Origin of the sequence: Brevibacterium rongguiense (genome assembly GCF_009857845.1) — a bacterium.
Lineage (GTDB): Bacteria > Actinomycetota > Actinomycetes > Actinomycetales > Brevibacteriaceae > Brevibacterium > Brevibacterium rongguiense.
In genome coordinates this window covers 1-42,508 of the sequence record NZ_WWEQ01000024.1, presented here as the reverse complement: position 1 = coordinate 42,508, position 42,508 = coordinate 1, and the positions used below count along the sequence as shown (strand labels likewise).

Annotated in this window: 41 protein-coding genes and 1 pseudogene; 25 read left to right on the top strand and 17 right to left on the bottom strand. The window is 72.9% G+C overall.

Annotated elements, in window-relative coordinates; genetic code table 11:
- The first annotated feature begins 769 nt into the window (after positions 1-769).
- Both GSY69_RS07295 and GSY69_RS07290 read left to right on the top strand, forming a co-directional pair.
- Positions 770-1,582, top strand: a complete 813-nt coding sequence (locus GSY69_RS07295) for a hypothetical protein (protein WP_160953209.1) — start codon at positions 770-772, stop codon at positions 1,580-1,582.
- 19 nt (positions 1,583-1,601) lie between these two features.
- Positions 1,602-1,763, top strand: coding sequence for a hypothetical protein (locus tag GSY69_RS07290; RefSeq protein ID WP_160953208.1), 162 nt, complete (start codon positions 1,602-1,604; stop codon positions 1,761-1,763).
- A 114-nt stretch (positions 1,764-1,877) separates the two neighbouring features.
- Here GSY69_RS07290 and GSY69_RS07285 read toward each other — a convergent pair whose 3' ends face one another.
- Together GSY69_RS07285 and GSY69_RS07280 are read right to left on the bottom strand one after the other, a co-directional pair.
- Positions 1,878-3,494 carry an MFS transporter gene (locus GSY69_RS07285; protein ID WP_202410914.1) on the bottom strand — a complete coding sequence of 539 codons (1,617 nt, stop codon included), beginning with the start codon at positions 3,492-3,494 and terminating at the stop codon, positions 1,878-1,880.
- The gene (locus tag GSY69_RS07280) at positions 3,491-4,081 is read right to left on the bottom strand and encodes a MarR family winged helix-turn-helix transcriptional regulator (protein ID WP_160953207.1); all 591 of its coding nucleotides are present in this window, start codon (positions 4,079-4,081) and stop codon (positions 3,491-3,493) included. The genes GSY69_RS07285 and GSY69_RS07280 overlap by 4 nt, the downstream gene beginning before the upstream one ends.
- A gap of 86 nt (positions 4,082-4,167) precedes the next feature.
- On the opposite strand from GSY69_RS07280, the gene GSY69_RS07275 reads away from it, so the two are divergent.
- From GSY69_RS07275 to GSY69_RS07265, 3 genes are all read left to right on the top strand, one after another.
- On the top strand, positions 4,168-4,839 hold the full coding sequence (locus GSY69_RS07275) for a cysteine hydrolase family protein (RefSeq protein ID WP_160953206.1): 672 nt from the start codon (positions 4,168-4,170) through the stop codon (positions 4,837-4,839).
- A gap of 254 nt (positions 4,840-5,093) precedes the next feature.
- Positions 5,094-5,906 carry an alpha/beta fold hydrolase gene (locus GSY69_RS07270; protein WP_328698795.1) on the top strand — a complete coding sequence of 271 codons (813 nt, stop codon included), beginning with the start codon at positions 5,094-5,096 and terminating at the stop codon, positions 5,904-5,906.
- Entirely contained in the window at positions 5,903-6,577 is a 675-nt protein-coding gene (locus GSY69_RS07265; RefSeq protein WP_160953205.1) for a DUF1697 domain-containing protein, read from the top strand. Before GSY69_RS07270 ends, GSY69_RS07265 begins: the two co-directional genes overlap by 4 nt.
- A gap of 53 nt (positions 6,578-6,630) precedes the next feature.
- Here the strand turns inward: GSY69_RS07265 and GSY69_RS07260 are convergent, their stop codons facing one another.
- Complete coding sequence (locus tag GSY69_RS07260; RefSeq protein WP_160953204.1) at positions 6,631-6,771, bottom strand: hypothetical protein; 141 nt, start codon at positions 6,769-6,771, stop codon at positions 6,631-6,633.
- 370 nt (positions 6,772-7,141) lie between these two features.
- On the opposite strand from GSY69_RS07260, the gene GSY69_RS07255 reads away from it, so the two are divergent.
- From GSY69_RS07255 to GSY69_RS15365, 4 genes and pseudogenes are all read left to right on the top strand, one after another.
- A complete protein-coding gene (locus tag GSY69_RS07255) occupies positions 7,142-8,044 on the top strand; it encodes a sulfurtransferase (RefSeq protein WP_160953203.1) in 903 nt (300 codons plus the stop codon).
- The gene (locus GSY69_RS07250; RefSeq protein WP_160953202.1) at positions 8,041-8,520 is read left to right on the top strand and encodes a SufE family protein; all 480 of its coding nucleotides are present in this window, start codon (positions 8,041-8,043) and stop codon (positions 8,518-8,520) included. The genes GSY69_RS07255 and GSY69_RS07250 overlap by 4 nt, the downstream gene beginning before the upstream one ends.
- A 69-nt stretch (positions 8,521-8,589) precedes the next feature.
- The gene (locus GSY69_RS07245; RefSeq protein WP_160953201.1) at positions 8,590-9,327 is read left to right on the top strand and encodes a peptidyl-tRNA hydrolase; all 738 of its coding nucleotides are present in this window, start codon (positions 8,590-8,592) and stop codon (positions 9,325-9,327) included.
- Positions 9,305-9,667 (top strand): annotated as a pseudogene (locus GSY69_RS15365) (VOC family protein); the annotation flags it as partial. The gene GSY69_RS07245 and the pseudogene GSY69_RS15365, both read left to right, overlap by 23 nt.
- Before the next feature lie 87 nt (positions 9,668-9,754).
- Here GSY69_RS15365 and GSY69_RS07235 read toward each other — a convergent pair.
- From GSY69_RS07235 to GSY69_RS07225, 3 genes are all read right to left on the bottom strand, one after another.
- A complete protein-coding gene (locus GSY69_RS07235; RefSeq protein ID WP_160953200.1) occupies positions 9,755-10,699 on the bottom strand; it encodes a polysaccharide deacetylase family protein in 945 nt (314 codons plus the stop codon).
- Positions 10,700-10,813: 114 nt separating this feature from the next.
- Positions 10,814-11,740, bottom strand: coding sequence for a DUF808 domain-containing protein (locus GSY69_RS07230; RefSeq protein WP_160953199.1), 927 nt, complete (start codon positions 11,738-11,740; stop codon positions 10,814-10,816).
- On the bottom strand, positions 11,737-12,585 hold the full coding sequence (locus GSY69_RS07225) for an amidohydrolase family protein (protein ID WP_160953198.1): 849 nt from the start codon (positions 12,583-12,585) through the stop codon (positions 11,737-11,739). Before GSY69_RS07225 ends, GSY69_RS07230 begins: the two co-directional genes overlap by 4 nt.
- Positions 12,586-12,607: 22 nt before the next feature.
- On the opposite strand from GSY69_RS07225, the gene tpx reads away from it, so the two are divergent.
- Positions 12,608-13,120: a thiol peroxidase gene (tpx, locus tag GSY69_RS07220; RefSeq protein ID WP_160953197.1), complete on the top strand. Its 513-nt coding sequence runs from the start codon at positions 12,608-12,610 to the stop codon at positions 13,118-13,120.
- Positions 13,098-13,505 carry a YchJ family protein gene (locus GSY69_RS07215; RefSeq protein WP_160953196.1) on the top strand — a complete coding sequence of 136 codons (408 nt, stop codon included), beginning with the start codon at positions 13,098-13,100 and terminating at the stop codon, positions 13,503-13,505. Before tpx ends, GSY69_RS07215 begins: the two co-directional genes overlap by 23 nt.
- A gap of 46 nt (positions 13,506-13,551) precedes the next feature.
- On the opposite strand, the gene GSY69_RS07210 is transcribed toward GSY69_RS07215, so the two are convergent.
- The 5 genes from GSY69_RS07210 to GSY69_RS07190 form a co-directional block, all read right to left on the bottom strand.
- Complete coding sequence (locus tag GSY69_RS07210; RefSeq protein ID WP_328698793.1) at positions 13,552-14,430, bottom strand: patatin-like phospholipase family protein; 879 nt, start codon at positions 14,428-14,430, stop codon at positions 13,552-13,554.
- The gene (locus GSY69_RS07205) at positions 14,427-15,188 is read right to left on the bottom strand and encodes a PIG-L deacetylase family protein (protein WP_160953195.1); all 762 of its coding nucleotides are present in this window, start codon (positions 15,186-15,188) and stop codon (positions 14,427-14,429) included. Before GSY69_RS07205 ends, GSY69_RS07210 begins: the two co-directional genes overlap by 4 nt.
- Before the next feature lie 4 nt (positions 15,189-15,192).
- Positions 15,193-16,818 carry a helicase HerA-like domain-containing protein gene (locus tag GSY69_RS07200; protein WP_160953194.1) on the bottom strand — a complete coding sequence of 542 codons (1,626 nt, stop codon included), beginning with the start codon at positions 16,816-16,818 and terminating at the stop codon, positions 15,193-15,195.
- Positions 16,819-16,923: 105 nt separating this feature from the next.
- Positions 16,924-19,176 (bottom strand): N-acetylmuramoyl-L-alanine amidase, encoded by a 2,253-nt coding sequence (locus GSY69_RS07195; RefSeq protein ID WP_160953193.1) that lies wholly within the window; start codon positions 19,174-19,176, stop codon positions 16,924-16,926.
- Positions 19,177-19,402: 226 nt separating this feature from the next.
- Positions 19,403-19,780: a hypothetical protein gene (locus GSY69_RS07190; RefSeq protein WP_160953192.1), complete on the bottom strand. Its 378-nt coding sequence runs from the start codon at positions 19,778-19,780 to the stop codon at positions 19,403-19,405.
- Between the two features lie 156 nt (positions 19,781-19,936).
- Between GSY69_RS07190 and GSY69_RS07185 the strand changes: the two genes are divergently transcribed.
- The 3 genes from GSY69_RS07185 (at position 19,937) to GSY69_RS07175 (ending at position 23,012) form a co-directional block, all read left to right on the top strand.
- A complete protein-coding gene (locus GSY69_RS07185) occupies positions 19,937-21,232 on the top strand; it encodes a C40 family peptidase (protein ID WP_202410913.1) in 1,296 nt (431 codons plus the stop codon).
- A gap of 50 nt (positions 21,233-21,282) precedes the next feature.
- Entirely contained in the window at positions 21,283-22,389 is a 1,107-nt protein-coding gene (locus tag GSY69_RS07180; protein ID WP_160953191.1) for a diacylglycerol/lipid kinase family protein, read from the top strand.
- Between the two features lie 68 nt (positions 22,390-22,457).
- The gene (locus GSY69_RS07175) at positions 22,458-23,012 is read left to right on the top strand and encodes an OsmC family protein (RefSeq protein ID WP_160953190.1); all 555 of its coding nucleotides are present in this window, start codon (positions 22,458-22,460) and stop codon (positions 23,010-23,012) included.
- 4 nt (positions 23,013-23,016) lie between these two features.
- On the opposite strand, the gene GSY69_RS07170 is transcribed toward GSY69_RS07175, so the two are convergent.
- Positions 23,017-23,340 (bottom strand): putative quinol monooxygenase, encoded by a 324-nt coding sequence (locus GSY69_RS07170; protein ID WP_160953189.1) that lies wholly within the window; start codon positions 23,338-23,340, stop codon positions 23,017-23,019.
- A gap of 99 nt (positions 23,341-23,439) precedes the next feature.
- On the opposite strand from GSY69_RS07170, the gene GSY69_RS07165 reads away from it, so the two are divergent.
- A complete protein-coding gene (locus GSY69_RS07165; protein WP_160953188.1) occupies positions 23,440-24,594 on the top strand; it encodes an FAD-dependent oxidoreductase in 1,155 nt (384 codons plus the stop codon).
- A gap of 25 nt (positions 24,595-24,619) precedes the next feature.
- On the opposite strand, the gene GSY69_RS15175 is transcribed toward GSY69_RS07165, so the two are convergent.
- Positions 24,620-25,060 carry a LapA family protein gene (locus tag GSY69_RS15175; RefSeq protein WP_160953187.1) on the bottom strand — a complete coding sequence of 147 codons (441 nt, stop codon included), beginning with the start codon at positions 25,058-25,060 and terminating at the stop codon, positions 24,620-24,622.
- On the bottom strand, positions 25,057-27,285 hold the full coding sequence (locus tag GSY69_RS07155; protein WP_160953186.1) for an NADP-dependent isocitrate dehydrogenase: 2,229 nt from the start codon (positions 27,283-27,285) through the stop codon (positions 25,057-25,059). Before GSY69_RS07155 ends, GSY69_RS15175 begins: the two co-directional genes overlap by 4 nt.
- 277 nt (positions 27,286-27,562) lie before the next feature.
- Here GSY69_RS07155 and GSY69_RS07150 point away from each other — a divergent pair, with 277 nt between their 5' ends.
- The 3 genes from GSY69_RS07150 (at position 27,563) to GSY69_RS07140 (ending at position 30,223) form a co-directional block, all read left to right on the top strand.
- On the top strand, positions 27,563-28,192 hold the full coding sequence (locus GSY69_RS07150) for a thymidine kinase (RefSeq protein WP_160953185.1): 630 nt from the start codon (positions 27,563-27,565) through the stop codon (positions 28,190-28,192).
- A gap of 86 nt (positions 28,193-28,278) precedes the next feature.
- A complete protein-coding gene (locus GSY69_RS07145; RefSeq protein ID WP_160953184.1) occupies positions 28,279-29,058 on the top strand; it encodes an alpha/beta fold hydrolase in 780 nt (259 codons plus the stop codon).
- A gap of 79 nt (positions 29,059-29,137) precedes the next feature.
- Entirely contained in the window at positions 29,138-30,223 is a 1,086-nt protein-coding gene (locus GSY69_RS07140; protein ID WP_160953183.1) for an NADH:flavin oxidoreductase/NADH oxidase, read from the top strand.
- 30 nt (positions 30,224-30,253) lie between these two features.
- Here GSY69_RS07140 and GSY69_RS07135 read toward each other — a convergent pair whose 3' ends face one another.
- Positions 30,254-30,811, bottom strand: a complete 558-nt coding sequence (locus GSY69_RS07135; RefSeq protein ID WP_160953182.1) for a DMT family transporter — start codon at positions 30,809-30,811, stop codon at positions 30,254-30,256.
- Positions 30,811-31,206: a DMT family transporter gene (locus GSY69_RS07130; RefSeq protein WP_268527211.1), complete on the bottom strand. Its 396-nt coding sequence runs from the start codon at positions 31,204-31,206 to the stop codon at positions 30,811-30,813. Before GSY69_RS07130 ends, GSY69_RS07135 begins: the two co-directional genes overlap by 1 nt.
- A gap of 116 nt (positions 31,207-31,322) precedes the next feature.
- Here GSY69_RS07130 and GSY69_RS07125 point away from each other — a divergent pair, with 116 nt between their 5' ends.
- Positions 31,323-31,958: an MBL fold metallo-hydrolase gene (locus GSY69_RS07125; RefSeq protein WP_160953181.1), complete on the top strand. Its 636-nt coding sequence runs from the start codon at positions 31,323-31,325 to the stop codon at positions 31,956-31,958.
- An 18-nt stretch (positions 31,959-31,976) separates the two neighbouring features.
- On the opposite strand, the gene GSY69_RS07120 is transcribed toward GSY69_RS07125, so the two are convergent.
- Positions 31,977-32,630 carry a PH domain-containing protein gene (locus GSY69_RS07120; protein ID WP_160953180.1) on the bottom strand — a complete coding sequence of 218 codons (654 nt, stop codon included), beginning with the start codon at positions 32,628-32,630 and terminating at the stop codon, positions 31,977-31,979.
- Between the two features lie 243 nt (positions 32,631-32,873).
- Between GSY69_RS07120 and GSY69_RS07115 the strand changes: the two genes are divergently transcribed.
- From GSY69_RS07115 to GSY69_RS07090, 6 genes are all read left to right on the top strand, one after another.
- A complete protein-coding gene (locus tag GSY69_RS07115; protein WP_160953179.1) occupies positions 32,874-34,703 on the top strand; it encodes an ABC transporter family substrate-binding protein in 1,830 nt (609 codons plus the stop codon).
- A 90-nt stretch (positions 34,704-34,793) separates the two neighbouring features.
- Positions 34,794-36,338: an ABC transporter permease gene (locus tag GSY69_RS07110; protein ID WP_160953178.1), complete on the top strand. Its 1,545-nt coding sequence runs from the start codon at positions 34,794-34,796 to the stop codon at positions 36,336-36,338.
- Positions 36,335-37,462 (top strand): ABC transporter permease, encoded by a 1,128-nt coding sequence (locus tag GSY69_RS07105; RefSeq protein ID WP_160953177.1) that lies wholly within the window; start codon positions 36,335-36,337, stop codon positions 37,460-37,462. The genes GSY69_RS07110 and GSY69_RS07105 overlap by 4 nt, the downstream gene beginning before the upstream one ends.
- Positions 37,463-37,584: 122 nt before the next feature.
- Positions 37,585-39,456, top strand: coding sequence for a dipeptide ABC transporter ATP-binding protein (locus GSY69_RS07100; protein WP_407925014.1), 1,872 nt, complete (start codon positions 37,585-37,587; stop codon positions 39,454-39,456).
- Positions 39,457-39,588: 132 nt separating this feature from the next.
- Positions 39,589-41,502, top strand: coding sequence for a translational GTPase TypA (typA, locus tag GSY69_RS07095; protein WP_160953175.1), 1,914 nt, complete (start codon positions 39,589-39,591; stop codon positions 41,500-41,502).
- Positions 41,499-42,508: PIG-L family deacetylase (locus GSY69_RS07090; RefSeq protein WP_160953174.1), on the top strand; the 1,010-nt coding region annotated here is incomplete at its 3' end. The genes typA and GSY69_RS07090, both read left to right, overlap by 4 nt.

Here is a 42,508-nt window from a genome sequence, read left to right as displayed (position 1 = left end):
GTTCCTCGCGACGCGGACGACGTCCTCACGGAACTCTTGGGGATAGGGAGCGGGCATGGCGCACATCCTTCCCTGCAACGCCGCACGGCGCCACAGATCATGTGACACCTGATCGTGCATCAGTCCCGGTGAGCGGTGACAGCTGTCTTGTCGGTCAGTGCTGCGAGCTGAACTGTGAATAGAAGCGAACTGCGAGTCACTGCCAACTGCGAGTCACTGCGAACCCTTAGTCACTGCGAACCGCGATCTGCGAGTCGCGGGGGAATCGTGACAGGCGCCTCACTAAGCCGCATGGCACTGTGAACCACTCGTCGCGGGGAGTTGTTCGAGTCGCCTCACAGGCCTGCATGGCAGGGCGGGCTTCGGGTCGCGTGGGAGGTGGAACAGGCGCCTCGCGGGCCTGCGCCGCAGGGTGAACCGCTCGTCACCGGGGGCACGAGAGCTGCCTCGCAAACCCGCGCGCCAGGGCGGACTGGGGCCCCTGCGAGCCGCGAGTCACGAGGCGTGGTGGTGACCGTCGTGCCGACCTGCGGGACAAGGCGGGTTGCGATTGCGTGCGGGGTGATGGGGAGCGTCAGCGGTGGGGGTCCGCGGAGCGATTGACGGGTGCTCCACTCCGTGTGCGCCTGCGGGGTTTTCCTGCCGAAAAACGTAGTATGATCGCGAAGGAATGAGGGGCTCCCCATATTCCTCGCTACGGAACCCCTCGTCGTTTCCGCTCTCCACTGCGGCAGCGACGATGACTCCCCTCCTCTCTCAAGGACCGTTCATGAAGAAGCTCTTCCTGCTGCCCGTTTCCGCCGGCGCGGCCCTCGCTCTGGCACTCACCGGTGTGCAGCCGGTGCAGGCGTCTGTCGGCGCTGCACCCCAGGCCCAGCCGGCCGCAATCGCCCGTGCCGCTGCGGTGGGCTCCCACTCCACCGCGGCCCAGGCGCCGGCAGCAGCGCATGCGCAGGCCGCCAAGCGCTCGGCCCGCCCGAAGCTGACCGTGGTGAGCAAGCACATCACCGTTTCGAGTGCGACCAAGCGCGGCGTGACGATCCGCGCCTCGCACGTGAAACCAGGTACGCGGGTGCGCTTCGGCACCGAAACCCATTGGGACGGCTTCACGACACTCAGCAACGCCACCAAGGCCAACAGGCGTGGTGTGGCAACGGCCAAGCTGCGCCCCTTCAACGGCTGGCTCGATGCCAAGCGATTCGATCCCGGTCTGCACCGCGTGCTCTACTCGTTCGGGAAAACCCAGGATTGGCATGAGACGTCGGTGCGGTTCACCGTGCGCCCGGACGTGGCAGTCGCCCGCACCCGCATCGCGGACGGCACGTTCCGCAAGCGCGGCGAGCGCCTGGTCGTCTCCGGCGGTCAGCCCGGTGGCAAGGTGTTCATCACTGTCAAGAAGGGGCACCACACGCTCAAGCGCACCGTGCGCGTGGACAAGCGGGGCAAGGCGGTGTGGACGGTGAAGCGCACAGGCGGCCTCAAACACGCCGGAACCGGCGTGTACCGGGTGTCGGCCAAGGTTCAGGTTGAGATCGGGGCTCGAACGATGTCCGCCGCGGGGTCGTTCCGCGTCGTCCGCTGAGGTAGCCGCTGGGCGCAGCATGGCCACGTCCACGCTGCGCAACGGCAAGGCCGTGTGGGTGGCGAAGAAGTCGGGTGCGCTGAAGAAGGCGCACGCGGGCACCTACCGTGCGACCGTTCGAGTGACCGTGGTCGGCGGCGCGAAGATGAGTGCCGCCACTACGGTGCGCGTCACTCGCTGACCGGGCGGCAGGGCCGAGGCGGCGCCATGGGGCGCTCGCCTCGGCCCGGCCGTGCTACACAGGCACAAAAACAAAGGAGTCCCGCTGCCTTGCCGGGCAGCGGTCCGAGCCCGCTCACCCCCCATTCACTGCCTGACGGTCGGTCGCGAGGAGCGAGCGGTCGGCGAGGGTGATGACGACCTGCAGGGCGGATGCCGCCACCATGAGCACGGCGAGACGGTGCAGGCCGCCGGTGCCCACCTCGGCGGCGTAGACGAGGCCCGTGGCCGCGGAGGCCGCGATCGCGCCCACGTACATGAACGTGCGCAGCAGGCCGGAGGCCGCGCCGATGAACTCGTCGCGCGCCTGGTAGTACAGCGTGTTCTGCACCGCGAGGTTGAGGATGCCCTGCGGCACACCGAAGACGAGCGCCACCGCAACGATGAGCCAGATCGCCGCGCCCGGCTCCACGGCGAACAGCAGCGCGCTGCCAGCCGCCTGGGCGAGCGCGCCCACGAGCAGCTTTGCCCGGACGCCCGGCTTGCGGCCCCACAATGCGGATCCCACGATGCCGGTGGCGAACGTCGGCAGGAGCATGAGGCCGGCGAGGGTGGGGCTGAGCCCGCGGCCCTCCTCGAGCCACTGCGTGAAGCCGTAGACGAAGCAGTAGGAGACGGTGGCCGTCAGCGTCATCCGCACATACGTGACGAGCAGCGGTGCGCTCGAGGCGAAGACCCGCACGTCGATGAACGGCTGCGCGGCCCGCAGCTCGCGCCAGGTGAACAGCGCTGCCGCCGCCGCGGCGGTGCCCAGCAGCCACAGGTGGGCGGCATCGAGAGCCATGAGGAAGAACATGAGCGCGATGAGCGCCGCCGAGAACAGCGCGACACCCAGTGGATCCAACCGCACGAGGAGGCTGCCGCCTGTGCTGCGGGCCCCGCCTGCCCGGGCAGTGCCTGCCCCGGCGCTGACTGCTCCGGTTGTACCCGCCTCGGCGCCGCTTAACCCGGTGCCACCCGCCCCGGCTGCATCCGCCTCGGTGCCGCCCGAGTCGGCACAGCCCTCGCCGGCGAGCGTCTCACGGGGCAGGTAGAGCCAGCCCAACACCAGACACGCCAGGGCCAGGGGGATGTTGAGCGCGAACGTCAGCCGCCAGTCGCCCAGGTCGATGAGGAGCCCGCCCAGCGTGGGCCCCAGCACGGAGACCGTCTGCGTGGCCACGGCGACCGCAGTGAGGACCCCGGCGGGGCTGGCCCGGCCGGTGCGCTTGGCCTCATGGCGGATGAGGTGCATGGTCACCGGGTAGCCCGCGCACGTGCCCAGGCCCAGGATGACGCGCGCCAGGATGAGCACCCCGATGCCCGGTGCCAGCGCGCCGATCACCCCGGCCACCCCCGTCAGCGAGGTGCCGACGAGGTACACGCGGCGGGGGCCGAACAGGTCGACGAGGCGGCCCGTGAGCGGCTGGCCGATCGCGGTGGTCACGTACAGCGCGGACACGAGCCACGCCGTCTGCGAGGCCGGTGCCCCGAACGCCGCCCCGATCGGCACGAGGGCCACCGCGATGATCGAGGAGTTGATCGGGTTGAGGATCGCCCCCAGGATCATCGGCCCCAGCAGGCGCCGGTCGAAGGCCGCTCCCGAGGCGCGGGCGGTGCCCGAGGTGCGCGCCGGTCCCGAGGTGCGCGCCGGTCCCGAGGTGCGCGCCGGGCCCGCGCCTCGACCGGCGCCGGCCGCGTCGCGCCTCGTCACCGGGCCCGCCGCTGTTCGGGAAGCCGCTCCCCAGAAGCCCGCTCCCCGGAAGGCCGCTGCTCGGGAACCCGGCGCGGGGCGGCGAGGCGGCTGACGATCTGCGCGGCGGCCAGGAGGGTGCGCGCCTCGGCCTGCGTGCACTCGCCGGCGATTGCGGCGCTCAGCCACTCCTCGCGTGCGGATCGGTTGCCCTCGTGGACTGCACGGCCCGGCTCGGCCAGCGTGACGAGCTGGCGGCGGCCGTCCGTGGGGTCGGGGGAGCGGTGGATGAGCCCGCGCGACTCGAGCTTGGCGAGCACGGCCGCCATGGACTGCGGGCGCACGCCCTCGACGGCGGCCAGGCCCGAGGCGGTTGCCGCCTCGTTCTTCGCGATCCGGGCCAGCGCCGATGCCTCGGTGGGGCTCAGCCCGTTGTCGTCGTCCACGGCGCGCAGGGCGTGGAGCATGCGGCGCAGGGCGACGCGGGTCTCGTGGGCCGCGCGCGCGGCGAGCGGGCCACTGGGCCGGGACTCGGGCCGGGGTTCGTTCGGGTCGCCGGGGGACGGAGCGGGCACGTGCTCGGCTGAGCGTGCGGAAGAGGAGGCCATGCGCCCACCCTAGGGAGCCCGTGGATAGATGTACAGGCCAGACTGAACAGGTTGATCTGAACAATAAAGCGTGATCGAATGTGGGCATGACGCCGACACACACGGATTCGTCCTCTCGTGCCTCCACAGACGCCTCGACTCGCGCTGCAGCCCCCGCCGCGGCCCGCGCCGCGGAGCCCACCGCAACGGCGCTCCTGCTCATGGACTACCAGCAGGGCATCCTGGCCGGCTTCGAGACGGCCACCGCGCTCACCGCCGCCGCGCGGGCTGCGCGCGCGGCCCGCGCCCACGGTGTCCCCGTCGTCTTCGTGCGCGCGGCGTTCCGTCCCGGCTTCCCAGAGCTCAGCGCCTCCAACGCGGGCTTCCAGGCGCTCGCCGCCCAGGCGGGCGACCGGCTCCTCATCGGCAACCCCGGCACCGAGCTCGCCGCCGAGCTGGAGCGCCGGGACGACGAGCCGCTCGTGACGAAGAAGCGGATCGGCGCGTTCGCCGGCTCCGACCTCGAGGTGCTGCTGCGGGCCTCCGGCGCCCGCCGCCTCGTGCTCGCCGGGGTCGCCACGGCCGGCGTGGTCCTCACCACCGTGCGGATGGCCGCGGACATGGACTTCGAGCTCACCGTGCTCGCCGATGCCTGCGCCGACCGCAGCCCCGAGGTGCACGAGGTGCTCATGGACTCCGTCTTCCCGCGCCAGGCCGACGTCGCCACCGTGGCCGAGTGGACCGCCGCGCTCGCCGGCGCGGGCAACGGGCTGGCATAGGCTCGGGGAGCACGGGAGCCGTATGGCCGGCCGGCGCGGCGGCGGCGCGAACGAATGAGCACCCGTGACGGCGCAGCACCCGTGACAACGCAGCGCCAGCGACGGCGCAGCGCCCGCGACGGCGCAGCAATAGCGACAGCAGCACCAGTGACAGCGCAGTAGGCGAGAGCAGCAGAGAGGGGACCCGCGTGGACGAGGACAGCAGGCGCACCCGCAGCGATGACGGCCCCACCGCCGGCCCCACCGCCGGCCCCATCGAACTCGCGGCCACCCGCATCGGCGACGGACCGCGCCGCGTGGCGTTCCTCCACGGCCTCATGGGCCGCGGCAAGAACTTCACGCGCATCGCCCGCGGACTCGGCGAGGACTTCACGAGCCTGCTCATCGACCTCCCCGACCACGGCGCCTCCCCGTGGACCGAGCGCATCGACTACGTCGCCTACGCGGATGCCGTCGCGGACTTCCTGGCCGCCGACTTCGCCGCAGCCGGGCCCATCGACCTGCTGGGCCACTCCATGGGCGGCAAGGTCGCGATGGTCCTCGCGCTGCGCCACCCGAGGCTCGTCGAGCGCCTCGTCGTCGTCGACATCGCTCCGGTGGACGGCGGTTCGGGCGGCCAGTTCGAGCACCTCCTGGGCAGCCTGCGGCGCCTGGAGCTCACGCGCCTGGAAAGCCGGCGCGACGCCGATGCCGCGCTCGCCCCCGCCATTCCCGACGACACGGTGCGCGGCTTCCTGCTGCAGAATCTGCGCAGCGCGGCCCCGCACACGACGGGGCCGGCCTTCGAATGGCAGCCCAACCTCGAGCTGCTGGCCGATTCGCTGCCCGCCATCGGCGGCTTCCCCCCGCAGGCCGAACTCACCCACGCCCCCTTCGACGGGCCGGTCCTGTGGGTCTCCGGGGGCCGGTCCGACTACATCGACGAGGCCTGCGCGCCCCGCATGCGCGAGCTCTTCCCCCGCACCACCCGCATCACCATCCGCGACGCCGGCCACTGGGTGCACTCCGAGCGCCCCGCCGAATTCCTCGAGGCACTCCGCGCGTTCCTGCTGCGCGGGCGGCCGTGAGCGCGCAGCGCTGCGCCTTCTTCCTGCGCGGGGTCAACCTGGGAAGGAAGAACACGGTGCGCATGGCGGACCTGCGCGCGGTGGCCGCAGAACTCGGCGCCGCGGAGGTCGCCACGCACCTGGCCAGCGGCAATCTCCTCGCCGTGCCCCCGGAAACCGCACCCCCGACCGCCGGGGCGCCGAGTACCGCACCCCCGACCGCCGGGGCGCCGAGTACCGCACCCCCGGCGACCAGCGCACCCCGTCCTGCCGACCAGCCGACACCGCCCGATGCATTCGCCCTCGCACTCGCCGCGGCCCTCGAGGAGCGCTGCGGCTTCGCGGTGCCCGTCGTCGCCCGCGGGGCGGGCGAGCTGCGCGCGGCGCTGGAGGCGAGTCCCTTCGGCGCGCACACCAGGGAGGCGGATCGCGACGAGGCGCGCGAGGCGCTGCTGTTCTTCGCCTCCGCCGTGCCCGAGGCGCAGCGCTCGGCCCTCGACAGGGAGGTGCAGGTGCTGGCCCGAGGCGGAGAGGAAGTCTGGGTGGGGGAGCGGCACGCGCGCATCTGGTACGCGAATGGCGCCCACGGCTCCCGCCTGTCCCAGGCCCTCTTCGAGCGGCGCCTGGGCATGACCGTCACCGCCCGGAATCTGCGCACCCTGCGTGCGGTGGCCGCGCGTCTGGAGGCCTGACGGGCGCGGCCAACGGGTGCGCCTGACGGGTGCGGCCCATGGGCCGCGCGGGCTCAGCCTCGGTTGCCCGAGCGCGGATAGAGCGCGCTCTCGATGCGGCGGATCGCGTCGGTCATGCGCGCGAAGCGCCCCACCTCACGGGCGTCGATCGTGACGAGCCACGCGCCCTCCGAACGGGCGAGCTGTGCCTGCATGCCGTGCTCCTCTCCTCTGCGCGGTCCTGCCGGTCTCCTCTGCGCGGACCTGCCGGCCGCAGTGCCTCTGCCCGCCTCATGCCCAGTGTGCGAACCGGGGCGCGAGCCCGCCTCGCCGGAGCGCAAGTGCGCGATCGGCGGGTCTGCCCACGCGCCCGAACCAGGGTGCGCGGGTGCGCACCGGCCCCGCCAGTGTGCGAGCGGCAGGCGGTCCGCGCCTCGGCGGCGGACGCACGGGGACCCGCGGGGACGCTCGCGGACGCGCAGCGTCACCGGCCGTCACCGGCCGCCCGGGCGGCTGGCCGGGAATAAGCGCGCGCGGGGCGCCGGTTGACGCAGGTGTCCATGTCCCCTCGCGCACGGAGGATCAGTGTCCGCTCCGATCGATGACAGCACGCCCAAGTTCGCCGACTACGCCCACGGCGATCGCCTCGTGAGCACGCAGTGGGTGGCAGACCACCTCGACGACCCGGACGTCGTCGTCGTCGAAAGCGACGAGGACGTCCTGCTCTACGAGACCGGCCACATCCCCGGCGCGGTGAAGATCGACTGGCACACGGAGCTCAACGACCCGCTCACCCGCGACTACCTGGACGGCGCCGGGTTCGCGAAGCTCATGGCCGCCAAGGGCATCTCCCGCGATTCCACCATCGTCTTCTACGGTGACCAGTCCAACTGGTGGGCCGCCTACGCGCTGTGGGTATTCTCCCTGTTCGGCCACCCCGATCTGCGGCTCATGGACGGCGGACGCGCGCTGTGGATCGCCCAGGACCGCCCGCTGACGAAGGAGCGCCCCGAGCGCGCCGGCGCCGACTATCCGAGCGTCGAGCGCGATGACTCGGCGATCCGCGCGTTCCTGCCCGAGGTCCGCGAGGCGATCGGCACCACCCCGCTCATCGACGTCCGCAGCCCCGAGGAGTACACGGGCAAACGCACCCACATGCCCGCCTATCCGGAGGAGGGCGCGCTGCGCGGGGGCCACATCCCCACCGCGCACTCCGTGCCCTGGAAGCGCGCCGCCAACGAGGACGGGACGTTCAAGTCCGCCGCCGAGCTGCGCGGCGTCTACCTCGACGAGCTGGGCCTGGAGCCCGGCGGCGACGTCATCGCCTACTGCCGGATCGGGGAGCGCTCGAGCCACACCTGGTTCGTGCTCGCCCACCTGCTGGGCTTCGACTCGGTGAAGAACTACGACGGCTCGTGGACCGAGTGGGGCAATGCGGTCCGCGTCCCGATCGCCGCGGGCGAGGAGCCCGGCGAGGCGCCGGCATGAGCGCGGCCGCAGACCCCGAGGCGCTGCCCGGAGGCCTGCAGGAGATCGCCGACGACTTCGCCGCGCTGAGCGGCCCCGATCGCCTGCAGCTGCTCCTCGAGTTCTCCGAGGAGCTGCCGGCGCTGCCCGCCCGACTCGCCGAGGATCCGGGGCTCCTGGAACCCGTGCCCGAGTGCCAGTCGCCCATCTTCCTCACCGTCGAGGTCGACGGCGCGGGGGACGGCCAGCCCGCGCCCCCCGACGCCGCCGTGCGCCTGTTCTTCAGCGCCCCGCCCGAGGCGCCCACCACGCGCGGGTTCGCCGGCATCCTGGCCGAGGGCCTGGACGGCAGCTCGGCGGAGACGGTGCTGGCGGTTCCTGCGGACCTGCCCCTGCGCCTCTCGCTGGAGGACCAGGTCTCCCCGCTGCGCCTGCGCGGCATGGGCGGCATGCTCGGCCGCATCCAGCGCCAGGTCCGCGAGCAGACCGGTGCGTGAGCGCGCGGGCGCTCGGGCGCGCCCGTGACCGCCGGTGCGCCTCAGCCGGGGCCCGAGGTGCCCTGGGCCATGCAGCTCGTCGTCTTCCGCGACCGCGCGGCCGAGGCCGGGCACATCGAGGTCTGCGAGGCCGCCGCTGCGGCCGCGGTCGCGCTGCTCGCCGACGACCGCGCCGTGCAGTCCGGCGGGGAGTGGGCCCGCGCGGTGGCGCAGTGGCGCGGGCTGGCGATCCGCAAGGTCGTCCGCCGCGCCGACGGCAAGCGGTGGGCCGACGTCCAGGAGCTGCCCGGGGTGACGGCCGCAGTCCCGCCTGTGCCCGGCGAGCAGGACTCCACCGCGCCACAGCCGGAACCCCGAGACCCGGCAGAACGAGGCAGAGCCGAAGGGGACCAGCCCATCCGCCCAGCCGCCGCCGTGCGCGCCTTCGTGCCGGCGCCCGTCTCCCCGCTGCCCAAGGCGCTGGCGAAGCTGCAGGTGGGCGAGACGAACTTCCCGGACCGCGGACCGAGCACGGCCCCGGACGCGGTGGTGACCGTGGGCATCCGGCCCGGGCTGGGCATGACGACCGGCAAGGCCGCGGCACAGTGCGCCCACGCCGCCCAGCGGGCCTGGGAGACGATGCCCGAGGCCGCCCGCCGCCGTTGGCAGGAGGCCGGGTTCCGCACCCGCGTCGTCGACCTCGACGCCGCCGCGTGGGGACGCGACTGGCCCGTGCGCATCACCGACGCCGGCTTCACAGAACTCGAGGGGCCCACGCAGACCACCGTCGCGGGCTGGACGCTCGATGGTGGCTCCGCCCCCGTCTGAGACAGTGGGGGCTCAGCCAACGGAAGGACCGATCGTGTCGCTCACCCCGTTCCTCATGTTCCAGGGCGGCACGGCCCGCGCCGCGGTCGAGCTGTACACGAGCGCGATCCCGGACGCCCACGTCGTCGCCCTCGTGCCCGCCGATGCGCAGCCCGGCCTGCTGACCCGCAGCCGGATCCGCATCCAGGGCCAGGACATCGACGTCCTCGACTCGCCCGTCGACCACGCGTTCGGCTTCACGCCGGCGCTCTCGCTGTTCCTCGAGGTCGACGCCGCCGAGTTCGATGCCGTCTGCGCCGCGCTCAGCGCGGGCGGGAGCGTGCTCATGGAGCCCGGGGCCTATCCGTTCGCACAGCGCTACGCGTGGTTCGACGATCGCTTCGGCGTCTCGTGGCAGCTGGCCGTGCGCGAGGGTCGCGACGGCCGCTCAGCTCATGACGCCGAAGTCGTAGCCCTTCTTCTTCAGGGCCTTGACGAGCGGTGCGATCGATTCGATCGTCGCGTCGTTGTCCTTGTAGTCGTGCATGAGGATGACGGCGACCCGCGGATTCGACCCGAGCGTCGACAGCGCCTGCTTGGCCCTTCCCGCCCCGGTCGACGAGGCGGTGTCCGTCCCGTCGCCGTTCTCCGAGTTCCAGTCGATCCACCACGCCCCCTTCTTCTGCATGGCGCGGTCCGCGGGCTTCATCCCGTTCCACCCGTGGCCGCCCGGGTAGCGCTGGCAGCCCACGCGGTAGTCCTCGCCGAGGACGTCGCGCACCGCGCTCACGGTCTTCGTGTAGTCCTTGACGATGGCCTTCGGCGAGGCGGTCCGGCCGGGGTAGAGGAGGGGGAACGAGTGCGTGTAGGAGTGGATGCACACGGAGTTGCCCTGCGCGATCTCGTCCTTGAGGTAGCCCGCGCTCTTGGGCCGCCCCAGCCCCTTGTCGCCGCCGATGATGAAGAAGCTGGCCGGGACGCCGGCCTTCTTGAGCTCCTTGAGCGTGCGGGGCGTGGAGTTCGTGGGCCCGTCGTCGAATGTGAGGAATGCGAGCTTCTTCTTGGGGTACGTGGGCGACTTCGCCTTGCGCCCCCACAGCCAGTCGTGGACGTCCTTCGCGGGGTAGGCGTAGCCGTCCGCCGCCGCACTGCGGTTGGTGCCCGGCTTGAGGGCCGTGGAATCGGCCGCGGCATCTCCCGAGGGGCCCGCCGAGGCGGTGGCGTCCGGCCCGCTCGCGCTCGGGGCGGCCGAGGCGCCGGCGCTCGACGATCCGGCCGGCGCCGGCCCGCTCGACTGGGTGTCGGAGGACCCGCCGCCCTGGCAGGCGGTGAGGGCGAGCGCAGCCGCCGTGGCGAGGGCTGCGGCGCGGACGGCGCGGGGGAGGGTCTTCATGCGGGCTCCGGGTGTCGTGGCGGCTGGGTCGGGGCGGGCAACCCTGCCCACGCTAGCACCGGGGCGCACCCCGCCGACTGGCCAAGCGGCGGCGCCCAGTACCGCCTGCACCGCTCAGCGGCGCAGGCGCGCCAGCGCCCGCACCGCGCCGAAGACCACGAGCCCCCACGCGAGGCCCACGACGAGCGAGCACAGCGTCTCGGCCAGCCACGCGAGCGCGGGCCCGGCGAGCGCGATGGGGTGGAGCGCCTCGGCGGCGACTGCGATGAGGTGGTGCGGGCCGTGCCAGCCCAGCGCATCCACGCCGGTGACCATGATGTGCCCGCCCACCCAGAGCATGGCGAACGTGCCCACGAAGCCGATGGCCGTGAGGAGGCGGGGCATCCCGGCCACGAGGAGTCGGCCGGCGCCGGTGAGCGGGCCGCCGCGCCGGCTCAGGGCGAGGCCCACGTCGTCCATCTTCACGATGAGGCCCACCACCCCGTAGACGCCGGCGGTCATCGCCAGCGCCACTACGACAAGGATGAGTGTGCGGTCCATGAGCGGCCGGTCGATGACGTCGCTGAGCGAGATCACCATGATCTCCGTGCTGAGGATGAAGTCGGTGAGGACGGCCGAGCGGACGAGGCGGCGCTCCGCATCCCGCGGATCGCCGGCGGTGGCCTCCACCGCCTCGTGGTGTTCGCCGCGCACCATCTCCCAGACCTTCTCCGCGCCCTCGTAGCACAGGTAGGTGCCCCCGATCATGAGCAGCGGCGTGAGCAGCCACGGCACGAACTGGCTGAGCAGCAGCGCGAGCGGCAGGATGATGAGCAGCTTGTTGATGATGGAGCCCGTGGCGATCCTGCCGATGATCGGCAGCTCGCGGGCCGGCTGGACGCCCTGGACGAACTGCGGGGCCACCGCGGCATCGTCGATGACGACGCCGGCGGCCTTCGCCGAGGTCTTCGCCGCCCCGGCCGCCACATCGTCGGCGCTCGCGGCCGCCGCGCGGGCCAGGGCCGCCACGTCGTCGAGGAGCGCGATGAGGCCGCCGCTCATGCCGCGGGCTCCGGCTGGCCGGCGGTCTCCGGCTCGGGCGCCCCGTAGAGCGCGGCGCCGGTGCCCCACATCACCGCGGGCGCGTGCGGGCCGGCCCACGCGGCGATGTCCTGGGCATCGGCGGGGGTGTAGGGGCGCCGGGCGCGGGTCGACGGCAGGTCCGAGCCGAACATGAGCCCGGCGGGGTTCTCCGCGAGGATCGCGGCGGTGAGCGCGGCGGGGTCGGCGATGTCGATGCGGCCCAGCCCCGTGGCCTTGACGACGGCCCCGGCGGCCACGAGGCGCAGCAGGGCCTCGCGCGCCTCAGACATGCCGAAGTGGTCGACGGTGATGCGCGGCAGCCCGGTGAGCACGGCCATGAGGCGCTCGTCGCGGCCCAGCGCCGCGACGTCCGCGTAGAACTCCGTGTGCCAGCCCACGCGGTCGAACGCGCGCCGGGCCAGCCGGTCGAGCTGCTCGGCCTCCCACGCGCCGCCGCGGAACAGGTTGATCCGCAGCGCGCGGGCGCCGGCGGCGTGCAGGGCATCGAGCTCACCGTCGAGCTCCGCGTCCGCAACCGCGGGGGAGAGGTTGACCACGGCGCGGAACCCCGGGCCCAGCTGCGCGAGGGCCGGCGCCACCCAGCTCGTGTCGAGGCGCTGGAACGAACCCGCGACCACGGCCCCGCCGGCCACGGGCAGCGGCGCGATGCGCGCCTGGTAGTCCGCGGCGGTGAAGGGCTGGGGCACGTAGCCGTCGTTGGCGGTGAGCGGGAACGCCGGGTCGATGAGGTGCAGATGGGCGTCGAACACGCGGGCGGGCGCGGTCGCAGCCGGGGCGGCGGACGGGGCTGGCGCGGGATCCATGGTCGAAGTCTAGAGTGGCCCCATGGCTGAAACCGCATTCAGGGGAACCCCCGTCCACACGTCCGGAGCGCTGCCCGCCGTGGGCTCGCAGGCACCGGACTTCGAGCTCACGGGCGCGGACCTGGTGCCGGTGGCACTCGCCGACGTCCGCGGCCGGCGCGCGGTGCTCAACGTCTTCCCCAGCATCGACACCGGCACGTGCCAGGCGAGCGTGCGCCGCTTCAACGAGCTGGCCGCGGGCCTGGAGGACACCGAGGTGGTGTGCGTCTCGCGCGACCTGCCGTTCGCCCAGGCCCGCTTCTGCGGCGCCGAGGGGATCGAGGACGTCATCACCGCGTCTGACTTCCGCGCGCCGGCCGGGCGCGGGCAGGACTTCGGGACCGCCTACGGGCTGGCGCTCGTCGACGGCCCCATGCGCGGCCTGCTGGCCCGCGCCGTCATCGTCCTCGACGCCGACGGGCGGGTGCTCCACACCCAGCTCGTGTCGGAGATCGCCGACGAGCCGGACTACGATGCCGCGCTCGCCGTCCTCTGAGTCCCCCTGTCCCTGCGGGGGCATCCCCGCGGGGGCCGCGTTCGCCGCCTGCTGCGAACCCGCGCTGAGCGGGCGCGCATGGCCGGCCACCGCCGAGGCGCTCATGCGCTCGCGCTACACGGCCTTCGCCGTGGGGGACGGCGACCACCTGTTCCGCACGTGGCACCCGCGCACCCGCCCGCGCGACACCGCGCCGGAGCCCGGAGTGGAGTTCACCGGGCTCATCATCGACGAGGTCGTGGGCGGAGGCGTCGACGACGCCGAGGGGATCGTCGCCTTCACCGCCCACAGCCGAGCGGGCGGCCGGGCCGGGGCCATGCGCGAGCGCTCGCGCTTCGTGCGCCGGGCCGGGCGCTGGATGTACCTCGACGGCGCGGCGGGCTGATTCCCCGTGCGTCCGCGGGCGCCCGCGGGCGCACGGGGCCGCACAGCTAGGCCAGGCCCAGGAACTCGCGCAGCGCGGGCAGCTCGCGGCGGGCCTGGCTGAGCCCCAGACGGTGGGCCGCGGCCAGCTGCGAGAGATTGCGCGTGCCGTTGCGCAGCGGCATGACCTCCGGGGCGAAGACATACGCGCGGCCCGCGCGTTCGAGTGCGAAGACCTCCTCGCGCAGGGCGTTGTAGCGCCGCCAGCGGGTGAGCAGCGCCTCGGCGACGGCGGGGTGGCGCCGGAAGTAGGCGCGGTAGAAGGCGGGGAAGCGCTGCGGGGCCTTGACGTAGTCGCGCTGCTGGGTGAGCACGATCGCGAAGCGCTCGAAGCCGGCCCGCCGCGCGGCGCTCAGCGGGATGCCGCCGTCCGCGCCGAGCGCGCCGTCGACGTACGTGCGCCCGGCGACCTCGACGGGCGGCATGATGACCGGCATCGTGGAGGTCGCCCGCACGCGCACCATGAGGTCGTCCATCGTGGGGAAGTCCGCCTTCGTCCACACCTGCTCCGCACCGGACTCCACGTCGAAGGCGCTAATCGCGAACTCTGCGGGGTTGCCGGTGAACGCCTCCCAGTCGAACGGCAGCGCCTGGGTGGGCAGCGCGGTGCGCTGGTAGATGTACTCCGCGTTGAACAGCCCGCGGCCCGCGGCGAACGTGCGCAGCGAGCCGAACTGCGGGTCCGCGGAGAACTCGACGAAGCTGCGGCGGGCGCGCCGGACATCCCCGGAGAGGTAGTTCGCGCCGTTCGAGGCGCCCGCGCTGATCCCCGCCACCCAGGGGAACGCGATGCCCTCCTGGATGAGGGTGACGGCGAAACCGGAGGTCAGGGCCGCGCGCATGCCCCCGCCCTCGAAGATGAGCGCGGTGGCCTCCGCGCGGCTCACAGGGCGTACACGCCCACCGGCAGAGCGGCCTCGCAGCCGGCGGCGGCCCCCGCCTCGCGCGTCATGCCGGTGAGGAGCTCGCGGGGCTCGGGGTGCTCGGGCAGCGCCTCCAGGTAGAGGCGGTGCGCGCTCAGCGAGGTGATCCCGGCCTCGAGTGCGGGGCCGCTGACGTCCACGCGGTGGGTGGGGTGCGGGTCGCCGGAGACGATGAGCGTGTCCGCCTTCCACGCGGGCAGGGCGGGCGAGCCGTCCGGCGCGGCGGTGAAGAGCCACGGGTTGTCGGCGTCGCGCGCGGCGTCGATGACGCCGAGGCCGCACGCCCGGTGGTCGGCGTGGTTGAAGCCCCACGGCAGGCGCAGCTCCCACGTCATCGTCACGAGCGCCTGGGGCCGCCGGCGGCGGATCTCGTGGGCGATGAGCGCGCGCAGCTCCAGCCCCGGCTCCAGGAGACCGTCGGGCAGGTCGAGGACCGTGAGACTCGCGGCGCCCACGCTGTCGCAGGCGGCCTGCTGCTCGGCGCGGCGCAGGCGCGCCACCTCGCCGGGCTCGCGGCCCCGGATGCCGGCCTCGCCGGCCGTGAGCAGCAGGTAGTCCACCCGGATGCCCCGCGCGGTCCACGCCGCGACCGCGGCCGAGGCGCCGTACTCCATGTCGTCCGGGTGGGCGACGATGCAGAGGATCCGCTCGATCCCGGTGGGCTCGAACGGCTCCAGCGGCTCCAACGGCTCGGTTGCGCGGGCGGGTGCGGCGTCCGTCATGGGCTCAGCGCCGCCGGCGGCCGGTGCCGAAGATGCCGCGGGCGATCTCGCGGGCCGCCGTGCGGGTGAACTGCTTGAACGCAGACGAGCCCACCACCTGTTCGAACATCGAGGGGCCGCCGCGGTCGTCGTCGTAATCCTCACCCCGGCCCCCGCCGTCCGGTGCCGGGATGTGCTCGGCGGGCTGTCCCTCGGCCCCGGAGTGCCCCTCGGCCCCCGAGTGCGCCTCGGCCCCGGAGCGCTCATCGGCCTCGCCGTGCGCCTTGGCGTGCTCCGCCCCGCCCTCCAGGCGGGCCGTGAGGATCTCCCGGGCGGATTCGCGGTCGATGGGCTCGCCGTACTTCTCCCACAGCGGGGATGCGTGCACGGCGGCATCGAGGGCGCCTGCCTCCGTGGGGCCCATCTTCGATGCGGGGGCGAAGACCTTCGTGGGCGCCACCGGGGTGGGAGAGCCATCGGGGTCCATGACCGTGACGACGGCCTCGCCCGTGCCCAGGCCCGTGAGCAGCGCCGCGAGGTCGTAGTCGGAGCTGGGGAACGTCTGCACGGTCTCCTTGAGCGCCTTCGCGTCCTTGGGCGTGTGGGCGCGCAGCGCGTGCTGGACCCGCGAGCTCAGCTGCGCGAGCACCTCGTCCGGGACGTCAGCCGGGGACTGGGTGACGAAGAAGATGCCCACGCCCTTCGAGCGGATGAGCCGCACCGTCTGGGCGACGGAGTCGAGGAAGGCCTTCGAGGCGCCGTTGAACAGCAGGTGCGCCTCGTCGAAGAAGAACACGAGCGCCGGCTTGTCCGCATCGCCCACCTCCGGCAGCTCGTGGAAGAGCTCGGCGAGCAGCCACATGAGGAAGGTCGAGAACAGCTGGGGGCGGTCCTGGAACGCGGGCAGCTCGAGCATGGAGACGATGCCGCGGCCGTCGTCCGCGGTGCGCAGCAGGTCCGCGATCTCGAACTCCGGCTCGCCGAAGAACGCGTCGGCGCCCTGCGCCTCGAGGTTCGCGATCGCGCGGAGGATGACGCCCACGGACGCCGCGGAGACCCCGCCGATGCCCTTGAGGTCGGCCTTGCCCTCGTCCGAGTCGAGGAACGTGAGCACCGCCTTGAGGTCGGAGAGGTCGAGCAGCGCCAGGCCCGCCGAGTCCGCGTAGTGGAAGATGAGGCCGAGGACGGACTCCTGGGTCTCGTTGAGGCCGAGCACCTTGGCCAGGAGCAGCGGGCCGAAGGAGCTGACGGTCGCGCGCATGGGGATGCCCGTGCCCTGGCCGCCCAGCGAGTAGAACTCGACCTCCGCGGCGCGGGCCTGCCAGTCCTGCCCGTTGGCCTGCGTGCGGGCGCTCAGCTTGTCCGAGGCGCTGCCCGGGGTCGCCATACCCGACAGGTCGCCCTTCATGTCCGCGGCGAAGACGGGGACCCCGGCGGCGCTGATCGCCTCCGCGAGGACCTGGAGCGTGATCGTCTTGCCGGTGCCGGTCGCGCCGGCCACGAGGCCGTGGCGGTTGAGCATGCCCAGGGGCAGCGCCACGGGCGCATCGGGCACGGGCGCGTCGCCGTCGAGGGCGGAGCCCAGGCGGACGGCGGGGACGTCGAAGGAGTAGCCGGCGCGGATCGCATCGAGTGCGGGGGATTCGCTCATGGCGTCATTCTGGCACAGCGCGGCCCCCGCGCCCGGGTGCTCGGGGCAGACGCGAACGGGCCCCTGCGATCGGGTGATCGCAGGGGCCCGGCCGACGGGCTGGGGTCAGTGGGTGCCGGCCGTCATGCTCCCGCCGCGCGCGGAGACCCGCGCGCCCTTGCCCTTCGTCCACGTGATCGTCCCGTGCTCGAAGGACTGGGTCGCCGAGGCGCCGCGCGACTTCTCGTCCGAGGTCGGGTAGCCCAGCCTGCCCCGCTCGGCGCCGGCCGCCTGCCAGGCGCGGGTGATGGCCGAGCCGCGCACGGTCGTGTGGGCGCCCGAGGCCTTCGAGTAGTGGATCTGGCCGCGCTGGAAGGACTGGAAGCAGCCGCCGCCGGTCAGGCCGCAGGACGCGTTCGAGGTCGGCAGGCCCAGCTCCCCGCGCTCCCAGCCGGCCGCGCGCCACTTGGCGCCCACCGCGCCCGTGACGCGCTGGGCGTGCGTCTGCGCGCTCCACACGATGGCCCCGTGCTCGAAGCGCTGGGCGGTTGCGCCGCGCGCCTTCGCCAGCCGGAACTCCCCGCCGGTGGGGTAGCCCAGCGCCCCCGCCTCGTGCTTGGCGGCCGCGTAGGCCCGGCCCACCGAGGACGGGCTCTTGACGAGCTGCGCCCCGGTGGCCTTCGACCAGTACACGGTCCCGTTGCCGAACGCCTGGTAGCACCCGCCGCCGGCCAGCCCGCACTGCGCCTTGGCACGCGGCGCGCTCGTGGTGTTCGAGTTGTGGAAGTAGAAGGAGCGGATCGCGCCGGTCATGGTCGCGCGATTGGCCTTGACGCTCGAGCGGATCTTCCCCAGCTGGCCGTAGAGGCCGTTGCCGGGGCAGTCCGTGTCCGAGGTGTCGCGGTGGCCGAAGATGCGCGGGATCGTCGCCGTGGTGCCGCGGGCGTACTTGACAGTGGTCCCGCCCTGCGACTTGACCTTGACGGTGGAGTTCGGGTCCCAGCCCCAGCGGGCCGAGAGCCAGGAGGCGACGTTCGACAGCGTGCTCACGACCGCGGCCGGCGCGGGCTTGCTGTAGGTGCCGATGACCGAGACGCCGTAGACGGCGTTGTTGAACCCCGAGGTGTGGGCGCCCACGACGCCCTTGTCCAGGCCGCCCGCGCGGCCCTCGTAGATGGTGCCGAAGCGGTCGACGAGCATGTTGTAGCCGATGTCGCACCAGCCCCGGCTCTGCTGGTGGTAGGCCTGGATGCCGCGCAGGATGCCCGGCACCTGGGCGCGCGAGTAGCCGTTGGCGCCCTCCGTGTGGTGGATCGCCATAGCCTTGAGGCTCGCGCCGGAGTCATTGCCGCACGAGTCCTTGGCAGCGCCCCACTGGGAGCGGCTCACGTAGTTGAGGCCGCCCACCGTGGGGCCGCCGGACACCGAGGCGGTGCGCGGCTGCGCGGCGGCGCGCTTCGCCGGCTGCTGGGCGGGCTTCTTCGTGCCGTTCGAGTCCGAGGCACCGGCCCCGATCCCCGTCTGCTCCACCGCGGCGGACTGCGCGCCGAATGCTGTGCGCAGCCGGGCCGCCTCGACGTCGTCGGTGCTGGCCGTGGCGAGGTCGAGGCCGGAGGGCTGGGCCGCGGCACTGGGCTGGGCGGACTCGCTGGACTGGCTGGGTTGGCCGGACTCGCTGGGCTCGGTGGGCTCGCCGGTGCTGGACTGGCTGGGCTCCCCGGTGCTGGGGGCGGGCGAGGCCGTGGCTCCGCCGGCCGCGTTCTCGTCGACGACCCCGCCGGCCAGCTCCTCGTCCTCCCGGGTGGTGGGGGTCGTGACGGTGCGCACCGTGGCCCGCGCCGCCTCCGGGCCCACCGCGCGCACCTGCACGGTCTCGTCCTGGGCGACGACGATGGGATCGGTGGCCACCTCGTCGGTGCGGTGCTCCGGGCTGGACTCGTCGGGACCGGAGTCCGATGGACCCCATTCCTCCCATGCCGTCCAGTCCTCGGCCTCCGCGGCCTTCGTGCGGTACTCGACCCTGTCCGGAGCGCTCGCGGTGCGCCAGCTGGCGCCCATGACGGTGACGGACGCCTCGGCGGCCGTGTCCTTGAGCAACGGGCGCACGATGTCGATGCTGCGCCCGGCGCGCACGTCCTGCGTCGCGGAGGCGACCTCCGGGTGCTGCTCGGTGGCCGTGGCGTCGAGGCGCTCCCGCGCATCGGCGAGGCTGCCCAGTTCGCCGCCGTCGCGGTCGGCGGTCTGGCTGGCGCCCTGCCCGGCGCCGAATGCGCCGGGCACGGGGCCGGTCAGGAGGTCCGAGCCGGCGGCCGACGCGGGCAGCGCGGCGGCGGCCACGAGGGCCGCGGACAGCAGGGTGCTGGTGATGAAGCGATGCATGAGGGTCCTAGGGGGAAGACGAGACCTACGCCTGCGAACCTAGCGAACGGCGCGCCCCTAGCCCAGGACCCGCACCGGCGCGTCCGCCGAATTCGGTTACGGTCTCGCAACGATGCGCCCCCCGGATCCCACCCGAGCCACCCCCGGACCGCACCCGAGCCGCCCGCACCGTGCCCGGACCGTGCCCGGGCTCCATCACGGCCCGCCCGGGCCCACCGCGGGGCGCTCAGGCGGCCACTGCGGCCGGGTCGCCCGCCGCGGCGGCGGCCCGGGTCACCGAGACGCTCACGGTGCCGGCGGCCGTCGTGACGGTGCCCGCGGCGGCGCGGGCGGGCGCCTCGAGCAGCGCCATGAGGTCCGGCGACGCGCCGGACCCGCCGATCGTTACCACATCGTCATCCGCGCCGTCTGCCGAGTCCGTGCCGGTCTTCGCGGACTTCGAGCCGGAGCGCACCTCGGCCTGCGGCAGCACCGCCGCGCGCACGTGGGCGATCGAGGCCGCCTGGGGCCCTCCCGCCTGCGCCGTGGCGGGCACCGCGGCCAGGCCGAGGATGCCGGCGCCGGCCGCCGCAATGCCTGCCAGGGTTGTCGTGAGCTTCTTCATCGCTGCCTGCCTAAGGGGGTGTGAGGAGTGTGTGCACCATCATGAAAGCCCCGCCGCCTGGCCCGCTGACAGGGCGCAACTGTGCCGATCCTGTGGAGCGCGGAGGTAAACTCGAGTCACTGTCCCGCTTCCCACCAGTTCTCTGGAAGGACACCGATGCACACGCGAACAATCGCGGTGCGGAGCACCATCGCCGGTGCCGTCGCCCTCGGCACGGCCCTGACGGTCCTCCCCGCCGTAGCAGCCAGTACGAACGCCCCGAGCGCGGGCACCGCCGCGGCCAGCGCCTCGGCCACCGCCACCGGCACCGCCGTCCCGGCCAATCCGAGCGCGCAGCCCACCACCGGGCCCGCCGCGAGCGGGATGCCGACGACGGGCGCGCCCGCGAGCCCCGGCCAGCCCAGCCCCGCGCAGACGGAGGACGAGGGCGGCCTCACCGCCGTCGACCGGCCCGATGTCCTGCAGCCGGCCTCGAGCGACGACTCGGCGCCGGCAGCGCCCACCGTCAAGGCCGGCCGCGGCATCTCCGCCGGCGACACGGCCTACGTGGCGGTGCCCGTCGCCACGCTGTGGAAGTCGCCGAGCGCGCCGCGCAAGGTCGACCGGCCGGCGCTGGGCAACCCCGCGGACATCGCGGCCTGGACGAAGGCGCTGAAGACCACCGAGCTGCGCCGTGGGCTCACCGGTCGCACGGAGACCCAGGCGCTCTACGGCGACGCGGTCACCGTCCTCGCGACGAAGGGCTCCTGGGCGAAGGTGGGCGTGGCCCGCGAGCCCGCGCCCGGCGCCGAGCACGGCTACGAGGCGTGGCTGCCGGCCAAGCAGCTGCTCGACAACAAGGACTACGCCGAGCAGGCCGAGTCCGCCGCGGTCGCCACCGTCACCGCGAAGGCCACCCGCCTGCGCCCGAACCCGGGGGCGAAGGACGACTCGGGCATCGAGGTGCCGCTCAACACCGAGCTGCCGGCCCTGGCCGGCACGGACGACGAGGTGCGCGTGGGCCTGCCCGACGGCTCCAAGGCGTGGGCGAAGTCCGCCGATGTGGATGTGCGCGCCCACGGCGAGCCGGTCCCGGCACCCAAGCCGGCCGAGCTCGTAGCGACCGCCAAGCAGTTCACGGGCCTCAGGTACCTGTGGGGCGGCACCTCGGCCTACGGCTTCGACTGCTCCGGCTTCACCTATTCCGTCTACCGCGCCCACGGCATCGAGCTGCCGCGCGACTCCGGCCCGCAGTTTAAGGCGGGCAAGGCGGTCTCCACGTCCGAGCTGCAGCCCGGTGACCTGCTCTTCTTCGCCCAGCCGGGCGGCACCGGCAGCGTCCACCACGTCGGCATGTACATCGGCGACGGCAAGATGATCCACGCGCCCAACGCCTCGACGTCGGTGAAGGTCTCCGACTGGCGGGACTGGGACTCGCGCGGCGAGTTCGCCGGGGCGCGCCGGTACCTGTGAGCACGCCGAACCCGTGAGCCTGCCGACCCCGTGAGCACGGGAGCCCGATCATGAGCGCGCGGCCGCGGTGGGGGATTGTCCTCAATCCCATCCACCCGGCCGCGCGCTCGCGCGTGCGGGCGCTGTGCGCGCTCCTCGACCACCGCGGCATCGCGTGGGAGCTCGCGCTCACCACGCCGGTTCGTCCGGGCGCGGCCCAGGCCGCGCGCCTGGCCGCCCGCGGGGTGCAGGCGCTTGCCGTGGTGGGCGGGGACGGCACGCTGCGCGCGTGCGCCCAGGGCCTGCTGGGCTGCGGTGAGGATGCGGCAGCCGCTGCCCCGCCCTCCTCTGCCCCCGAGGCGCCGGGCGCCGCGCCCCTGCCCGTGCTGGTGCCCATCCCCACAGGCACGGCGAACCTGTTCGCCGGGGCGCTCGGCATCACCCGGCGGACTCCGCTGGAGGCCCTGCTCGCGGCGCCGGTGCGCCGCGTGGACGCGGGGCGCGCCGAGCTGACCCGCGGCCGCGGGGACGACCACCGGGAGACGCGCATCTTCCTCACCGCGGCCGGCATGGGCCACGACGCGCGCACGATCATGCGGATGCGCCGGCGCACGGCAATCCGCGTGCTGGGACATGCGGGCACGCGGTGGCTGGCCTATCCGCTGGCCGGCGTGCCGCTGCTGGGCGCCGCACCATTCACCGCGCACGTGCGGTGGGAGGCCGCCGAGGGGGCAGGGGAGGAGGCGAGCGTGCGCGCGTGGAGCCTCCTGGCCGGCCTGGGGCCCGGGCTGCCCGCCCCGCTGCGCGCCTTCCCCGGCCGCGCCGACGACGGTGCGCTCGACCTCCTCGCCTGCTGTCCGCGCACCTCGCCGGTGGGCCGCTGGGCCGACTGGGCGGCGGTGGCCGCGAGCGCCCTGCCCGGGCGCGGCGCGGGAGGCCCCGCACTGAGGGGGCAACACTCCCGCGCCGGTGAGTCTCCCGAGCGCGCGGGCGACGCGGCGGCGGCCCGCGGGACAGGCGCGCACCCGCTGCGCCGCGCGCGGGCGCGCACCGTAGTCGTCGAGCCGCTCACACCCCAGCCCGTCCAGCTCGACGGCGAGGCGGTGCCGGGCATCGTGCGGCTGCGCGCCGAGGCGCTGCCCGGCGCGCTGCGCGCCGCCGCCCCGCGCATCCGCTGAGCGCCCGCCGCCGGGGCCGCCGCGCCCCGGCGGAGCGCTCCGAGCCGGTTCGCGGCACAATGAGCGGCATGGACGACACGCAGCCCGCCACGGGCGCAGACCCGGTGCAGCCGGATGGCCCGCGCGCGCAGCAGCGCTCCGCGGGCGGCGAACCCGGTGCGCTCAGCTCGGTGACCGTCACGCGCACGGGACCCGGCAGGCTGCGCGCGCAGGCACCCGGCGGGGCAGCCGTGGAATTCGGGACCGCGGACGGCCTGCTGAGCCCGGCGGAGCTGCTGCTCGCCGCGCTGGCCGGCTGCATGGCCGCGACCGTCGAGGAGCCGCTGAGCCGCGCGGGGGAGCCGGAGCTCCTCGAGCTCACCGCGCGCGCCCGGCACCAGAGCGGGGCCGACGGGGAGAACACCCTGGCCGACCTCGGCCTCGAAGCCCGCCTGCGGCTGGCCGCGGGGCCCGGGGGCGAGGCCCGCACCGCCGAGCGCGCCCGCCGGGTGCTCGACCTCGCCCATGAGCGCTACTGCACGGTCTCGCGGACCCTGCACCACGGCGCCGATGCGCAGCTGAGCTCCCACATCGACGTGAGCGGGACCGGCCCGGGGGCCCACGGGGAGGCGGGCGCACCGTGAGGCGTCACCCCACGGAGAGCTCGCCCATCTCCTCCCAGTCATTGCCCTCGACCTTGCGGGAGATGATGCGCGGTGTGGCCACGAGGTACTGCGGGAACTCGTCCTGCATCGTCGCGAAGTGCGCGCTGCTCACGTGCGCCGCGGCCGCCTCGTCGTCGGCGAAGCCCTCGACGAGCACGTATTCGCTCGGATCGTCCAGGCTGCGCGACCAGTCGAACCACAGGTTGCCCGGCTCCGCGCGGGTGGCCCGGGTGAACGCCGCGGACAGCTCGGGCCACGCCTGCGCATACTCCGGCTTGACGGGGAAGCGAACGACGATGAGGTACACGGCGACTCCTTTCGGCAGGCGCCCGGTGAGGCGGGCGGCCCATGGGGGCGTTGATCGGGGCTCACGGTACCAAGCCCTGTGCAAGAGCGGGTGGCGCGGATGAGCCGCGCGCAGCAGGACGGCCCGCCGCGCCCCGTGGCCAGTGGCGGTGCCGCACCGCTTCCGGATGCCGTGCGGGTCGCCGTCATCGGCGCGGGGCAGGCCGGGCTGTCCGCGGCCTACCACCTGCAGCGCAGGGGCCTGGAGTCGGGCCGGGACTTCGCGCTGCTCGACGAGAATCCGGCGCCCGGCGGGGCCTGGCAGCACCGCTGGCCCAGCCTCACGCTGTCCAACGTCAACCGCATCAACGACCTGCCGGGCCTGCCCATGGCGCAGGCGGGCATCGCGGCGGACTCGATCCGCGCCTCGGCGGCGGTGCCCGCCTATTACGCCGCCTACGAGGAGCGGCTGGGCCTGCGCGCTCACCGGCCGGTCAGCGTGGACCGGGTGCGCGAGGACGCGGGCGCGCTGCGCCTGGAGCTGCGCACTCCGGCCGGGCCGGGCGCACTGCGCGCGGACGCGGTGGTGAGCGCCACGGGCACGTGGGATCGGCCCTATGTGCCCTACTACCCGGGCGCAGCGGCGTTCGGCGGGCGGCAGCTGCACACGCACGACTACCGCTCACCGGGCGAGTTCGCCGGGCAGCGGGTGGCGGTCGTGGGCGGGGGGATCTCCGCGGTGCAGCTGCTCCAGGAGATCGCCCAGGTGGCCGAGGTCGCCTGGTTCACCCGCCGGCCGCCGGAGTTCACGGACCGGGAGTTCACCCCGGAGCTCGGCCACGCGGTCATCGCGCGCGTCGAGGAGCGGGTGCGCCGCGGTGAACGGCCCGGCTCCGTGGTCTCGAACACCGCACTGCCGCTCACCCCGGGCCTGCGCGCGGCGCGCGCGGCCGGCATCCTCACCGCCCGGCCCATGTTCGCAGCGCTCACGGGGGCCGGCGTCGTGCAGGGGCCCGGCGATGCTCGGCCGGGACAGACCGAGGCCTTCGACGCGATCCTGTGGTGCACCGGCTTCCGCTTCCGGCTCGACCACCTGGCGCCTCTGCGCCAGCGCGAGCCCGGCGGCGGGGTGCGCATGGACGGCAGGCTCGCCACCCGGGTGGCCCGCGATCACCGGATCCACCTGCCCGGCTACGGCCCCACCGCCTCGACGATCGGGGCCAACCGGGCCGGGCGGGCCGTGGCCCGCGAGCTCATGGAGCTGCTGGGGGCCTAGCGCGGGCGGGGCCCAGCGCCTCGGCTCAGCGGCCGGGCCGCGCCGCGGCCCCGGCCTGGGCCTGGGCCGCGCGCTTGCGGCGGCGGCCCACGAGGAACATGCGCGCCGAGCCGATCGCCCCGGCCAGCAGCACGCCCGCGATCGCGGCGAAGAGGATCGCGGCGCCCAGCGGCAGCGTGAAGGACCAGCCCAGGAAGTGGATGTTCGCCGGCACGTTGTTCTGCAGCACGAACACGAGCAGCAGGACGAGCAGCAGCGCGCTGATGATGAGCGCGATCCACATGCCCGTGGAGATCGGCGAGGAGCGCACGCGGGGCGCCGCCTCACCGCGCGGCCGCGGCGCCGGTGCGCCGCCGCGCCGTGCGGGCTCGCCCGTGCGGGGCGCGCCGCCGGACTCGCGCGCATCGAGCGCGTCGAGTTCGGCCAGCGCGTCGTCGCCGGAGATCGCGTCGTCGGGACGGCTCACACGTCTTCCTTCGCGAGCGTGCCGATGATCTCGTTGAGGGTCTTCGACGGCCGCATGACCGCGTTGACCTTCTCCGTGTCCGGCTCGTAGTAGCCGCCCAGCTCCACGGGCGATCCCTGGACGCCCAGGAGCTCGGCGGTGATCGTGTCCTCGTTCTCCCGCAGGCGCTTGGCGACCTCGGCGAACGCCTCGGCGAGCTCCGCGTCCTCGGTCTGCTTGGCCAGCTCCTCGGCCCAGTAGAGGGCCAGGTAGAAGTGCGAGCCGCGGTTGTCGATCTCGCCGACCGTGCGCGAGGGGGAGCGGTTCTCGTTGAGGAAGGTGCCCGTGGCCTCGTCGAGCGCCGCGGCGAGCACGCCGGCGCGCTTGTTGTCCTCCGTGTTGAGCAGGTGGCGCAGGCTCTCCGCGATCGCGAAGAACTCGCCCAGGGAGTCCCACCGCAGGTGGTTCTCCTCGAGCAGCTGCTGGACGTGCTTGGGCGCCGAACCGCCCGCTCCCGTCTCGAACAGGCCACCGCCGGCGATGAGCGGGACGACGGAGAGCATCTTCGCGCTGGTGCCCAGCTCGAGGATGGGGAAGAGGTCCGTGTTGTAGTCGCGCAGCACGTTGCCCGTCACGGAGATCGTGTCCTCCCCGCGGCGGATGCGCTCAAGGGAGAGCTTCGTGGCGGCCACCGGGTCCATGATCCGGATGTCGAGGCCGTTCGTGTCGTGCTCGCCCAGGTACTCCTCGACCTTCGCGATGAGGTTGCGGTCGTGCGCGCGGGTCTCGTCGAGCCAGAACACCGCGGGGGTCTCGGACAGGCGCGCGCGGGTCACGGCGAGCTTCACCCAGTCGCGGATCGGCACGTCCTTCGTCTGGCAGGCGCGCCAGATGTCACCGGGCTCCACGGCGTGGCTCATGAGCACGTCGCCGGCCGCGTTGACGACCTCGACCGTGCCGTCCTCGTGGATCTCGAACGTCTTGTCGTGGCTGCCGTACTCCTCGGCCTTCTGCGCCATGAGCCCCACGTTGGGCACCGAGCCCATGGTCGAGGGGTCGAACGCGCCGTTGGCCTTGCAGTCCTCGACGGTGGCCGCGTAGATGCCGGCGTAGCTGGAGTCGGGGATGACGGCCAGCGTGTCCGCCTCCTTGCCGTCCGGGCCCCACATCTTGCCGCCGATGCGGATCATCGCCGGCATCGAGGCATCGACGATGACGTCGGAGGGCACCGCGAGGTTCGAGATGCCCTTGTCGGAGTTGACCATCGCGAGCTCGGGGCCGTCGGCGAGGCCCTTCTCGATGCCCTCCTTCACGCCCGCGGCGACCTCCGGATCGAGGGCGTCGAGGCCCGCGAGGATGCCGGCCAGGCCGTTGTCCGGGGTGAGCCCCGCGGCATAGAGCTGCTCGCCGTAGCGGTCGAAGACCTCCGGGAAGAACGCCTTGATGACGTGGCCGAAGAGGATGGGGTCGGAGACCTTCATCATCGTGGCCTTGAGGTGGACGGAGAAGAGCACGCCGGCCTCCTTGGCGGCGGCGATCTGCTCCGTGAGGAACGCGTCGAGGGCCTTCGCGCTGATGAACGTCGCATCGACGACTTCACCGGCGAGGACGGGCAGCGACTCCTTGAGCACGGTCGTGCCGTGGTCGGTGACGAGCCGGATCTGGAGCGTGTCGTCGGCGTCCATGACGACGGACTGCTCGTTCGTGCGGAAGTCGTCGTGGCCCATCGTGGCCACCTGCGTCTGCGAGTCCTTCGACCACTCGCCCATCGAGTGCGGGTGGGCCTTGGCGAAGTTCTTCACGGCCTTGGGCGCGCGGCGGTCCGAGTTGCCCTCGCGCAGCACGGGGTTGACCGCGGAGCCCTTGACCCTGTCGTAGCGCGCGCGGGCGTCCTTCTCCTCGTCCGTCTTGGGCTCGTCCGGGTAGTCGGGGATCGCGTAGCCCTGGCCCTGGAGCTCCTTGACCGCGGCCTTGAGCTGCGGCACGGAGGCGGAGATGTTGGGCAGCTTGATGATGTTGGCCTCGGGGCTCTGCGTGAGCTCGCCGAGCTCCGCCAGCGCATCGTCCTGCTGGCGGTCCTGGGGCAGGTAGTCGGGGAACTGGGCGAGGATGCGGGCGGCCAGGGAGATGTCGCGGGTCTCGACCTCGACGCCGGCGGTGGTGGCGAAGGCCTCGAGGATGGGCTTGAGCGAGTGCGTCGCCATGAGCGGCGCCTCGTCGGTGCGGGTGTACATGATCTTCGCCATGGGGGTGACCACTCCAGATCTGTTGGGTGAGGACTTGGTGATTCCGCCGCCCAGTCTATTACTCGCCGCCCGCCCCGGTCCCAGTCCGCGGACGCGCGGGGCGGGCGGCCGCGGGCGGGACCGGCTGCGTGGGCCGGCCCGGCGGCGGGCCGGTAGGATCGAGCGGGCCCGCGGCCCGGGAGCGCACGTGCCTCCGGGGCGCGCAGCCGCCGAGCCCCGCGGTCAGTGGTGAGGCGCACACTGTGAGTCCGCGCACGGCGCGGGGAGGGAGCCGCCGGTGGCCAAGCTGTACTTCCGGTACGGGGCGATGAATTCGGGGAAGTCGACGGCGCTGCTGCAGGCGGCGTTCAACTACGAGGAGCGCGGGCAGCGCGTGCTGCTCGCCAAGCCCGCGATCGACACGAAGGGCGCGGCGGAGGTCGTCTCGCGCCTCGGGGTGGCGCGCACCGCGGACTTCCTCATCGGCGCGCAGGCCGATGTCGAGGAGCTGTTCGCCGACGTCGCGGGCTACGTCGACCACGATGCCCTCCTCGAGAGCCTCGACGTGCCGGTGGCGCCCGTCGCCTGCCTCCTCATCGACGAGGCGCAGTTCCTCACCCCGGCGCAGGTGGACGGCCTCATGCGGATCGCCACCCTGCGCCGCGTGCCCGTCATGTGCTACGGGATCCGCACCGACTTCCGGACCCGGGCGTTCCCGGGTTCGGCCCGGCTGCTCGAGATCGCCCACACGCTCGAGGAGCTCAAGACCATCTGCCGGTGCGGGCGCAAGGCCATGTTCAACGGCCGCCGAGTGGACGGGCGATTCGTCTTCGCCGGTGACCAGGTCGCCATCGACGGCCTCGACGTGGCCTACGAGTCGTTGTGCCCGCGCTGCTACCTGGCCGAATCAGGCGGCACGCTGGCGTAGGCGAGCTCGGTGGCAGTGGGCCCGCGGCACCTCAGCGCACCGGCCGCCGCCGTCGCCGGAGCCGCCGCCGTCGCTAGAGTGGGGCCATGCCCGCCTACACGCTCGTCAACGAACCCGCCCCCGAAGCCCCGCTGCTGGTCCTCGGCCCGCCGCTGGGCACCTCGGCGGAGGTGTGGGCAGGCGTCGCCTACCGCTTCGCCGACGACTACACGGTCGCCCTGCTCGACCTGCCCGGCCACGGCCAGGACGCCGCGCGCGCGGACCGGGTGCCGGACTCGCTGACCGTCGAGGACATCGCCGCCGGGGCCGTGGCCGTCGCGGACGAGCTGGGCCGCGAGCGCTTCCACTACGCCGGGTGCTCGATCTCCGGCGGCGCCGGCCTGGTGCTCGGCGCCGAGCACGCGCACCGCCTCGCCTCCCTGAGCGTGCTGTGTGCGGGCCCCCGCTTCGGCACCCCCGAGGCATGGGAGGCGCGGATCGCCGACGTCGCCGCCGACGGCACCGGCTCCCTCATCCCGGACACCGCGGACCGCTGGTTCGCCGCGGGCTTCGTCGACGAGGACATCGCCGCCGGTCCCATGGTGCTCGAGATGCTGCGCCGCACCGACGACCGCGCCTACATCGCCTGCTGCCGGGCGCTCGCCCGCTTCGATGCGGACGCCCGCGTCGAGTCGATCGCCGCGCCCGCGCTCTTCCTCGCCGGCGCGCAGGACCTGGGCAACACGCCCGAGGACATGGAGGCGCTCGCGGCCCGGGTCGAGGGAGCCTCCTTCGCCGTCATCCCGGATGCGGCTCACCTCGTCATGGTCGAGCACCCGGAGCTCGTCGCCGAGCGCCTCGAGCGCCACCTCGCAGCCCACGACTGAACCGCTGCACGTCACCACCGCCTCGCGCGGTTCCGCCGACCCACCGCGGCCCGCCGCCGCACCCTCGAGAGGACGCCCCATGCCCACCGCACCCCGCCTGTTCGAGCCCATCGCCCTGCGCGGCCTGAGCGTGCGCAACCGCGCGTGGCTCGCCGCCATGTGCCAGTACTCGTGCGAGGCCCGCGACGGCATGCCCGGCGACTGGCACCTCGTGCACCTGGGCGCCCGCGCCCAGGGCGGCTTCGGCCTCATCATCACGGAGGCGTCCGCCGTCGCGCCCGAGGGGCGGATCTCCCCGCAGGACGCGGGCATCTGGAACGACGAGCAGGCCGGCGCGTGGGCCCGGATCGTCGACTTCGTCCACGGGCAGGGGGCCGCGATCGGGGTGCAGCTCGCCCACGCCGGGCGCAAGGCCAGCACCTATCGGCCGTTCGCAGGCGAGCCCACGGGCACGGTCCCCGCCGCGGAGGGCGGCTGGCAGTCTGTTGGTCCCAGCACCGTCGCCTACCCGGGGCTGGCGGAGCCGGCCGAGCTGGACGCGGCCGGGATCGCCGAGGTCGTGGCCGCGTTCGCCGCCGGCGCGCGCCGAGCGATGCGGGCCGGCTTCGACACCGTGGAGATCCACGCCGCCCACGGCTACCTGCTCCACCAGTTCCTCTCCCCGCTGTCGAACCGCCGGGCCGATGCCTACGGCGGGGACCTCGCCGGCCGCTCGCGCCTGCTCTTCGAGGTCATCGCGGCAGTGCGGGAGGCCGTCGGCGACGACGTGCCCGTGCTCGTGCGGATCTCCGCGAGCGAATGGGTCGACGGCGGCTTCGGCATCGACGAGGCCGTCGAGCTCAGCGTCCTCATGCAGGAAGCCGGGGTCGACCTCGTCGACGTCTCCTCCGGCGGCAACGTCCCCGCCGACATCCCCGTGGGCCCCGGCTATCAGGTCCCACTGGCCGGGGAGATCGCCGCCGCGGGCGCCGCGGTGGGTGCGGTGGGGCTCATCACGAGCCCCCAGCAGGCGGAAACGCTGCTCGTCACGGGCGAGGCAGACGTGGTCCTCCTGGCGCGCGCGGCGCTCCGCGAGCCCTCGTGGCCCCAGCGGGCTGCCCACGAGCTTGGCCTCGACTGGCGCGCCGCCCCGTACCCGCCGCAGTACACGCGCGGCGCGTGGTGAGGCTGCGGCGGCCCTGACGGCAGTGCCGCCTCAGGCCGTGTCCGGGCCGTGCTGGTCCGGTGCCTCGGCGCCGGGTGCTGCTGCACCGTGAGGTGCTTTGCCACTTCGCAGCGCTGCGTCACGGTGGGGTGCTGCGTCATCGCCGGGTGCTGTGTCACGGTGGGGCGCTGCCCGACCGCCTGCTGCACGGGCCTCCCGAGGCCCCGCCCCGCGGCCGGCGGTGAGCTGGAGGCCGGCCACCGCCACGACGATGACGGCGATGCCCGCCGCCCTGCCGAAGGAGAACGGCTCGCCGTCCGCAAAGCCCCACGCGGCGGTGAGCGCGGCGCCCAGGCCGGTCCACATCGCGTAGGCGGTCCCCATGGGAATGGTGCGCATCGCCCAGGCCAGGCCCGCGAAGGAGGCGAAGAGCGCGCAGCCGAACGCGATCCCGGCCGTCGCGGAGCGCAGCCCGCCGCCGAGCGCGTGGGCCCAGACCGCCTCGCACGCGGCGGCGAGCACGAGGACCGCGAGCACCGCGGGACGGCTGCGCGCCAGTGCGCCGATGCGGCCGCGCGCCCCGGCGGCCGGGCGCTCGCGCCGGCCCATCAGCTCACCGCCTTGAGCCCGACGACGCCGCCCAGCAGCATGACGACCAACCCCGCGCGCAGCAGCGTGAGGCGGTCCTGGCCGCGCGCCACGCTGAGGCCGAAGGTCGCGGCGGCGCCCACGCCCACCCAGACCGCGTAGCCGACGGAGACGGGGATGGCGCTCAGCGCCCAGGCGAGCCCGCCCATGGAGACGCCGGCGCCCACGAGGAAGAGCCCCGCACGCAGCAGAAGCTGGCGGCCGCGCAGCGCGAGGGCCAGGGCCCACAGGGGCTCACCGAGCCCGGAGAGGATGAGGACGAACCACAGCATGTCTGCCTTCCGGCCGTCTTTGCGCTGGGCGGGTACGGCTCCCTCGTCCGCGGCGCGGCTGCGCGCCTGCCCCCAGGCTGTCACATCCGCGCGCTAGGGTGAAGCCTGCGGCAGCGGCGCCCGGGGATCCACGCGGTGCCTGCCGCGGCCCACGCCCCGAGCCCCGCGCAGCGACGCGCCGGGACCCCACCGGAGGAAGCATGGAACAGCTCGAACTCGCCGACGTCACGATCCGCTGGATCTCCGTGTCCGACATGGCCAACAACGTCTACCTCATCACCGCGAACGCCTCCGGGCAGCAGGTCCTCATCGACGCCGCCGATGACGCGGACGCGATCGCGGACCTCATCGCCGCGGGCTCCGGCCGGCCGCTCACCGCGGTGCTCACGACCCATCGCCACTGGGACCACGTGCGCGCGCTCGCGGAGGTCGCCGGCGAGGGAGTCACCGCGTACGCCGGCGCCGCGGATGCGGAGGCGATCGAGGCGGAGACCGGGGCGGTCATCGACGTGCCGGTCAACCACGCCGAGGTGCTCGACTTCGACGGCTTCTCGCTCGAGGCGATCGCCCTGCGCGGGCACACGCCGGGCTCCATCGCGTTCCTCCTGCGCGACTCCTCGGGCAGGGAGGTGCTCTTCTCCGGCGACTCGCTGTTCCCGGGCGGGCCCGGCAAGACGTGGAGCGAGGCGGACTTCGCCTCGCTCATGGACGACCTGGGGGACCGGGTCTTCGCCCGGCTGGACGACGCCGTGACGGTGCTGCCCGGCCACGGGGAGGGCACGACGCTGGGCGCCGAGCGCCCGCACCTGGCGCAGTGGCGCGAGCGCGGCTGGTGAGCCGGCGCGCCCGCGTCCTCAGACGGCGCTGAGCGCGATCCCCGCCCACGCCAGCGCGGCCGCGAAGGCGGCAAGGGTGCCCCAGTGCCAGTGCGTCTCGATGCCCTGCGCCCGAGGCGCGGCGCCGGACGCCGCGAGGCGGCGGTAGTCGAGGACGCGCTGCAGGCTGGGCGGCATGTGCGGCCGCAGCTCGCCGCGCAGGCTCCGGCCGGTGGGAATGGGGGCGGGCGCGGACTGCCCACCGGCCCCGCCCGCGCCGGCGTTCGCCTCGGAGCCGCGGGCAACCGCGCGCCGGCCGGCGGCCGGCAGCGCCCACGCGGCGAGCGCTCGCCCGCCCACCGTGTTCACCCGCAGCCCGAAGCGCACATCGAAGTCGCGCACCTCGGCCCAGGGGATCCGGGCGGTGCGCACGACGTCGACGAAAGTGAGTGCGTCCGGGTCGAGTTCCACCCGGGGACGCCAGTAGAGCGCCCAGGCGAGGACTCCGACGAGGATGGGGAAGCCCAGGAGGGCCAGGGCGCGGGGGAGCGGGACGCTGAGTAACAGCGCGATTGCGACGACAGCCGCCACCGCGCCCGCCCCGACCGCCAGCACCCGCGCGCGGTGCGTGCGAACGGCCTCGGGCGCGGCGCGGGGCCCGCCCGTCGGCTCGTACACCGGGTGCTCTGACATGCGGCTGAGTCTAGTGGGGCCGCTGCCGGCCCGCGATGTGCGCGCCTCAAGCACGCTTGGTAACAATCGGGTCACAACGTCCAGAGTGTGGACCCGGTCACGTCCCCAGGGCTTACCGTTATGGGCAGTCCATGCAACATGCATGAGGCGTTCACGGTTTTCCCATTCTGGGAGGCGCGCGGGCGCCGGAACGACTTCCACCGCGGACTGCGCAGTCCGCGCGTCCTGACGAATGGAGAACACGTGAAGAAGCACCTCCTCACCGCCGGAGCCGGAGTGCTCGCCACGGCTATGCTGCTGTCCGCCTGCAGCCCCAACAACGGCGCCGACTCGTCGGATGAGGGCGGCTCGGGCAACCAGGACGCCGAAGTCAAGGTCATGTGGAACCAGCCGTTCTTCTCGATGAACAATGAGTCCAACACCGGCAACGCCACGGCGAACTCGAATCTCGTGTACATGATGAACGACTCCTTCAAGTACTACGACCCGGATCTGAAGCTTCAGGAGAACGAGGGCTTCGGCAAGATCGAGAAGGTCTCGGACGACCCGCTGAAGGTCAAGTACACGATCGGCGACAAGGCCAAGTGGTCCGACGGCACGCCGTACTCGGCGGCGGACCTCGTGCTGGCCTGGGGTGCTCGTAGCGGGAACTTCAACACGAAGGATGCGGACAAGGCGTCTGACGACGAGGGCAACGTCAAGAAGCAGAAGGGCGAGAACGTCGTCTTCAATGCTGCGGACCCCCAGGTGGCGCGGATCAAGGACTTCCCGGAAATCAGCTCGGACAACAAGGAAGTGACCTTCAGCTACCCGAAGCCGTTCGCGGACTGGGAGGCGAACCTGGCTCTCACGGATGGCGGCCTGCCCGCGCACATCGTCGCGAAGAAGGCCCTGGGCACCGACGACGCCCAGAAGGGCAACGACGCGGTCCTCAAGGCGTTCAAGGACAAGGACAACAAGTCGCTGACGAAGATCGCGAACACGTGGAACACCGGCTTCGACTTCACGAAGCTGCCCAGCGACAAGGACCTCCTCGTCACCACCGGCCCCTACGAGATGACCGAGTACAAGGAGAACCAGTACGTCACCCTGACGCGCCGGGACAACTACGAGGGTGACCGCAAGCCCAATATCAAGAAGGTCACGGTTCGCTACAACGAGGACCCGACCGCCGCGGTCCAGGCGCTGCAGAACGGCGAGGTCGACGCGATCCAGCCGCAGGCCACCGCGGACATCCTCAAGCAGGTCCAGGGGATCGACGGCGTCAAGACGGACACCGGCGACGACGCGACCTACGAGCACGTCGACCTGGCGATGGCCAACGGCGGGCCCTTCGACCCGAAGACCTATGGCGGGGACGCCGCGAAGGCCAAGAAGGTCCGCCAGGCGTTCCTCAAGGCGATGCCGCGCGAGAAGATCGTCAACGACATCATCAAGCCGCTCAACGACTCCGCGAAGGTCCGCAACTCCTTCATCCAGGTCCCGGGCTCGCCGAGCTACGACCAAATCGTCAAGGAAAACGGCATCGAGCAGATGTACGGTCAGCAGGACCTCGAGGGGGCCAAGAAGCTGCTCCAGGAGGCCAGCGCCTCGAAGCCCAAGGTGCGCGTCATGTACGCGAAGGACAATGCGCGCCGCCAGCAGGAGTTCCAGCTCATCAAGGAGGCCGGCGACCAGGCGGGCTTCGAGGTCGTCGACGGCGGCGACGCGCAGTGGAGCGAGCACCTGCCCGACACGAGCCGCTACGATGCCTCGCTGTTCGGCTGGCAGTCGACTTCGACGACGGTGACGGAGTCGGAGGCCAACTTCACGTCAACCGGACAGAACAACTTCGGCAAGTACTCGAACAAGGACGTCGACAAGCTCTACGATCAGCTCGGCCAGGAGCTCGATACGGGCAAGCAGGCGGAGCTCGAGGGCCAGATCGAGAAGCATCTCGTCGACGACGCCTTCGGCATCACGCTCTTCCAGTTCCCGTCGATCACCTCGTACCGCGAGCAGCTCTCGGGCATCGACAACATCACGGTTGCCCCCACCCTGTTCTGGAACTACTACGAGTGGAAGATGCAGTAAGGCGAAGCGGAGCTGCGTGACTCATCGTCCCCGCGTTGGGCGGGGCGGCCTGCGGGCCGCCCCGCCTGAGGCGTGTCAGAGAGAATCCCTATGATCAAATTCCTCGCCAAGCGGATCGCGTCGTCGGTGCTCGTCCTCATCGTCGTGACGTTCCTGCTCTACGTGCTCACCGACCTCGCCATCGACCCCCTGCAGGAGCTGCGCACCTCGACGTCTCCGAACAAGGAGGCCGACATGGCGGCGCGGACCCAGCAGCTCCACCTCGACGTGCCCTCGCCGCTGCGCTACCTGTGGTGGCTGGGCGGCGTGGGCGGCTGCTTCATCGGCCGCTGCAACCTGGGCTCATCGTGGAAGACCCACCAGACGGTCCTCGACATGCTTCCCGGCGCCGTGGGCACCTCGCTCAAGCTCGTCTTCGCCGCGACGATCGTCGCGATCCTCATCGGCGTGGTCGTGGGCCTCATCTCCGCGCTGCGGCAGTACACGACGTTCGACTACGTCATCACGTTCGTCACGTTCCTCATGTACTCGCTGCCGGTGTTCTGGGTGGCCGTGCTCCTCAAGCAGTACGGCTCCATCAGCTTCAACAACTACCTCCAGCACCCCCGGCCCAACTGGCCGCTCATCATCGTCATCTCGATCGCCGCGGGGCTGTTCTGGATGGGCGCGATGGCGGGCTCGCTGCGCCGGCGGCTCATCAACCTCGCGGCGGCCACGGTCATCACGTTCGCGGCGCTCACCTACGTCTTCACCTCGGGCTGGCTGCAGCACCCCGGCCTGGGGCTCGTGGGCTCGCTCGTCATCGCGCTAGGCGCCGCCGTCCTCGTCACCCACCTGTCGACGGGCCTGAACAACCGCCGCTCCCTCTATGCGGCCCTCACCACGGCCGTGGTCATGGGCGGCGCCGTCTACTACGGGATGCAGTGGTTTTATCACTTCTACAACCCCACGGTGTGGCTCATCGCCCTCCTGACGATCCTCGCGATCGCGGTGGGCGTGGGCATCGGCCTGGCCTTCGGCGGGCCGGACAAGTGGCAGTCGGCCCGCACGGCGGGCATCGTCGCCCTCATCGCCGGCGTCGTCATCTTCATCGACCAGGCCATGCAGTACTGGGCGAAGTACTCGAAGATGTCGCAGATCTCCGGGCGCCCCATCCGTACGATCGGCGCGGGGGAGCCGGGCCTCGAGGGCAACTTCTGGATCCACACGGTGGACAACTACACCCACCTCATCCTGCCGTCGATCGCCCTCATCCTCATTTCGTTCGCCACGTACACGCGCTATACGCGCGGGTCGATGCTCGAGGTGATGAACCAGGACTACATCCGCACCGCACGGGCCAAGGGCCTGAGCGAGCGCACGGTCATCATGCGTCACGCGATGCGCAATGCGCTGCTGCCGCTCGCGGCGGTCGTGCCCGTCGACCTCATGACGATCATCGGCGGCGCGGTCATGACCGAGACCGTCTTCGGCTGGTCGGGGATGGGCAAGATGTTCGCCGACGGCCTGCACCAGGCCGATATCGACCCGATCATGGCCTACATCCTCATCGTCGGCATCCTATCCATCCTCGCGAACGTCGTGGCCGACTTCGTCTACGGAATCCTCGATCCCAGAATTCGGGTGACAGCATGAGCGCACCACTTCAGGACCCCTCCGTCAGCGAGGGCGCACTGCCGGACACGAGCGGCTCGATCGAGGGCCGCGAGACCGCGGGGATGTCGCAGGGCCAGATCGTCCTGCGCAAGTTCCTCCGCCACCAGGGCGCGATGATCAGCCTGGTGCTGCTCATCATCGTCATCGTCTTCTCCTTCACCGCGGTGGGCATGGGCCCGATCCCGGGCTGGTGGAAGTACAACTTCTACAACAGCTCCGACGTCATGAACGGCGGCGCGCCCACGTGGCACCTGTCCAACCCGTTCTCGCTGGGCGAGCACCCGTTCGGCCAGGACGACATCGGCCGCGACAACTTCGCTCGCGTGCTCAAGGGCGTGCAGGTGTCGATCCTCATGATGCTCATCATGGGCGCCACCCTGCTCGTCGTCGGCGTCGTCGTGGGCGCGCTGGCCGGCTACTACCGCGGCTGGGTCGACAACGCGCTCATGCGCGTGACCGACGGCTTCATCATGCTGCCCACGATCGTCGTGGGCGCGATCCTCGGCGTGCTCGCCGGCCACCTCGCCAACCCGCCGCTGCTGGCGTTCGTGCTGGGCCTCATCCTGTGGCCCACCCTGGCACGTCTCGTGCGCGGCGACTTCCTCTCCCTGCGCGAGCGGGAGTTCGTCGACTCGGCCCGCGTGGCCGGGGCCAGCGACTTCCGGATCATGTTCAAGCACATGCTGCCCAACGCCATGGGCGTCGTCATCGTCAACACGACGCTCATGATGAGCCAGGCGATCGTGCTGGAGACGGCGCTGAGCTTCCTGGGCTTCGGTGTCCACGCCCCGGACGTCTCGCTTGGCCAGCTCATCAACGAATACCAGGGCTCGTTCGCCACCCGCCCCTGGCTGTTCTGGTGGCCCGGCCTGTTCATCATCATCGTGGCGCTCGCGGTGAACTTCATCGGCGACGGCCTGCGCGATGCCTTCGACCCGCGCCAGCGCAAGATCCCCTCGGCCCGCAAGATGGCCAGGGCCGACCGCCTGCTGGCGAGCTCCGCGAACCTCGCGGGCCCGTTCACGCCCGGCGGCACGGGAGACGGCAGCACGCGCGGCGAGCGGCGCCGGAGCATCGACGACGAGCGGAAGGACGGCCAGTGAGCACGGCAGAGAACGCGCAGGGCAGCACCGGCGCGCAGGGCAGCACTGGCGCACAGGGCAGCACTGGCGCACAGTCCGGCGCCGGCGGCAAGAAGCCGATCCTCACCGTCCGCGGCCTGGGCGTGCGGTTCTGGGTGGGCGACGAGTGGTTCACCGCCGCCGAGGACCTCGACTACACGCTCCATGCCGGCGAGGTGCTGGCGATCGTGGGTGAGTCCGGGTCCGGGAAGTCCCAGTCGTCGATGTCGCTCATCGGGCTGCTGCCGCCCAACGGGCGCGCCAGCGGCTCGGCCAAGCTGGGCGACCGGGAGCTCATCGGGATGCCCCAGGAGCAGATGCGCGGCATCCGGGGCAAGGAGATCTCCGTGATCTTCCAGGAGCCCATGACCGCGCTCAACCCGGTATACACCGTGGGCTTCCAGATCGTCGAGACGCTGCGCACCCACTTCAACGTGGGCCCGGCGGAGGCCAAGGAGCGCGCGCTCGAGCTCATGCGGCTCGTCGAGATCCCGGACTACGAGCGCCGCTTCGACCATTTCCCCCACCAGCTCTCCGGCGGCCAGCGCCAGCGCATCATGATCGCCCAGGCGCTCGCCTGCGATCCCCACCTGCTCATCGCCGACGAGCCCACAACGGCCCTCGACGTCACGGTCCAGGCGGAGATCCTCAAGCTCATGCGCGACCTGCGCGAGCGGATCGACTCGGGCATCATCCTCATCACCCACGACATGGGCGTGGTGGCGGACATGGCCGACTACATCCTCGTCATGCGCAACGGGCGCGCCGTGGAGGCCGGCACCGCCGCGCAGATCTTCGGCGACCCGCAGCACGACTACACGAAGCAGCTGCTGGCCTCCGTGCCCCACCTGGGCGGTGGCAGCGAGACGACGTTCGGCTCGAGTGCCGAGGACGTCGAGGTCGTCGCCCAGACGCTGGCCGCCGAGCGCGGCGAGGGCCCCGCGGATGCCCCCGCCTCGGGCGCCTCGGCCGCCGCGGGCGGAGCCGCTGGAACCGCGGCCCCCACTGCGGAGGGCTCCCACGCCGCAGGCGAGCCCGGAGCATCCGGCGGTCAGGCGTGGCGCCCGGCGTCCGTCTCGCTTGACTCGACGGAGACGATCTACCACCCGGGCTCGGAGGCCGAGCTGACGGGCGAGCCCGCCCTGCGGCTGACCGACGCCGCGGTGGAGTACCCGAAGGTGGGCCGCACGCCGGCCTTCCGGGCGGCCCACCACGTCAACCTCACGATCGCCCCCGGCGAGGTCGTGGGCCTCGTGGGCGAGTCCGGCTCCGGCAAGACGACGATCGGCCGCGCGGCGCTGGGCCTGCTGCCCGTCGTCGAGGGCACGATCGAGATCAACGGCGTCGACATCACGGGCATGAGCTCGAAGCAGCTGCGCCAGTACCGGCGCGATGTGGGCATCGTCTTCCAGGATCCCGGCTCCTCGCTCAACCCCCGCCTGCCGGTGGGCGAGAGCATCGGGGAGCCGCTCTACCTCCACGACGGGCTCAAGGGCGCCGAGCTGAGCTCCCGGGTGGAGGGCCTGCTCGAATCGGTCGAGCTGCCCACCTCCATGCGCAACCGCTATCCGCACGAGCTCTCCGGCGGCCAGCGCCAGCGCATCGGCATCGCCCGGGCGCTCGCGCTCAAGCCGCGCCTGCTCATCGCCGACGAGCCGACCTCCGCCCTCGACGTCTCCGTCCAGGCGAAGGTCCTGGCGCTGTTCAGCCAGCTCCAGGAGGAGTACGGCTTCGCCAGCCTCTTCATCACCCACGACCTCGCGGTCGTGGAGATGCTGTCGAACCGGATCGCGGTCATGCGCCACGGCTACCTCGTGGAGGTGGGCCCCTCGAGCGACATCGTGTCCCACCCAGTCCACCCGTACACCCAGCGGCTCATCGCGGCCGTGCCCGTGCCGGACCCCGACGAGCAGCGCCGCCGCCGCGAGGCGCGCGATGCGATGCTCGTCGCGGCCAGCGAGGACCTCGCCGGCTGAGGCGCGGGGCAGCGGCGGCGCGGGCCCGGCTGGGCGAATCCCGGCGGGCCCCTATACTGGTGGGGTTGGGCGCGCCTGCCGCGCCGTCTTCGCGGCGCCCCGCCGCCTCTGCCTCATCCAGTAAGGGAATCGATGACTGACAATTCTTCGCGCCGTTCCGACCTCCGCAACGTGGCCATCGTCGCGCACGTCGACCACGGCAAGACCACGCTCGTGGACGCCATGCTGCGCCAGACGGGCGTGTTCGGCGACCACGGCGAGGTCGCGGACCGCGTCATGGACTCCGGCGACCTGGAGCGCGAGAAGGGCATCACGATCCTCGCGAAGAACACCTCGGTGCTCTACAACGGCCCCTCGGCCGGGGACCAGCCCATCGTCATCAACGTCATCGACACCCCGGGCCACGCCGACTTCGGCGGCGAGGTGGAGCGCGGCCTGTCCATGGTCGACGGGGTCGTCCTCCTCGTCGACGCCTCCGAGGGCCCGCTGCCCCAGACCCGCTTCGTGCTGCGCAAGGCGCTGGCCGCGAAGCTGCCGGTCATCCTCGTCATCAACAAGACCGACCGCCCCGACGCGCGCATCGACGAGGTCGTCGAGGAGACCCAGGACCTGCTCCTGGGCCTGGCCAGCGACCTCTCCGAGGACCACCCGGACCTCGACGTCGACGCGGTGCTCGACGTCCCCACGGTCTACGCCGCCGCGAAGGTGGGTGCCGCCTCCACGACCCAGCCCGCCGACGGCGACGCGCCTGCCAATGACAACCTCGAGCCGCTCTTCGCCACGATCCTCGAGCACATCCCGGCCCCGGAGATCAACGACGACGACGTCCTCCAGGCCCACGTGACGAACCTCGACGCCTCGCCGTTCCTGGGCCGCCTCGCGCTCCTGCGCATCTACGGCGGCACCCTGCGCAAGGGCGCCCAGGTGGGCTGGGCGAAGTCCGACGGCACGATCGCGCAGGCGAAGGTCTCCGAGCTCCTCGAGACGCAGGGCCTCAAGCGCGTGCCCGCGGAGTCCGCGAAGGCCGGCGACATCGTCGCGATCGCGGGCATCCCGGAGATCATGATCGGCGATACGATCACCGACCTCGAGAACCCCAAGCCCATGCCGCCCATCACGGTGGACGAGCCCGCGATCTCCATGACGGTGGGCATCAACACCTCGCCGCTGGCCGGCCGGGAGAAGAACACGAAGGTCACGGCCCGCATGGTCAAGGACCGCCTCGACCAGGAGCTCGTGGGCAACGTCTCGCTGCGCGTGCTGCCCACCGAGCGCCCCGATGCGTGGGAGGTCCAGGGCCGCGGCGAGCTGGCACTGGCCATCCTCGTCGAGCAGATGCGCCGCGAGGGCTTCGAGCTCACCGTCGGCAAGCCGCAGGTCGTCACCCGCGAGATCGACGGAGTCCTCTCCGAGCCCATGGAGCACATGACGATCGACGTCCCCGAGGAGCACCTGGGCGCCGTCACCCAGCTCATGGCCGCGCGCAAGGGCAGCATGGAGACCATGTCGAACCACGGCACCGGCTGGGTGCGCATGGAGTTCAAGGTCCCCGCCCGCGGGCTCATCGGCTTCCGCACCCGCTTCCTCACCGAGACCCGCGGCACCGGCATCGCCAACTCCATCAGCGCGGGCTACGCCCCGTGGGCCGGCGCGATCGAGTTCCGCACCGCGGGCTCCATGGTCGCCGACCGCGCCGGCGTCGTGACCCCCTACGCCATGATCAACCTGCAGGAGCGCGGCACGTTCTTCGTCGAGCCCACCAGCGAGGTCTACGAGGGCCAGGTCGTGGGCGAGAACTCGCGCGCCGATGACATGGACGTCAACATCACGAAGGAGAAGAAGCTGACGAACATGCGCTCGTCGACGGCGGACACCTTCGAGAACCTCACGCCGCCGCGCAGGCTCACGCTCGAGGAGAGCCTCGAGTTCGCCAACGACGACGAGTGCGTCGAGGTCACGCCCGGCGCCGTGCGCATCCGCAAGGTCGCGCTCGACGCGAAGGAGCGCCAGAAGCTGTTCAACGCGCGCCGCCGCCAGAACGCATGAGCGCTGCCGCCCGCAGCGGCCCGGTGCGCGCGCTGTTCGTCCACGCCCATCCGGACGACGAGTCGATCACGACGGGCGGCACGATGGCCCAGCTCGTGGACGCGGGCGCCCAGGTCACGCTGCTCACCGCCTCGCGCGGGGAGGGCGGCGAGGTGATCGGCGCCGCGCACCAGCACCTCGAGGGCGATCGCGCGGGCCTGGCCGCGCACCGCGAGGGGGAGCTGGCCCGCGCGATGGCGGCGCTCGGGGTGGCCGATCACCGCTTCCTCGCCTCCGTGGCCGGCCGCTTCGAGGACTCCGGCATGGAGTGGGGCCCCGATGGCCACGCCCGGGCCCCGCGGCACATGCCCCCCGGCGCCCTGTGCCGCGCACCCGCCGAGGCGCCCGCCGCGCTCATCCGCGCGGTCGTCGAGGAGATCCGCCCGCACCTCGTCATCACGTACGCCGCCGATGGCGGCTACGGCCACCCGGACCACCGGCGCGTCCACGAGGCGGTCGTGGCCGCGCTCGCGGGCCTGCGCGGGCGCATCGAGCCCACGCTGCTCTTCGTCGAGACCCCGGCCGAGGCCGTGGCCGCCGCGTTCGATCCGACACGGCCCGGGTTCGAGCTCACCGGCTTCGACCCCGCCCCGGCGCCCGCGAACTTCCCGGCGCAGGCGCCCATCGCGGTCGCCCAGGACGTCTCCGCCGTGCTGGGGCGCAAGGCCATGGCGATGGCCGCCCACGCCACCCAGATCACCGTCGCCGGTGAGTTCTTCGCGCTCTCGAACAACCTGGGCCAGGCGATCGGCGCCGTCGAGTACTTCTCCCACGCCGCCTACCCGGGGCCCGAGCCCATGCCCGGCGCGCCGTACGCCTCCGTCCTCGACGTCGCCGCCCCGGACGCGGCGGTCGGAGGGGATTTCGCAGAGCGCGGGGCCGAGACCGAGCGCGGGGCCGCACCGGACCTGGCCGCCGGTCCGCGCGGCGCAGCGGGCACCGGGGCCTCGGCCGCGGCCGAGGGGCC

Bases quoted from the DNA above. Each gene is read 5' to 3' on its own strand.
- GSY69_RS07295 (WP_160953209.1), top strand. From the start codon at position 770: ATGAAGAAGCTCTTCCTGCTGCCCGTTTCCGCCGGCGCGGCCCTCGCT.
- GSY69_RS07290 (WP_160953208.1), top strand. From the start codon at position 1,602: ATGGCCACGTCCACGCTGCGCAACGGCAAGGCCGTGTGGGTGGCGAAG.
- GSY69_RS07280 (WP_160953207.1), bottom strand. From the start codon at position 4,081: ATGGCCTCCTCTTCCGCACGCTCAGCCGAGCACGTGCCCGCTCCGTCC.
- GSY69_RS07275 (WP_160953206.1), top strand. From the start codon at position 4,168: ATGACGCCGACACACACGGATTCGTCCTCTCGTGCCTCCACAGACGCC.
- GSY69_RS07260 (WP_160953204.1), bottom strand. From the start codon at position 6,771: ATGCAGGCACAGCTCGCCCGTTCGGAGGGCGCGTGGCTCGTCACGATC.
- GSY69_RS07250 (WP_160953202.1), top strand. From the start codon at position 8,041: ATGAGCGCGGCCGCAGACCCCGAGGCGCTGCCCGGAGGCCTGCAGGAG.
- GSY69_RS07245 (WP_160953201.1), top strand. From the start codon at position 8,590: ATGCAGCTCGTCGTCTTCCGCGACCGCGCGGCCGAGGCCGGGCACATC.
- GSY69_RS07235 (WP_160953200.1), bottom strand. From the start codon at position 10,699: ATGAAGACCCTCCCCCGCGCCGTCCGCGCCGCAGCCCTCGCCACGGCG.
- GSY69_RS07230 (WP_160953199.1), bottom strand. From the start codon at position 11,740: ATGAGCGGCGGCCTCATCGCGCTCCTCGACGACGTGGCGGCCCTGGCC.
- GSY69_RS07225 (WP_160953198.1), bottom strand. From the start codon at position 12,585: ATGGATCCCGCGCCAGCCCCGTCCGCCGCCCCGGCTGCGACCGCGCCC.
- tpx (WP_160953197.1), top strand. From the start codon at position 12,608: ATGGCTGAAACCGCATTCAGGGGAACCCCCGTCCACACGTCCGGAGCG.
- GSY69_RS07215 (WP_160953196.1), top strand. From the start codon at position 13,098: ATGCCGCGCTCGCCGTCCTCTGAGTCCCCCTGTCCCTGCGGGGGCATC.
- GSY69_RS07205 (WP_160953195.1), bottom strand. From the start codon at position 15,188: ATGACGGACGCCGCACCCGCCCGCGCAACCGAGCCGTTGGAGCCGCTG.
- GSY69_RS07200 (WP_160953194.1), bottom strand. From the start codon at position 16,818: ATGAGCGAATCCCCCGCACTCGATGCGATCCGCGCCGGCTACTCCTTC.
- GSY69_RS07195 (WP_160953193.1), bottom strand. From the start codon at position 19,176: ATGCATCGCTTCATCACCAGCACCCTGCTGTCCGCGGCCCTCGTGGCC.
- GSY69_RS07190 (WP_160953192.1), bottom strand. From the start codon at position 19,780: ATGAAGAAGCTCACGACAACCCTGGCAGGCATTGCGGCGGCCGGCGCC.
- GSY69_RS07185 (WP_202410913.1), top strand. From the start codon at position 19,937: ATGCACACGCGAACAATCGCGGTGCGGAGCACCATCGCCGGTGCCGTC.
- GSY69_RS07180 (WP_160953191.1), top strand. From the start codon at position 21,283: ATGAGCGCGCGGCCGCGGTGGGGGATTGTCCTCAATCCCATCCACCCG.
- GSY69_RS07175 (WP_160953190.1), top strand. From the start codon at position 22,458: ATGGACGACACGCAGCCCGCCACGGGCGCAGACCCGGTGCAGCCGGAT.
- GSY69_RS07165 (WP_160953188.1), top strand. From the start codon at position 23,440: ATGAGCCGCGCGCAGCAGGACGGCCCGCCGCGCCCCGTGGCCAGTGGC.
- GSY69_RS07155 (WP_160953186.1), bottom strand. From the start codon at position 27,285: ATGGCGAAGATCATGTACACCCGCACCGACGAGGCGCCGCTCATGGCG.
- GSY69_RS07145 (WP_160953184.1), top strand. From the start codon at position 28,279: ATGCCCGCCTACACGCTCGTCAACGAACCCGCCCCCGAAGCCCCGCTG.
- GSY69_RS07140 (WP_160953183.1), top strand. From the start codon at position 29,138: ATGCCCACCGCACCCCGCCTGTTCGAGCCCATCGCCCTGCGCGGCCTG.
- GSY69_RS07135 (WP_160953182.1), bottom strand. From the start codon at position 30,811: ATGGGCCGGCGCGAGCGCCCGGCCGCCGGGGCGCGCGGCCGCATCGGC.
- GSY69_RS07125 (WP_160953181.1), top strand. From the start codon at position 31,323: ATGGAACAGCTCGAACTCGCCGACGTCACGATCCGCTGGATCTCCGTG.
- GSY69_RS07120 (WP_160953180.1), bottom strand. From the start codon at position 32,630: ATGTCAGAGCACCCGGTGTACGAGCCGACGGGCGGGCCCCGCGCCGCG.
- GSY69_RS07110 (WP_160953178.1), top strand. From the start codon at position 34,794: ATGATCAAATTCCTCGCCAAGCGGATCGCGTCGTCGGTGCTCGTCCTC.
- GSY69_RS07105 (WP_160953177.1), top strand. From the start codon at position 36,335: ATGAGCGCACCACTTCAGGACCCCTCCGTCAGCGAGGGCGCACTGCCG.
- typA (WP_160953175.1), top strand. From the start codon at position 39,589: ATGACTGACAATTCTTCGCGCCGTTCCGACCTCCGCAACGTGGCCATC.